This is a genomic window from Fontimonas sp. SYSU GA230001, assembly GCF_040066175.1.
GTDB lineage: Bacteria > Pseudomonadota > Gammaproteobacteria > Nevskiales > Nevskiaceae > Solimonas.
In genome coordinates, this window is record NZ_JBEAAM010000024.1 from 1 (window position 1) to 57671 (window position 57671).

Below are 57671 nucleotides of genomic sequence, written 5' to 3' on the forward strand. Positions count from 1 at the left end.
CAGTTGTTCCTTTCCATCAGCAAAGCCCAGCGTCCCGCCGCCTGACAGCCCCTCACTCAGACCCACCCTTCAGGCTCATCTCTGGATTGGAAAGGACTGTGCGCGCCGAACAATTTCTTCATCGGGGAACACCATGCCGTCCCAGGAAGTCCGCGTGCAGGCACGCGTGCACGCACCCATCGAAAAAGTCTTCGCGTTCTTCGCCGACCACGAGCGTTTCGCCACGCTCCTTGGCGGCCGCTGCACGCGCATCAAGGACGGACAGGGCGATCCCAACGGCCTGGGCTCCGTGCGCAGCATCGGCCCCGGCCCGCTCGCGTTCGAGGAAACCATCGTCACCTTCGAGCCGAACCAGCGCATCGAGTACACCGTCACGCGCGGCAGCCCGATCAAGAACCATCTGGGCACCATCGACTTTCACGCCGAGGATGACGTGACCGTGGTGGACTATGTCATCCGCTTCGACGGCAAGCTGCCGTTCACGGGTCCGCTGATCGCCGCCGCGCTGCGCGCTGCCTGGAACCGGAGCAGCCCGCGCGTGCTGGCGCAGCTGGAACGCTGAACACCGGGCGGTGCGCGTCGTCTCACACACCTGCTCGAACACCGAGATCGTCTGCGCGCTCGGTTGTGCCGATCGCCTCATCGCGATCGATGCCGACTCGGACTTTCCGCCGGATGTGGCCCGCCGACTGCCACAACTGGGACGCGACCTGGAATTCGACGTCGATGCCGTCGCGCGCCTGCGCCCGGACCTGGTGCTGACGTCGCTGACCGTGCCCGGTCACGAGCGTATCGTCGAGGCACTGCGCACGACCGGGCAGCGCTGTCTGGTGATCGACCCGCAAAGCCTGGACGAGGTGTACGCGAGCATCCGCAGCATCGCCGCGGCGCTGGGTGTCGGCGCCCGCGGCGATGCGCTCGTGGACGAGATGGAATGCGCGATGCCGCACCACGAAGCCGGGCCCGACGCGCCCCGCATCCTCGTCGAGTGGTGGCCCAAGCCGGTCATCGGCGCCGCGCGCCGCTCCTGGGTGCAGGACCTGATCGAGCGTGCCGGCGGACGCAATGCACTGGGCCACGTCGAGGCCAGGAGCGCGACGGTCGGACCCGCCGACCTCGACCGCGTCGCGCCGGATGCGATCGTGATGTCCTGGTGCGGGGTCAAGGTCGCGAAGTACCGCGCCGACGTGGTCCTGGATCGCGAAGCTTGGGGGGACACGCCGGCCGTACGCAACGCGCGCGTGTTTCCGGTCAGCGAGGAGTTCCTCGGCCGCCCCGGCCCGCGCCTGGTCGAGGGTTACCGCGCGCTGCGGCAGATCGTCAGCCGCGCCTGATCAGGCGCGATCGCGCGCGCTCTGCGCGTGCGCCTGCAGACCCTCGGCGTCGGCGATGCAGCCGGCGATGCGCGCCAACGGGCGCGCGCCGTCTGGCGTGCACTCGATCAGGCTGCTGCGCTTCTGGAATTCGTAGACGCCCAGCGGATTCGAGAATCTTGCGGCGCGCGAGGTCGGCAGCACGTGGTTTGGGCCGGCGCAGTAGTCGCCAAACGCCTCCGGCGTGTGGCGGCCGATGAAGATCGCGCCGGCGTGGCGGATCTTCGGCAGCAGCGCGCGCGGACTGTCCACTGCGAGTTCCAGATGCTCGGGTGCGATGCGATTCGACACGGCACAGGCCTCGTCGAGCGAGCGCACGCGGATCAGCGCGCCGCGCGCGCGCATCGACGCCTCGATGGTCGCCGCGCGCGGCAGACCCCGCACGCGCTCGTTCATCGCGGTGGCGACGCGATCGAGGAAGTCCGCATCGGTCGAGATCAGGATCGCCTCCGAGTCCTCGCCGTGCTCGGCCTGCGAGAACAGGTCCATCGCCATCCAGCGCGGATCGCTGGCACCGTCGCTGATGACGACGATCTCGGACGGCCCGGCGATCGAATCGATGCCGACCGTGCCGAACACCGCGCGCTTGGCGGCGGCGACATAGGCATTGCCGGGCCCGACGATCTTGTCCACTGCCGGTATGGTCTGCGTGCCATAGGCCAGCGCCGCGACCGCCTGCGCGCCGCCGACGGTGAACACGCGATCGACCCCGGCCAGATGCGCCGCGGCGAGCACGACCGGATTGAGTTCGCCGCCCGGCGCCGGCACCACCATCACGATCTCATCGACGCCGGCAACCCGCGCCGGGATCGCGTTCATCAGCACCGACGACGGATACGCGGCCTTGCCGCCGGGCACGTAGAGGCCGACGCGCTCCAGCGCCGTCACCTGCTGGCCGAGACGATTGCCGAGCGCGTCGGTGAACTCGAAGCCACCGAGCTTCTGATGCTCGGCATAGGCGCGGATGCGCGTCGCCGCCTGCTCCAGCGCGTCGCGCAGCGCGCCGTCGAGCGCGTCCCAGGCCTGCTGGCGCGCGGCGCGCGGCACTTCCAGTTCGCTTGCAGCGGCGACTTGGCGGCGATCGAAGCGGCAGGTCAGCTCGATCAGCGCGGCATCGCCGCGCGCGCGCACGTCGGCGACGATCGCGTCGACCGCGCGCACGACCTCCACGCTGGCCTCCGGCGCGCGGTCGAGCAAGGCGGACAGGCGCGCGTCGAAATCGGGCGACGTCGTGTCCAGTCGCTGCGCGTCGATCACGGCTTGCCCCCGACGACCTCGGCGAACTGCGCGAGCAGATTCTGGATCGCGGCGTTCTTCATCTTCATCGCCGCCTTGTTCACGACCAGGCGTGACGTCACCTGCGTGATCGTCTCGATCTCGACCAGGCCATTGGCCTTGAGCGTGCCGCCGGTGGCGACGAGGTCCACGATCAGGTCGGCGAGACCGACCAGCGGTGCCAGTTCCATCGAGCCGTAGAGCTTGATGATCTCGACCTGCTCGCCCTTCTCGGCAAAGTGGCGGCGCGTGATCTCCGGGTACTTGGTGGCGACGCGCAGGCGGCGCACGCCATCCGGGCGCGGGCCCTCCTTCTTCGCCGCCACCGACAGCCGGCAGCGCGCGATGCCCAGGTCCATCGGCTCATACAGTGCCGAGCCGCCGTGCTCCATCAGCACGTCCTTGCCGACGATGCCCAGATCGGCCGCACCGTACTCGACGTAAGTCGGCACGTCGGCCGGCCGGATGATTAGCAGCGAGACGTTCCTGTCCTTGGAAGGAACGCGCAGCAGGCGGTCGATATCGCCCGCCGGCTCCAAGCCCAGCCGGCCGAGCAGCGGCAGGCTTTCCTCGAGGATGCGACCCTTCGACAGGGCGATGGTGAGCTGCGTCATGACGGCGGGCGGACGTGCGGGTGCGCGATTGTACCGATGCGGGCGGGCCGCCGTCGCTCGTCGCAGCCGCCGACCGCGACGACGCGCGCAGTCGTCGGCGGACAAGGCCCATTCGTCCGGGATTGCCGCACTCACGCGCAGCGGGCCCGCAGCATGGCGCATCGACATCGGGGACCGCAATGCTGCGCATCTACGACGACGCCGACCTGACCCGGCGCACTCGGCTCAAGCACCTGCAGGTGCTGGCACTGTTCGCGGGCGGCGTCGCCTTCGGCGGCTGGATCACCCACTCGGGGCTCAGCCTCGATCTGCTGCCTGCCGCCACGGCGTCCAAACCGGCCGTCGCGCCTGCCGACGAAGCGGCGCACTGGTGTGTCGGCTCCACGGCCGGCCCCCGCCTGGACTGCCGGATCCGGCTGCCGACCCTGACCCGCGCCGAAGGCATCTGAGACCCGGCGCCGGCCGCGCCGGCATATCCGGGACATCTTCGGTCGCGCCCGATCTCGATACGCGCCCTGCGGCGCCGCCCGATGCAACCGTGGGTCGATCGTTTGCCGCGAAGCAGAAGGCCGGGACATGCCCGGCCTTCCGTTCACCGCTCGTACCGCGGCGCGGCGATCAGTTCACGCGCTCCAGCACGGTGGCCACGCCCTGGCCCATGCCGATGCACATCGTCGCGACGCCGAACTGCGCGTTCTGCTCGTTGAGCACATGCGCCAGCGCGCCGGTGATGCGCGCGCCGGAGCAGCCCAGCGGGTGACCGAGCGCGATGGCGCCGCCCTTGATGTTGACGCGGTCCATGCGCTCGAGGAGCTTGAGGTCCTTGAGCACGGCCAGCGACTGCGCGGCGAAGGCCTCGTTGAGCTCGAAGTAGTCGATGTTGTCGACCGACAGCCCCGCTCGCTTGAGCGCCTTCTGCGTCGCCGGCACCGGGCCGATGCCCATGATCGACGGGTTGCAGCCGGCGGCGGCGACGGCCTTGATGCGCGCCATCGGCTTGAGACCGAGGGCCCTGGCCTTGTCCTCGGCCATCACCAGCACGCAGCTCGCGCCGTCCGAGATCGCCGAGCTGTTGCCCGCCGTGACGCTGCCCTTGGGGTTGAACGCCGGCTTGAGCTTGGCGAGATCGGCGAGGTTGGCATCCGGGCGCACGACCTCGTCGAAGTCCACGAGGATCGGCAAGCCATCGGCATCGTGGCCATGGATGCCGATCATCTCGTTCTTGAACTTGCCATCCTTCCAGGCCGTGTAGGCCTTCTGGTGCGAGGCCAGCGCGAACTCGTCCTGCTTCTCGCGCGACACCTGGTGGGTCTGCGTGAGCATCTCGGCGGTCAGGCCCATCATCGCTGCTGCCTTGGCGGTCGTCACGGACATGCCCGGATCACCGTCGAAGCCGTGCGTCATCGGCACGTGACCCATGTGCTCGACCCCGCCGCAGACGTAGGTGTCGCCGATGCCGGCCTTGATCGACGCGGCGGCGATGTGGATCGCCGACATCGACGAACCGCACAGGCGGTTGACGGTCTGCCCCGGCACGGTGATCGGCAGGCCGGCCTTGAGCGCGACGTTGCGCGCGATGTTGAAGCCCTGTTCCAGGGTCTGCTGCACGCAGCCCCAGATCACGTCCTCGATCTCGTTGGGCTTCACCGCGGCATTGCGCCTGAGGATCGCCTTGATCAGTTCGGCCGACAGATCCTCGGCGCGGACGTGACGGAACGCGCCGCCCTTGGAACGGCCCATCGGCGTGCGGACCGCATCGACAATGACAACTTCAGTCATTTCTAATCTCCAGAATTCGGTAGGCGCGCTTCACTTGGGGAAGTACAGCCGGCCTTCGGCCGCCATCTTCTTCATCGACGCGGTCGGCTCGTAGAGCTTGCCCAGCGCGGCGTACTTCGCGCACTTGTCGAGCACGGTCTTCATGCCGATGGTGTCGGCGTACTTGAGCGCGCCGCCGCGGAACGGCGGGAAGCCGATGCCATAGACCAGGCCCATGTCCGCCTCGGCCGGTGTCTCGACGATGCCCTCGTCGAGGCAGCGCACGGTCTCGATGACCATCGGGATCATCAGGCGGTCGATGATCTCCTCGTCGGTGAAATCGCGCCTGCCGCGCGGCTGCACGGACGCGATCAGCTCGGCCGTCTGCGGATCGACGGTCTTGACCGGCTTGCCCTTCTTGTCTTCCTGGTACTTGTAGAAACCGATGCCGTTCTTCTGGCCGTAGCGCTGGTGCTCGTACATCACGTCGAGCGCCGACTTGAACTCCTTGTTCGACATGCGGTCCGGGTAGCCCTCGGCGAGCACGTCGCCGACGTGGTGCGAGGTGTCGATGCCGACGACGTCCTGCAGGTAGGCGGGGCCCATCGGCCAGCCGAAGGTCTCCATGACCTTGTCGATCTGCTGGTAGTCGGCGCCGTCGCGCAGCGCCATCGACCAGCCGCCGAAGTACGGGAACAGGATGCGGTTGACGAGGAAGCCCGGGCAGTTCTTGACGACGATCGGCGTCTTGCCCATCGCAGCCGCATAGGCGGCGATCGTCGCGATCGCTTCCTTCGAGGTCTTCTGGCCGTAGATCACCTCGACCAGCGGCATACGGTGCACCGGGTTGAAGAAGTGCATGCCGAGGAAGTTCTCGGGCGCCTTGAGCGCGGTGGCGAGTTCGTCGATCGAGATCGACGAGGTGTTCGACGCGATGACGGTGCCCGGCTTGACCAGGCTCTCGACTTCGGCGAGCACGCTCTTCTTGACCTTGGGATTCTCGACGACCGCCTCGACGACGACGTCCACGGTCTTGAAGTCGCCGTAGTTGAGCGTCGGCCGGATCATCGACAGGACCTTGCCGGCCTTCTCGGGCGTGAGCTTCTTGCGCTCGACCTGCTTGGACAGCAGCTTGTTGGCCTCGCTCATGCCCAGGTCCAGCGCCTTGTCGGCGATGTCCTTCATGATGATCGGCGTGCCCTTGACGGCGCTCTGGTAGGCGATGCCGCCGCCCATGATGCCGGCGCCGAGCACCGCGGCGTGCTCGACCTTCCGGCCCGCCTTGACGTAGCCCTTGGCCTTCTTCTTCAGGAACTGGTCGTTGAGGAAGATGCCGATCAGGCTGTCGGCGACCGTGGTCTTGGCGACCTTGGCGAAGCTCTGGCCCTCGATCTTGAGCGCGTCGTCGCGCGACTTGCCGGCGGCCTTCTGGATCGACTTCACCGCCTCGACCGGCGCCGGGTAGTGCTTCCCGGCCTTGCCCTGGATGAACGGGATCGCGGTGCCGAACACCATCATGCCCTCGACGGCGTCGAGCTTGAGCGGGCCTTTCTTCTGCGCGCGGCGCGCCTGCCAGTCGTACTTGCCCGCGGCGGCCTGCTGCACGAGCCGGATGGCCGCATCACGCACCTTCTCGACCGGCACGACGGCATCCACGGCATGGATCTTGAGCGCGGCCTCAGACTTGTTCTGCTCGCCACCGGCGATCCACTCGATCGCGTTGTCGGCGCCGACCAGACGCGGGAAGCGCACGGTGCCGCCGAAGCCGGGGATGATGCCCAGCTTGACTTCGGGGAACCCGACCTGCGCGGCGGAGGCCATCACGCGGTAGTCCGTGGACAGGGCCATCTCGAAGCCGCCGCCGAGGGCAAAGCCGTTGATCGCCGTGCACGACGGAAACGGCAGGTCCTCGATCGCATTGAACACCTTGTTGGCCTCGAAGGCCCAGGCGGCGATCTCCTCCTCGGACTTCTGGAAGTTGGCGCCGAACTCGGTGATGTCCGCACCGACGATGAACACGTCCTTGGCGCTGGTGACGATCAGCCCCTTGACGCCGGACGCCTTGGCGAGCGCGTCGCCGGCTTCCTTGAGTTCCTGCACGGTGCGCGCGTCGAACTTGTTGATCGCGTCTTCCTTGCGATCGAAGCACAGTTCGGCGATGCCGCCGTCGAGCATGCTGACTCGAATCGACTGCCCTTGATACATGGGTAGGTCCCCTCTGGGAAGTGGAAAACAATCTGCGTCGGTTCGGCGCTGCGGTCACAGCCGCAGCCGGCGACGAAAAGGGCGGCAATCATAGCCCCCGCGGCGCGAGGCGGTAAACCGACGACCGCCGCGGATTTTTCCGGCACGCCCGTTTGTCCACGGCATCATCCGGCGCCGGCGCGCTGCTGGACATTTTTTGACACCACCCCTATGCGAGTCCTACACTCGACGGCAACTTTTCGGGGGAAAAGTCAAGGGAGTTCAAATGGCTGCCACGAACCGGCAGTCCACGGCAAGGATCGCGCTGGGAGCTGTGATCCGGTCTGCGCCCTTCCGTGGCGGTCCCGTCATCAGGCTGGTCCCTCCCGCCATCGCGGCGGCGCCGATTCTGCGCGCAACCCGCATCCCCGAACACCAGCCCACGCCACACGCCCGCCGGCGTGACCCCCGATCCTTTCATGCCGCCATTCATCGCGGCACTGCATGGACCCGCGCGCATTGCCACAACCGCGCACATCCCCGGCCCTGGCGGCCGCCCCACGTAAGGAGTTCGTCACGCTTATGAAGAAGCCCGCGAAGAAAGTTGGCGCCAAAGCCGCCAAGAAAGCCGCACCCAGGAAGGCCGCTGCCAAGAAGGCCGCGCCCCGCAAGGCCGCCGTGAAGAAAGGCTCGCTCAAGGCCAAGGTGCAGAAGGCCATGCGCGATGTCCGCAAGGATTTCGCCAAGGCCAAGTCCTCGGTCAAGAAGGCGGCGGCCAAGGTCAAGAGCGCCGCCAAGAAGGACACGGCGCTGGCCAGGAAGACCGTGAAGGCCGATGTCGCCAAGGCCAAGAAGGCCGCCCGGCAGTTCGGCGCGACGGTGAAGGCCGATGTCAGCAAGGCCCGCAAGTCGATGAAGGCCGACGTGGCCAAGGTCAAGAAGGCGGTCAAGCAGGCGCAGACCACGGTCAGCAAGGCCGTCAAGGGTGACGTCAAGGAAATCAAGCAGGTCGTGCAGGCCCAGGCCAAGGCGATCGAGAAGAAAGTCAGCGAGGCGGTCGCGCCGGTGGTTGCTGCGGCCCAGTCGATCACGCCCTCGCCGCTGTCGCGCGCCTTTCTGGCCACTTCGCAGGGCAAGAAGGAGGCCGCCGAACTGGGGCTGGCCCCCGGCGAGACACCGCCTCCCGCCACCGCGCCGCCGATGGGTGGCACCGGGTCCTGAACGCGGCGCCGCCGCGTCCGAAGCCCGCCCGACGGCGGGCTTCTTTTTTGTCACAATGCCGCAAAGTCCATCCGCTTATCCGCATGAGCCTGTCGCTCGAACAGAGCACCGAGGTCTGCAGCCTGCTCGCCGACACCAGCCGTCTGCGCCTGCTGCTGCTGCTGGAACACCACGAGCTCAGCGTCGCCGAACTGACCGAGGTCACCGGGCTGGCGCAGAGCCGTGTCTCGACCCACCTCGCCCGCCTGCGCCGGGCCGGTCTGGTGCAGGACAAGCGCAGCGGCAATGCCGCGCTGTACTCGATGGCAGCGACCGACAGCGAGACGGCGACGCTGTGGGGACTGCTGCGCGAGCGCCTCGATGACAGCCAGGTGCGCGTGGACCGCGAGCGCGCCGAGCGGGTCATCGCCGAACGCAAGCACGGCCAGACCTGGGCCGAATCGGTGGCCGGGCGCATGGAACTGCACTACTCGCCGGGCCGCACCTGGGAGGCCACGGCGCGTGCGCTGATCGGTCTGCTGCAACTGGGCGACGTGGTCGATATCGCCTGCGGCGACGGCGTGCTCGCCGAGCTGATCGCCGAGCACGCACGACGTGTCACCTGTGTCGATGTCAGCGCCACCGTCATCGCCGCCGCGCGCAAGCGGCTCGCCGCACTGAGCAATGTCGAGTTCTGCGAGGCCGACATGCACGCGCTGCCGCTGCGATCGCAGGCCTATGACCACGTCTTCCTGATGCACGCGCTGGCCTACACGCGGGAACCTCAGAAGGTGATCCACGAAGCCGCGCGTCTGCTCAAGCCGGGCGGACGGCTGATCGTCGCCGCGCTCGCCGAGCATCGGCATGAAGAGACGATGCGCGCCTACGACCACCTCAACCTGGGCATCGCCCCGGAGAAGCTGCGCCGCTACCTGTCCGCCTGCGGCCTGAGCGTCGAGTCCTGCCGCATCTCGTCGCGCGAGACACGGCCGCCGTACTTCGAGGTCGTCACCGCGCTGGCGCGGGCCTGAGGCGAGTGCCTACAAGGGCAAGGCCAGCTGTCCGGTGCTCTCGTCGGCCAGCGGCGGCGCGCCGTCGCCGGGGCGCAAGGGCCAGCGGCCGATGACTTCGTACTCGACCGGGTTCAGGTCGAGCCGGCTGCGCACGAGGACGAACTCCGTCACTGGCCATTCGACCGGCGCGATCGCGGTCGGCGGCAGCGGCTGGCGCGCTTCGCGCAGGATCGTCAGGTGCGGGACGAAGCGCATACGATCGATCGACACGTCGGCCTGACGCAGCACCTCGCGCAAGCGGTCGTGGAGTTCGTGGAGTTGCGCCGGCGGCGCGTGCGACCCCAGCCACCACGGAATGTGGCGATTGCGGAAGCTGCCGGCATGATCCAGCTGCAGCGTGAACGGCGCGACACGCACCTGCGCGGCCGCCGCGATCGCCGCCGCCTCGTCGCGCGCGGGCACGGCGTCGCCGAGAAACAGCAGCGTCAGGTGGTAGCGCTCGGGCCTGGCCAGATAACCGCCCGGCTGCATGCGCATGCGCAGCTTCCGCGCAGCCTCGGCGATGGCGGCGCGCACGGCATCATCGGGCCACAGCGCGAAGAACAGGCGGTTCGGCTCAAGTCGCACGGCGCAGACGGTCGAGCAGGATGTCCAGCGCCATGCGCGCGGTCTGCGCGCGCACCGACTCGCGGTCGCCGTCGAAGCGGAAACCGTGCGCCAGCGCGCCGCCGCCGCGCTGCGCGCAGGCGATCCAGACCGTGCCGACCGGCTTTTCGGCACTGCCGCCGCCCGGCCCGGCGATCCCGGTGACGGCGAGCGACCACTGCACCGGCGCGTGCGCGAGCACACCGCCGGCCATCGCCAGCACGGTGGTTTCGCTGACCGCACCGTGCCGCTCGAGCACGGCCGGCGGCACGCCGAGCAGCTCCTGCTTGGCGCGGTTGGAATAGGTCACGACGCCGCGCTCGAACCACGCCGACGACCCGGCCAGATCGGTCAGCGACTTGGCGATCAGGCCGCCGGTGCAGGATTCGGCCACGGCGAGCCACTCGCGGCGTGCGAGCAGGCGTTCCGCAATTTCGGCGACTCGTCCCTGCATCGCTGGCTCCTCAGCGCCGGAAACGCTCCTCGGCCATGCGGTCGGCGATCGCGCCGGTCGGCCGACCTTCGGCCTTGCTGCGCTCGAAGATCGCGGTCAGCGTGGTGCCGATGCGGCGCAGATGCGCTTCGACCGTCGCCCAGTCGTAGCCGGGGCCTTCGTAGAAGATGTCGATGATGCCGCCGGCGTTGATGCAGTAATCCGGGGCGTAGAGGATGCCACGCTCCATCAGCGCGCGGTCGTGCTGCGGCCGCGCCAGCTGGTTGTTGGCGGCACCGGCGACGATGCGCGCGCGCAACTGCGGAATGCTAGCGTCGTCGAGGATCGCACCCAGCGCGCAGGGCGCAAACACGTCCACGTCCAGCGCCATGATCTGGTCCATCGCCACCGGTTTCGCGCCGAATTCCTGGACGCAACGCTCGACGGCCGGCGCGTACAGATCGGTCACCCACAGCTGCGCCCCGGCCTCGTGCAGGTGCTTGCACAGGCGGTAGCCGACGTTGCCCAGCCCCTGAACGGCGACGCGCAGACCGCGGAGATCGTCGCGCTGGAAACGGTACCTGACCGCGGCCTGGATGCCGATGAACACGCCCAGCGCGGTCGCCGGCGACGGATCGCCGGTGCGACCTTCGGCCTGGGCCCTTTCATCGGCCAGTCCGCCGACGTGGCGGGTGACCTCTGCCATCAGGCGGATGTCGGCGACGTTCGTGCCCGAGTCCTCGGCGACCACGTAGCTGCCATTGAGACGGTCCACCGCGCGGCCCATCGCGCGCATCAGCTCGGGCGTCTTGTCCTTGCGCGGGTCGCCGATGATCACGCTCTTGCCACCGCCCTGCGGCAGGCCGGCGAGCGCCGCCTTGTAGGTCATGCCGCGCGACAGGCGCAGCACATCGGTCAGCGCCTCGTCCTCGCTGGCATACGGCCACATGCGGCAGCCGCCCAGACCCTTGCCGAGGTTGGTGTTGTGGACGGCGATCAGCGCACGCAGGCCCGAGCGCTCGTCGTGGAAATAGCTGACGGACTCGTGATGATCGAACTCCGGATGCTGGAAAACCGCCATGTCGGCCCCGTGTCCTGGAAACGCCGCATTGTATCGGTCACGGCCGGCCGGGAATGCGATAATCCGCGTCTTGAGTGATTTCCCTTGGAGCAGGACCATGAGCGCACCGGACCCGATCGTCATCACCGCCGCGACGCGCACGCCGATGGGCGGCATGCTCGGCGTGCTCGCGCCGTTGTCCGGCGCCCAGCTCGGCGCGATCGCGATCCAGGCTGCGGTCGAGCGCAGCGCTCTTGCCGCCGACGCGATCGACGAGGTGATCATGGGCTGCTGCCTGCCGGCCGGCCAGGGACAGGCGCCGGCGCGCCAGGCCGCGCGCGGCGCCGGCCTGCCCGACGCCGCCGGCGCCACGACGATCAACAAGATGTGCGGCTCGGGCATGAAGGCGATCATGCTCGCGCACGATCTGCTCAAGGCCGGCACGAACCGCGTGATGGTCGCCGGCGGCATGGAGAGCATGACCAACGCGCCCTACCTGCTGCCCAAGGCGCGCGGCGGCTACCGCTACGGCCACGGCGAGATCCTCGACCACATGGCGCTGGACGGCCTCGAGGACGCCTACGAGAAACGCACGCCGATGGGCGTGTTCGCCGAGCGCACGGTCGAGCGCTACGGCTTCTCGCGCGAACAGCAGGACGAGTTCGCCATCGCCTCGCTGACCCGTGCCAGGCAGGCCAACGAGGACGGCAGCTTCGCGTTCGAGATCGCGCCGGTCGAGCTGGCCGGCAAGGCCGGACCCGAGCGCATCGAGCGCGACGAGCAGCCGTTCAAGGCAAAGCTCGACAAGATCCCGACGCTCAAGCCCGTCTTCGTCAAGAACGGCACGATCACCGCGGCCAACGCCAGCTCGATCTCCGACGGCGCCGCGGCGGTCGTGCTGATGCCGCTGGCGGAGGCGCACAGGCGCGGCGCCCAGCCGCTCGCGCGCATCGTCGCGCACGCCAGCCACGCACGCCTGCCGGCGGAGTTTCCGATCGCGCCGGTCAATGCCATCGCCGACGTGCTGAACAAGGCTGGCTGGACCGCTGCGCAGGTCGATGCCTGGGAGATCAACGAGGCCTTCGCGGTCGTGACCATGGCGGCGATGAAGGAACACAGACTGCCGCACGAGAAGGTGAACGTGCATGGCGGCGCCTGCGCGCTGGGCCACCCGATCGGCGCCAGCGGCGCGCGCCTGGTCGCGACGCTGCTCGGCGTGCTGAAGAAGACCGGCGGCAGGCGCGGCGTCGCCTCGCTGTGCATCGGCGGCGGCGAGGCCGTCGCACTCGCGCTCGAAATGCTCTGATGCGCACGCTGCTGCTGCCCGCGCTGGCGCTGCTGCTGGCGTCCTGCGGCGGTCACGACGACGGCGCGTCCGACGACACGCCACCCGACCCGGCGAGTCTGTGCGTCAGCAGCGCCTGCGGCAGCAAGACTGCCCTGCTGACGATCCCGGACGCGGAGAACATCCTGTTCACGCCCGACGGGCGCCTGTTCGTCTCCGGCGGCACGAACGTCTTCGAGATCCTCGCCACGCCCGGCGGCGGCTACGAGGCGCTGGCGCTCTACGACGGCAACTGCAACTTCACCGGGCTGGCGCTGCGCGGCGACGTGCTCTACGCCAACTGCTTCGATGGCCGGCTGTACGCGGCGCGGCTGACCGCGGCACCGCAGCTGGCCCCGATCCACGAGCTGAATCTGGCCGCGCCCAACGGCCTCGTCGATGGTCCGGACGGCGAGCTGTATCTGGTCAACGGCCCGCTGGCGACGAGCGCGCTGCCCGATCCCAAGGTCGTGCGCCTGCGCCTCGATCCGGCCGATCCGTTCAAGGTCGTCGAGCAGGTGGACTGGTTCAGTGAGGGCCTGCTCGGCCCCAACGGCATCCAGCGCCGCGGGCGCACGCTGTACGTCAGCAACACGGGCCTGACCAGCCTCGGCGAGATCCGCAGCGTCGAGATCGGGGCCGACGGCGCACCCGGCGCGAGCGCGCGCCTGGCCAGCTTCACCAGCATCCCCGACGACTTCAGCGTGGTCGGCGACGCCCTGCTGGTGGCGTGGTACTCGAGCGGGCAGATCGCGCTGATCGGAGCGGATGGCAGCGTACTGCAGAGCACCGCTCCATCGAGCTTCGATTTCCCGTCGCAGGTGCGCGCCGGCCGGCCGCCGCTGTTCGCGGCCACCGACCTGCTGGTCACCGAGAAGGGGATGATCGGCGACACCGCGTCCAGCTACGGCAACCGGCTGTCGCTGTTCCGCGCGACGCCCTGATCAGGCCGCGTCGCGCTTCCTCTCCTCGGCGAAGGGATCGGCGACGCCCAGGCGCTTGTGCATGATCGGGCTGGTCGTCGTGTACTGCAGGTACACCTTCTCGCCCGGATTGAGCCGCGCCTTGATCGCGAACGCGGCCAGCGCGGCCTCGTGGAAGCCGGACAGGATCAGCTTCTTCTTGCCCGGGTACCAGTTGATGTCGCCGACCGCGTAGATGCCCGGCACGCTGGTCTCGAATTTCTCGGTATCGACGACGATCTGGTTCTTGTTGAGCGTCAGTCCCCAGTCGGCGATCGGCCCGAGCTTCGGATGCAGGCCGAAGAACGCCAGCAGGTGATCGAGCTCCAGGCGCCGCTTCACGCTGTCGGCGCCGGTGACGACGATCTCCTTGATGCGGCCGTTCTCCTCGTGGAAGGCGCTGACGTCGCCGACCAGGAACTGCATGCGGTACTCGTCGCACAGCGCGCGCATGCGCGCGACCGAGGCCGGCGCGGCCTTGAACTTCTCCGAGCGGTGGACCAACACGACGCTCTCGGCGACATCGACCAGGTTCAGCACCCAGTCCAGCGCCGAGTCGCCGCCGCCGGCGATGACGATGTTCTTGCCGCGGAACATCTCGGGATTGCGCACCTTGTAATGCACCTGGGTGCCGACGAAACGCTCGATGCCCTCGACCGGCAGCGTCACCGGCTGGAAGGCACCGACACCGCCGGCGATCACCACCGCGCGTGCGGAGAACTCGGTGTTCCGGTCGGTGCGCAGATAGAACGTGCCGTCCGCCCGCGGTTCGACCACCTGCAGCTGCTGGCCGAGATGCAGGGTCGGCGCGAACGGCGCGATCTGCTGCTGCAGCCGCTCGATCAGCTCGCGCGCACCGCACACCGGCAGCGCCGGGATGTCATAGATCGGCTTGTCGGGATACAGCTCGGTGCACTGCCCGCCCGGCTGCGCCAGCGCCTCGACCAGATGCGCGCGCATGCCGAGCAGGCCCAGCTCGAAGACCTGGAACAGGCCACAGGGGCCGGCGCCCACGATCACCACGTCGGTCTGAATCGTCATTTCGTGCCTCGATGCGACTTGCGGCCGCGCGCGATCATGACGACCCACGGCCCTGCGCACGATGCGGCATGGGTGCCGCACGGGCCTTGATCTGCATCAAGGCCCGCGCCGGATGTCAGCGGTCGAGCTCCTTGACCAGCTTGCGTGCCGCATAGATCTTGTCCAGCGCCTCGAGGATCGCGGCGCTGTGCACGCCGACGCAGCGGTTGAGACTTTCGTCGTAGCCGAAACTGCCGCCGATCGAGTGGATGTTGCCGTCGAAGGCCAGGCCGACGATCTGGGCATCGCGGTCGATGATCGGGCTGCCGGAATTGCCGCCGGTGATGTCGTTGGTCGTGACGAAGTTGAAGGGCGTGTTCAGGTCGAGCCGCGCCTTGGCCTGCAGCCAGCGCTGGGGCAGCGCGAACGGATCGGCGCCCGTGGCCCGCGCGAACAGGCCGGCCAGATCGGTGTACGGCGCGATCGTCCGTCCTTTCTCGTTCCAGCCGCGCACCTCGCCGTAGGACAGACGCAGCGTGAAGGTCGCGTCCGGATACACCGAGGTGCCGAGCTGCTCGAAGCGCAGGCGCGCGATCTGCGCCGCGCCCTGCGTCTCGATCGCCTCGACCTCGGACTCGTAGCGCCGGCGCAGATCGCGCGTCACGCGGTCGAGCGCGCGGGCGAGCTGCATGAATGGATCGGTCGAGGCCGATACGGCCTCGAAGCCGCCGTCCCAGAGGCGCCGCCGTTCGGCCACGTCCGACAGTTTCGTGCCATCGACCAGCTTGGCCGCCAGGGACTCCGGCGCATCCGCACCCAGCACCAGCTTGACCAGCGGATCGTCGGGCCCCAACCGTTCGCGCAGCTTGCTCAACGACCAGGCGAGCTTGGTCTTCTCGAACTCCGGGTAGATCGGCGCCTCGGAGAACAGCGTCTGCTGCAGGCGCGGCAGCGCGGCGTCCTGGTATTCGGGCAGGCGCTCGGCGTTGGGCCGGGTCCTCTCCTCGGCCGCGCGGACCAGATGGCGGGCGATGGCGAAATGCTGCGAATAAAGCCCGCGCCGGCCTTCGAGCATCAGATACGGCCCTTCCAGGGCGCGCCAGGCCTGCTGCGCCTGCGCGATCGCCACCCAGGGATCGGCGGCGCCCGTGAATGCGGCCCGCAGCCGCGCCTCGTCGCTCCGTTTCTGCTCGAACAGTGCGGGCTGCAGCAGCGCATCCAGCTCGCCGCGAAATACCTTGAGGCTGTTCTCGGTGAAGGTCAGGTCGGTCTGCGCCTGTCGCGCGGCCTCCGGGCTGGCGCGGCCGTACTGCCAGAGCAGCGCACGGCGCTCCGAGTAGTAGGCGAGGCGGTTGATCAGGTCCGGGTCGCGCAGCCGTTCCAGCTGCGCCACGGTCAGCTGGCGCTGCGTCGTCCCCGGATGCCCGGTGACCAGCGTCAGCTCACCCTCCTTCGCGCCTGCGCGCTTGATGCGGAAATGCTCCGCCGTCGCGGCCGGCTTGCCGCCCTCGTATGCGCGCAGCAGCCCGACGTCGAGGTTGTAGCGCGGAAAGTTGAAGTTGTCCGGATCGCCGCCGAAGAAGCCGACGCGGTACTCCGGCGAAAACACCAGGCGCACGTCCTGGAAGCGGCGATAGCGGTACAGGTGATACAGCCCGCCGGCGTAGAGCTCGACGACGTCACAGCGGCGCGTGTCGGCCTGGTCACCGACGCACTCCGACTCGATGCGCCCGATCTCGGCGTTGCGCGCATCGACGAAGGCCTGCCCGCCGAGGCCGGCGGTGGCCTTGCCGACGCGATCGGTGACGTCGCGGATCTCTTCGAGACGGTTGAGCTCCTCGGCCGGGCAGCGCAATTCCGCCGCGCGCTCTCCGGCGACGAAGCCGCGATTGACATGGTCGGCCTGCGCGCTGGACAGCTGCTGCACGCAGTCGAGCACGCAGTGCGCGTTGGTCAGCACCAGCCCCTCGGGCGACACGAACGAACCCGAACAGCCGCTGGCCAGGCGCACGGAGGACTTCATCACCCTGTCCACCCAGCGCGCGTCCGGCTTGAAGCCGTAGCGCGCCTCGAGCTGCGCGCGCGGCAGGTTGTCGAGCGTCCACATGCCTTCGGCCGCGAGCACCGCGCCGGCCTGCACGACCACGAATGCGGCCACGAGCCGCTGCACCAAACCGTTCATGCCGTTCTCCCAATCGTTCAATAGCGCCACAGCAGGCTGGCCAGCGCCTGCGTGCGCCGGTAATGCGTGCCGAGGTCGGCCTCCGCCTCGACGTGGCGCGCCTGCACGTCGATCGATCCGCGCGGCGACAGACTGTAGTTGAAGCCTGTCGTGGCGATCCCGGCGCGGCCGGGCAGCCGGAACGCGGTCTCGCCGACGAAGACATCGTCCGGCGCCGAGGCGCGCGCCGCATCCAACACGGTCGGCGGGGGACTCGGCGCCGTCGAGACCAGATCGCCATCCCGGTACTGGTATCCCGCGTAGAACGCCAGGTCGCGCCACGGCTGCCAGTCCAGATCCACGCTCGCCGAGCGCGCACGGCCTGCGAACACGGCTTCGTGCCGCGCGTCGCGCCAGCTCGCCGCGCCGCCCAGCCGCAGGCTGATGCGGGTGGTGAGCTGCTGCTGCAGCCACAGACCGGCACGGTACTCGTCGGCATCGCGCAGCCGGCTGTCGAACACCTCGCTCGCCGCCGACGCGCCCAGCGCCAGGACCGGCGCATAGAAACCGGCGCCGGGGCGGATCAGCCAGCGCCAGCGCAGCGCCGGCACCGCACGCGACAGGCCCTCGTACTGCGCATAGCCCTGCGCGTCGAGCGCGACCTGCCATTGCATGGCCATGGCCGGGCCGAGCTTCCAGCCGGTCTCGGCGGCCACGGCCAGTTGCACGAAGCTGTCCTCACGGGTGTCGCCGCCCTGGCGGACATTGGCGACGTTGCTGTCGAAGCCGATGCCGATTTCACCCGACAGTCCGCGCGGCGCCGGTGCCGCCCATGCCGCGGGGATGACCAGTGCCAGCGCGAACGCGGCCCGCACGGCCGCCTGCCCAGAGATGCCCATGCTGCTTTCGCCCGCCAGATCCTGCGGGCATCATGCCACTGTGACACAGTGCAGGGATACACACGCCACAACGTGTTTCACTGCGCCGCGTCCGATCCACAGGAGCATCCAGATGTCCATGCAAGCGGCCGTTGACGAGGTGGTTGACAACCCGCGCCGTGCCTTCCTCGTGCGGGCGCTGTCGCTCGGCTGGCTGGCCGGCGGCGCCGGCTGGCAGCTCGACGCGCTCGCCGGCGTGTTCGGCGAGCTGCCCGGGAAGCTGCCGGAAGGCCGCTCGGTGTTCAGCATCGACGGCGAAGTCTGGGTCAATGGCCAGCGTGCATCGCGCGACACCGTGATCGGACCCGACGATCATGTCCGCACCGGCGACCGGTCTGCGCTCGTCGCCGTCGTCGGTCAGGACGCGCTGATCCTGCGCGCCAACTCGGAACTGCAGCTCGGCGCCGGCCGCGCCACCCGGCGCTTCTTCCGCCTGGTCACCGGCGCGATGCTGAGCGTGTTCGGCCGTCGTGACGAGCCGCTCGAAATCCGGGCACCGACGGTGACGATCGGCATCCGCGGCACCGGCGTCTATACCGAGGCCGACGCCGAAAAGACCTATGTGTGCACCTGCTACGGCCGCACGACGCTGACCGCGACGGCCGACCCCGCCGCGAGCGAGGACATCACATCGCGCCACCACGACGCGCCGCGCTGGGTGCTGGCCGATCCGCAGGACGGACGGCGCATCATCCCGGCGGCGTTCCAGTGGCACACCGATCTGGAACTGATGACGCTCGAAGCCCTGGTCGGCCGCACCGTGCCGTTCCAGCTCGAGGAGATGAACTACCGCGGCCCGCGCCGCGACTACTGATCAGACCCGGCCGCCGAACGTCTGGCTCAGCTGATCGTGATAGATCTCGATGCTGCGCGCGAACTCGGCCTGGACGAAGGGCTCGGCGACCGACTTGAGCAGGCGCGGCACCGGCACGTCGAGCAGGCCTTCGGTGTGAAAGCGGATACGGGTGCCGCGGCCTGAGCCGTCGAGCTGCCAGCGGCCCTCGATGACGCCGTTGCCCACCCCCTTGAGCGGCGTCCACTCCACGGTCCGACTGGACGGGTCGGGCACGTAGCGGCAGGCATAGACCACCTGGTGCGAGATGCCGGCCGTCCCGATCGGCTCCATCTCCCAGCGGTAGGCGTTGCCGCCGAGGTCGATCAGCTGGCGCACCCTCGGGAAATGGCTCACCGAGCGCGGCACGTCGGCCAGGATGGCGAAGACCGTCTCCGGCGCGGCCTGCACCGAGAATTCACGCGCGACACGGACAGAGATCTGGGCCAAGACTCGTTCTCCAGAGTGGCGGACCGGAGCGGCAGTGTCCTGTCCAAGGACCGACGGTACATTGGCACCATGGACAGCGCCCGGCGCGCTTGGGCAAGCTGGATGCCCGCGATCAATGCCGGAGCCTGGCCGTGAAAGACTCAGCGACGCAACGCCGGCTGGCCGCCGGCCAGCTGCTGTTCCGTGAGGGCGAGCCGGGGCACGAGGCCTACCTGGTCGAATCGGGGGCGATCGAGATCTACGTCGAACGACCGCAGGGCAAGCACGTCCTCGCGCGCCTGGGACCCGACGAACTGTTCGGCGAAATGGCCCTGATCAGCGACGAACCCCGCAGCGCCAGCGCCCGCGCCATCGAGCCGACGGTACTGTCGGTGATCACGCACGACACGCTGACCGACCAGATCGACCGCGCGCCACCGCTGCTGCGCCACCTGCTGCGCGTCACCATCCGTCGCACGCGCGACACGCTGCGCATGGTCGGCCGCGCGCGCGACGCCGCCGTCGCCGAGACCAGCACGCCGGCCGCGGACAGCCGCGGCGGCGACACCCCCGCCGACCGCGACGTCGCCATCCGCCGGCTGCGCATGGAACAGGCCCTGAGCGAAGCGATGCGGCGGCACGAACTCGAACTGTTCTACCAGCCGATCGTGCGCCTGGACGGCGGCCACGTCGCCGGCTTCGAGTCGCTGGTGCGCTGGCGCCGCGCCGACGGCAGCCTCGTACCGCCGGGCGAATTCGTCTGGGTGCTGGAGGATTCGCCGCTGATCCTCGAGTTCGGCCGCTGGACGGTGCGCGCCGCCGCCGAGGGCCTCAAGCGCCTGCAGTCCGCATTCAGACCTGCGCGGCTGGACGAGGCCTCGCTGTTCTGCACCGTCAATCTGTCGGTGCGCCAGCTCGGCGACGGCGAGCTGATCCCCTGCCTGCAGCAGGCGCTTGCAGACAATGGCTTGCTGCCCGAACAGCTGCGCCTGGAGATCACCGAGTCCGCGGTGCTCAACAATTTCGATGTCGCACTGGAACTGCTGCTGCGCTGCCGCGACCTCGGCTGCAAGCTGATCGTGGACGATTTCGGCACCGGCTACAGCTCGCTGTCGTATCTGCACCGCCTGCCGGTCAATGGCCTGAAGCTCGACCAGTCCTTCGTGCGCGATGCCGCGACCAGCGAACGCGGCCGCAGCATCATCCGTGCGATCGGCCGGCTCGCCGAGGACATCGGCATGTACACCGTGATGGAAGGCATCGAAACACCGGAACAGGCCGCGTGGTGCCAGGACATCGGCCTGCGCTACGGGCAGGGCTACTTCTTCGGCAAACCGATGCCGGAAAGCGCCGCGGCGACGATGCTGGCTGCCGCACCCGGCTAGCCCGGTCGGCAGGAACCGCGCGGGCCTCAGATCCTCACACCTGACCGCTGCGCTGTGCGCGCAGCATCTGGCGGCCCAGCGTGAACAGGCCGACGCAGCCGGCCATCGCGTACACCAGCGTCTCCTTGGCGCGCTCACCCATCGGCAGATGCATGGCCAGCCAGAGCATTCCCCCGGCCAGGCCCATCATGCCGTACAGCAGCGCCGCCCCGCCGCGCGACGCCGCCGCGTGGACGGCGGTCCACGCGGTCGATTCGCGCCGTCTGACCACCGCACCGATTGCCATCGTCTTGCCCATGACACTCGCCTCCAACCTGTGCACGTCCTGCATGCCTATCTAACGGCAGCCGCAGGTGCACGGTTGAACCGTCCGCACGGCAGCGCGCGCCGTTGATCGGCACGCGGTTCGGACCGGTCGAACGAACGCGACGAACGGCAGCGATGCGCCCGGCCGCTCGGCCTGTCAGCGCACACGGCGCGGCGCGAACACCGGCGGACGCTGGTCCATGTTCGCGCGTACCGCCTCCTTGTGGTTGTCACCGAGCAGCAGCCTGAGCTGCAGTGCGCTCTCGATGCGAAACGCGCGCCGTTCCGACGCCGTCCAGCTGCGGTGGAACAGCGCCTTGGTCAGCGCCAGCGCGTCCGGCGAGCGCGTGGCGAGCTGCCGCGCGAGCGCCTGTGCCGCGGAGAGCGGATCGTCGGCGATCTCGGTGACCAGCCCCAGCTCATTGGCGCGCAGCCCGCTGAAACGCTCGCCGGTCATCGTCAGGCGCAGCGCCTGGTCCATCGGCAGCAGCTCGCGCAGGGACACGCTGCCGCTCATGTCCGGGATCAGGCCCCATTTCGCTTCCATGACCGACAGGTCCGCGTCCGGCGTGGCGATGCGGAAGTCCGCACCGAGCGCGATCTGCAGGCCGCCGCCGTAACAGGCGCCATGCACCACGGCGATCACGGGCACCGGCAGCTCGCGCCAGCACCAAGCGGCGCGCTGGTACAGATTGGTCTTGGCAAAGCCCCACTTGATGAAGCTGCGCATCATGCGGCCGCGCTGCCGTCCCCAGGACTTGAAGTCCAGACCGGCGCAGAAGCCGCGCCCGGCGCCGCGCAGGATCACGGCGCGCACCGAACGGTCGCGGCGGATGCGCCTGGCCGCATCGACCAGACCGACGAACATCTCGTAGTCGAGGCCGTTGATCTTGTCCGGACGGTTCATCGTGACGGTGGCGATACCGTCACGGACTTCGACGAGGACGCGCGGCTCCATGGACACTCCTTGCACCGGAAGAGGCCGCATTGTCGCCGACGCGCCGCTGCACCGCATGGCCGCGGCGACGCGGCAAGCCGCGTTACAGCCAAGGCTGCGGTGGCACGACTCGTTACCATCTGCGTGTTGCCGTCATTCCCGCGAAAGCGGGAATCCCGCATGCGGAGCCCTCCGGCCCCGCCTGGAGCCCGCCTGCGCGGGCATGACGACTCTGCCAGGAGACTTCCTTGACGACTGCCGCCCCTTACTCGCACCTGCTCGCCCCGCTCGATCTCGGCTTCACGACGCTGAAGAACCGCGTGCTGATGGGCTCGATGCACACGGGCCTGGAAGACCGTGCGAAGAACTTCCCGCGCCTGGCGGCGTACTTCGCCGAACGCGCACGCGGCGAGGTCGGCCTGATGGTCACCGGCGGCTTCGCGCCGAACATCGAGGGCTGGCTGTTCCCGTTCGCGTCCAAGCTGACCAGCAGCGCGGCGGCGCGCCAGCACCGACAGATCACGGATGCCGTGCACGCGGAAGGCGGCAAGATCGCGCTGCAGATCCTGCACGCCGGCCGCTACGGCTACACGCCGATCTCGGTGTCCGCATCGCGGGTGAAGTCGCCGATCACGCCGTTTGCGCCGCGCGAACTGACCAGCCGCGGCGTCGAGCGCCAGATCAAGGCCTTCGCGCGCTGCGCGCGTCTGGCCCGGGAAGCAGGGTACGACGGCGTCGAGATCATGGGTTCCGAGGGCTATTTCATCAACCAGTTCCTCGTCGAGCACGTCAACAAGCGCAGCGACGCCTGGGGCGGCCCGTTCGAAAACCGCATGCGCCTGCCGGTGGAGATCGTGTCGCGGGCGCGCGAGGCGGTCGGCAGGGACTTCATCATCATCTACCGCCTGTCGATTCTCGACCTGATCCCCAACGGCCAGACCTGGGACGAGACGGTGAGACTGGCGAAGGCCATCGAGCAGGCCGGCGCGACGATCATCAACAGCGGCATCGGCTGGCACGAGGCGCGTGTCCCGACCATCGCCACCTCGGTGCCGCGCGCGGCGTTTGCCTGGGTCACCCACAAGCTGAAGAACGAAGTGACGATCCCGGTGTGCACGACCAACCGCATCAACGACCCGGCGGTCGCGGAGAAGATTCTGGCCTCCGGCCAGGCCGACATGGTGTCGATGGCGCGGCCGCTGCTCGCCGATCCGGACTTCGTCAGGAAAGCGCGTGAGAACCGCGCCGACGAGATCAACACCTGCATTGCCTGCAACCAGGCCTGTCTCGACCATACCTTCTCGAACAAGACCGCGAGCTGCCTGGTCAACCCGCGCGCCTGTCACGAGACCGAGCTGATCTACCGCCCGGCGACACAGCGCAAGCGCATCGCGGTCGTCGGTGCCGGACCGGCCGGGCTCGCCGCTTCCACCGTGCTCGCCGAACGCGGCCACCATGTCGATCTGTTCGAGGCGGCCGGCGAGATCGGCGGCCAGTTCAACATGGCCAAGCGCATCCCGGGCAAGGAGGAGTTCCACGAGACGCTGCGCTACTTCCGTCGCAAGCTCGAAACCACAGGCGTCCACCTGCACCTGAACACGCGAGTCGATGCGCAGCGTCTCATTGCCGGCCGTTACGACGAGGTGGTCCTCGCCACCGGCGTCACCCCGCGTGATCCGCAGATTCCCGGACAGGCCGAGCAGGCGAGCGCCGGCAAGGTGCTGAGCTATATCGACGTGCTGCTGCACGGCAAGCCGGTCGGCAAACGCGTCGCGGTCATCGGCGCCGGCGGCATCGGCTTCGACGTCTCGGAATTCCTGGTCAACGACGGTCACTCGCCGACGCTGGACCTGGAGGAATGGAACAGGGAGTGGGGCGTCACCGATCCGGCCGCCGCGCGCAGCGGCCTGACCAAGCCCGAGGTGGCGCCGCCGGCGCGCGAGGTGACGCTGCTGCAGCGCAAGGCCGAGTCGCTGGGCAAGCGCCTGGGCAAGACCACCGGATGGATCCACCGCGCCCAGCTCAAGATGAAAAAGGTCGAGATGATCGGCGGCGTCAACTATGAAGCCATCGACGCGCGTGGCCTGCTGATCAGCCACGGCGAAAGACGCGAACGGCCGACGCTGCTCGAAGTCGATACCATCGTCCTGTGCACCGGCCAGGAGCCGCTGCGCGAGCTCGAAGCGCCGCTGCACGCCGCGGGTGTGACGGTGCATCGGGTCGGCGGCGCCGACGTCGCCGCCGAACTCGACGCCAAGCGCGCGATCAACCAGGCCTCACGCCTGGCGGCGACCCTCTAACGCGGACCGAACCGGCCAGGTCCCGGGCGCATCGGTCCGGGCTGAGCCGGTGACCCCGAGTTCCAGTATCATCCCGCCCCGTTTGTGGACACCCCGGGACGTCAACGTGGAACTCTCCCTCGCTCAGCGCGTCGGCCGCATCAAGCCCTCGCCCACACTCGCCGTCACCGCCAAGGCCGCGGAACTCAAGGCCCAGGGCAAGGACGTGCTCTCGCTCGGTGCCGGTGAGCCCGATTTCGACACGCCGGAGCACATCAAGCAGGCCGCGCACGAAGCCATCAACAAGGGCTTCACCAAGTACACCGCCGTCGGCGGCACGCCGTCGCTGAAGAAGGCGATCATCGACAAGATGCGGCGCGACAACGCGCTCGACTACAAGCCCAACCAGATCCTCGTCTCCAACGGCGGCAAGCAGTCCTGCTACAACCTGTGCCAGGCGCTGCTCAACGCCACCGACGAGGTGATCGTGCCGGCGCCGTACTGGGTCAGCTATCCGGACATGGTGCTGCTCGCCGACGCCACGCCAGTGTTCATCGAGACCACCGCGCAAGCGCGCTTCAAGATCACCCCGGAACAGCTCGAACGCGCGATCAGCCCGCGCACCCGCATGATCTGGCTGAACTCGCCGTCCAACCCGTCCGGCATGGCCTATTCGAAGGCCGAGCTGACCGCACTGGGCGAGGTGCTGCGCAGGCATCCGCAGATCGTCATCGCCACCGATGACATGTACGAAAAGATCCTGTGGACCGGCGAGCCGTACAGCAACATCATCAACGCCTGCCCGGACCTGTACGAGCGCACCGTCGTCATCCATGCGGTGTCGAAGACTTACTCGATGACCGGCTGGCGCATCGGCTGGGCCTGCGGCCCGGCCAGGCTGATCACGGCGATGGCCGACATCCAGTCGCAGAGCACGTCCAACCCGAACTCGATCGCGCAGGTCGCTGCCGAAGTCGCGCTGTCCGGCGACCAGGCCTGCGTCACCGAGATGGTCAAGGCCTTCAAGGCGCGTCACGACGCGCTGGTGGCTGATCTCAACACCGTGCCGGGCGTGCACTGCCTGCCCGGCGACGGCACGTTCTACGCGTTCCCCAACGTCGAGGGGATGATGACCCGGCTCGGCTGCAAGACCGATCTGGAGCTGTCGAACCTGATGCTGGAAAAGGCGCTGGTCGCCGTCGTGCCCGGCTCCGCCTTCGGCGCGCCGGGCCACCTGCGCCTGTCCTTCGCCACCTCCGACAAGGTGCTCAAGGGCAGCGTCGAACGCATGAAGGCCCTCGTCGCCGGCTGATTTCGGTGATCTGCACATTCCGGGGCCGCAAGCATTGCGGCCCCGGGATCAGATCACTACAATTCGCGTCCTTCTACCGTTCCGCGATAGCTCAGTCGGTAGAGCAGCTGACTGTTAATCAGCGGGTCGTTGGTTCGAGTCCAACTCGCGGAGCCAGAACAAACAAGGGCTTGCAGCAATGCAGGCCCTTCTTGTTTGCCCCTTCCGTAGCCAGATCGTAACCATCGGCCCTAGTGCAACTGCACCCGCTCGCCGAAACCGTCCGCATAGCCGCGGAGATGTTCCGGCGAGAAATGTGCATACCTTCTGAGCATCGACGCGGACTCCCAGGTGGATCACATCGCCGGGCGCACAGACGCGCCCGCGACGCTGGTGATTGGCGACAATGACGCGGACGGCGACGGGGTCATGCCTACTTTCTCGATCGAGGCCAAACCTCGTTTCCTACGCAACCTCTAGAAGACCGCTTCGCCAGATCAGAGTCGCGCGTCGAGACCTGGCACGTTCTGGCCTGGGTCCTCGCCGAAGCAGGCAGCGACGGCCAGGTCGAGGTGCCTGAGATCATCGCCGAGCAGGGCTCTTGCCCCTGTCCCGTCCGCGCCCCACTGCTGCCACGCGCGAAGGGAGAACCAGAGTTCGAACATCCTGCGCGCTTGCGCCAGTCGATCGGCGAGGTTCGGATTGCAGCGTTCGGAGTCGTGGAGGGTCCAGCAGATTTCGCTGACCCGCTGCAGGCCTGCGGGATTCTCGCCCGGACCACCGTCCATGAGCCGTCGCAGTTCCTCGACGAGCGTCTCGGCTTCGCGCAGATCCATCGCCCCCTCCGTGGCTCGCAGCCGCACGGACCTACGGTACTCCAGTCCCGTATACGGGTCCATTCGCCGGCGGGCCAGCCCGACCGGCCGGCCGGATCCCGCGGGGCGGTTCAGAGGGTCACGTCGTCGGCCAGCCGGCGTGCGCGCACGCGGCGCTGGGTCTCGTCGGCGGCGCTGGGCCTGGCGCTGCGTCGGCTGAGCTCACTGCGCGCGTCGAGCCATTGCGCGCAGGGTTCCCAGACTTCGCGTTGCGCGCGGCCGCCGAGGATCACGCCCATGTGACCGCCCGGCGCGATGCGGAAGGTCTTGTCCTTGCTGCCGACCAGTTCCAGGCTCTTCTGCGCCATCTGCGCCGGCACCAGGTGATCGGTTTCGCCGGCGTAGACCAGCAGCTTGGCGCGTACCGCCGACAGATCCGCGTGGATGTCACCGAGCGGGATGCTGCCCTCGGCCAGACGGTTATCGACAACGACCCGCACCAGCATGTCGCGCACGACGCCGGCCGGGTACATCAGCATGTTGTCGAGGTAGTCGGACGTCGTCGCGTGCACTTCGAGGTAGTCGCGGTCGGCCAGGCGCGTCAGCAGATCCCAGTAGGGCGTCAGGCTGGCGAGCGGCGCGGTCAGCTTGAACGCCAGCGTCGTCGTCCAGCCCGGCGCCTGCAGGTGCGCCGGGTCGAGCCGGTCGAGCCGGAACGAGGTGAAGCGGCGGATCAGGCGTGCCGAGGCATTGAGCACGCGCGCGGCCTGCGCCATGACGCCGCTGCTGCGCATGTCGATCGGGCTGGCGACGGTGATCAGGTTGCGGATGTTGCGGTCGCGCGTGGCCCCGGCGTGCATCAGTGCCAGCAGTCCGCCCATGCACCAGCCCATCACCGACACCGGCTGCGCGCCGCTGTGGCGGCGCACTTCGGCGATCGCCTGGCCGAGCATGTCCACGGCGTAGTCGCGCAGCGACAGCTGCGCATGACGCCGCTCCGGCCTGCCCCAGTCCACCAGATACGTGTGGAAGCCGCGCGCGGCCATGTAGCGCACGAGGCTGCGCTGCGGCAGCAGGTCGAACACTTCCGTGGTCACGCCCAGCGGCGGCACCAGCAGCAGCGGCACCGGATGCCGCTGCCGTCGGACCGCCATGCGCGCGCCGTCGGCCAGCTCGATCGACGCCGATTCCGGCAGCGGGTAGTAGCGCAGCGACATCGGGTCGCCGTCGATCAGGGTCTCGTAGGGCGTCGAGCCGGATTGCACGAGAAAGCCGCGCATGAACAGCCACTCGAAGCCGTTGTCGAGCCACGCGGCGATGCGCTCGTTGAGCTGCAAGCCGCGGTGACGCAGTTCCTGGGTGATGCCGTCGCTCATCGGACGCAAGCCTTGCCAACCGGTTGAGCAAATAGTGTGCATGCGGCCGGCTGCGGCGGCGAGCGCCGCAGCGTCAGAAAGGCATGGCGGCCTGGCCCATCCGGAACGTCAAAGGTCGAAACGGCGCCGGCGACCGGGACTGCCGCTGCCGTCGTCGAACTCGACGACCAGCGACCAGCCCTTGCCGTCGCGTTCCAGCGTGATCCAGGTGAATCCGGCGCCGGAGAACGTCTCGGTGCGCAGCGCGCAGGCGTAGCGGTCGTTGCCGGCGCTGGCGAAGCGGAAGCGTTCGCGCAGGATGAAGTCGGCCTCCTGCGCGTTGGCGAAGCGGTACGGTGTGTTCAGTCCCGGCGTGTGGATCGACAGCAGGCGCACGCCGCGTTCGCCCGGCGCGTGCCGCGGCCCGCGCAAGCGCGCCTCGGCCAGCAGGCCCAGATGTTCGTCGCCGGACAGGAACACGACGCGCGGGATGCGATGCTCGGCGATCAGCGCGAGCAGCCGGTAGAACGTGTCGGGGTAGCCGTCCCAGCCGTCAGCGCGCAGCGCGGCGTGCACGCCCGTGTCGGGCGGTCCGAAGACGGGCCGGGCGCGCGTCGCGCGCCGATGGCGCGGCAGCAGCGCCGCCGGGGACACGATCAGCTTGGGAACGTCGCGGTACGCTGGATCGAGCAGCCAGCGCCGCAGCGCCGGCCACTGCTGCAGCTCGTCGAGCATCGGCGCATCGGGCCGCGCCACCGAACGCAGCCGGCGCTGCGTGCGCGTGTCGAGCATGAACAGGCGCACGCCGGCACAGTCGAACTGCAGCGACTGGTCGCCGCCGCCACGACCGGGCGCAGGTCCGGCGGGACGCTGGTAGCGCTCGAAGTGGGCAATGCCGTCGCGGCGCAGGCGCTCGTTGGCGTCGTACACCGGATCGCCGGGACGGCCGGCCACCGGCTGCCAGTTGTCGTCGATCTCGTGATCGTCGGGCAGCGTCAGCGCCGGCACGCGGCGCAGCGCGTCGCGCACCTCGGTGTCGTGCAGCCAGGCCTCGTGCGGCCGCGCGAAGCGATCGTGCGCCTGCACCGGATCGAACAGTCCGGCGGTCGCATCCACGTACACCTGATCACCGGTCAGCAGCAGCAGGTGCGGACCCGCGCCGCGATCGAGGCGTGCGTTGAGCCGCCGCCAGGCGTCCGCAGCGGGCACATGGTTGAAGATGCCCGGCGGATAGCCGCAACTGCCCAGCGCCAGCCGCAGCGGTGCCGTCGGCGATGCCGCGGCGCCGGTCTCGATGCAACCCAGACGCTCGTCACGCGCTCCAGCTGCGAGCCTGCCCAGCGCTGCCGCGACGGCAGCCGCGAGCTCGGCGTCGGTCGGCGCAGCGGACGAGGCGTAGATGAAGAGCAGCAGCGTCCGTGGCACCGTCCGCGTCCACGCCGGCAGCGGGAACGCGAACCACTCGCCGCCTGCGGGAACCGGCTGCAGCGTCTGCGCGAGGGTCATCCCCAGGCGGCGCAGCGGACCGGCGTATTCCCAGCGTTCGCCGACCCGCTCGATCGGCAGCACGCACAGCGCCTGCGGCGCGCCCAGACGCGGAGAAGTGCCGATGCCGGCGTGCAGCCGCTGCTGCGCGTCGAGGCCGAGGATCGGGCCGAAGGCCGGCGGCTGCGCGAAGCAGCGACGCATGGGCGCTGCGCCCTCCGCAGCGGCATCCGCGTCGAGAAATCTGCGGATGTGCGCGAAGGTTTCGAGTGAACGCGTGCCGATCAGACTGTCCTGATGTCCCTGCCCTTCGAGGGGCTGGATGCGCACATCACGGCCGGCTGCCTTCATCACCGCTTCGAAGCGGTACAGCGTGGCGATGTCGGCCAGTCCGTTCTCGGTGCCGTGCACGGCCAGCGTCGGAAACGTCCAGCACTCGCGCAGGGCCTGCGCGCTGACGAAGCGGTTGCGGCCGGCGCGGCTGGCAATCGTCTCCAGCCGCGCGAAGTGGATCACCTGCGCGACGGTATCCAGGCTCAGCGGGCCGAACAGGTCGTCGATGTGCTCCAGCACTTCGTCGTCGAGGTTCTTCAGCGAGAACGTGCGCCCGTACAGCGCGTCCATGCGATGGCGCGTGCCGACGAAGCGCAGGTGCCGCCAGACGCGCGGATTGTTCTCGCGCCGCAGATCCTCGTCGGGATACGGCAGGCCGGCGAGCAGGCGGTCGAACAGCTGCATCGCCAGGCCCGGCTCGGCGTCCGGCCGGAAGTCGTAACGCAGCGGACCGAACAGCGCCTCGATGTACGACATCACGTAGGCGCGGAACACGTTCTGCTGGCTCATCACCATCACCGGGCCGTTCTGCGACAGCACGACGCGGCGCAGCCGCTGCGGCAGCGCGCGCCGGGCCTCGGCAAAGCGATCGATCGGCACCGACGCCGGATCGGCGCCGCGCGGCCGCAGCAGCTCGACCAGCTCGTCGGCAGTCTTGCGCGCCGACAGCACCGCCATGCTCAGCATCACCGCGCCCATGCAGTGCGCGACGACGTCGATCGGCCGTCGGCCGGTGCGCTGCCAGATGAAATCGACCGCCGCGGGGATGTCGGTGAGGCCGACTTGCTCCATCGTCCACGGCTGCGTCGCCGTCGGCAGTCCGGCACTGCTGCGCAGGTCGGCGACCCAGACGTCGCGGCCGTCGCGGGCCAGATCTCGCGCCAGCCCGGGCTTGAGGGCGGGATGCGCGAAGCTCGTCCCGCTGGCGCTATAGCCGTGGATCAGCAGCACCGGCGCTGTCGGGGCGCCGGCCGGCGGGGCGTCGCTGCGGTAGCGCGTCAGGCACAGCTGCACCGGCTGCGCGCCGAGACGATCGACCTCGATCCAGTGCCGCTGCGGTTCCGGCAAGCCCGGCAGCGCGCCCGGCAGGCGCTGCACGCGGCGCGGCGTCGGCGGATCGGGCTTGCGCGTGTTCCAGACGTGGATCGACAGCATCATGCGCAGCACGTAGGCGGCTAGCGACGCGAGGTCGGCCAGCGCCTCGACGTGATCGCGCTGCGCTTCGATGCGCAGCAGCGGATGGCTGCGCTCGGCGAAGTACCGCGGGTCCAGCGCCAGCACTGCCGAGCGCGGTCGCGCCAGCCTGCCGGCGAACTCGCTCAGACGCAGCTCCTGCAACTGCCGCCAGGGATTGCCCTGGCGCGTGTAACGGATGCGCTTGCCGCCGACGATCGCGCCACCGACGAGGTCCGCGCCCGCGTCGAAGCGCGCACCCGCATCGGCGGTGGGGCCGGGAATCTCGGCGCCGATGCGCAGCGCGTAGTCGAAGCAGCGGATCTCACCGGCGCGGCTGGCCAGGCGGATCAGGCCACTGATGTACGCGCGCCAGCCCTGCGCCGGCGCGGCCTCGGCACCGGTGAAACTGCGCCAGACATCACGCACGCCGCGGTTGCCGGCCCAGGCCAGGCCCGCGCACAGCACACGCCGCCACGCGCGGCTGGGCGCCCGCTGCAGGAGCGTCAGGGTGCCGGACAACTCGTAGCTGCGCGCGGCAGCCGCTTCCAGGCGTTCGCGCGCCGCCGCATCCAGGCCCGACTTCTGTATGCGTTCCCACTCGTCGTGCAGGAAGATGCGCAGCCGCGTCGCGGATGCCGGTTCGGCACGCACGTCCAGCGACGCAGCGCTCAACCGGCCTGCGGCGTCGGGCGTGTAGAGCTGGCTCAGGCGCTTGGGCGTGTAGCTGAGCGTCAGTTCGACGCGGCACCGGCGGCGGATGCCGCGACGGTCGCGCAGGAACACGGCACCGGACAGCCGTTCGCTGATGCCGACGACGGTCCCGTTGCCGGACCGCGCCGCGCGGCTGCGCGTCTCGTGTTCGACATCGCGCAGGATCGGCCGCACGAGCGGCGGTGCCGCCGCCGGCGTCTCCGGCGCCGGCGCTCGCCACTGCCACTCGCTGCGCAGCACGCGCACGGCACGCAGCGCGACGGCCGCGATGGTCAGCGCCGGGTTGATGCCCAGCGCGCACGGCAGGATCGCGCCGTCGAGCACGTACAGCCCGTCGTGAAAAGACTGCTCTGGATCGACCGGGCCCGCGTCATAGACGCGCCCGCAATCATCGACCACGCCGTCGGCGACGCGGTCGGCCATCGGACAGCCGCCGAGCGGATGCACCGTCACCGGCGTGCCGTCGCGCAGCCCCAGCATCCGCGCCATCCGCTCCGGCAGCGGCCGCCACAGCGGATTGGCCAGCGTGCGCCCGCGATACTTCGCGCCTCGCGCCAGCTCGCCGATGCGATCCACCTGCGCATCGAACAGCGGCAGCGTGCGCAGCTCTGGCCAGACGATGTCGATCTGGCCGTCGCGCGCGGCACGCTCACCACCCGGGCTCAGGCGCAGCTGCCCGCCGGCACCGTCGTCGCCCATCGCCGCGAAGATCGACATGTCGCGGATGCGTTCGCGGTGCACGGCAAAGCCGTCGTCCGGCGGATGGCCCGCGACATGCGGGCTGCGGTCGCACTCGTCGAGCCGGCGCAGGACATCCGCAGTCGTGATCACTTCCTCGGCGGCGCGACGCAGGGCCCCCGGCACGGCCATCTCCTCGATCACGATCGGCCACTTGCGCGGCGCCTGCGCCGGGCCGGCCTGCGTGTGGATCAGGCCGGTGATGGTCGGCCCGATCTCGCGCTGGCCCGGCGGCTGATCCTCGTCCGCCACGGCATTGGCCCGCGCCGTATCGCCGTACCCATAGCCAAAGGTGATGCTGTCGCCGTTGCCGGAAAAGCGGCGGCCGAGCTGCGCAGAGAACTTGAGGTCGGCGCAGGTCTCGCGCGTGCGCAGCAGGATCTCGGTCGAGCCCAGACTGCCGGCCGCGAGGATCACGCGGCGCGCACCGACCCAGAATTCGCGGGCCTCGCGCAGCGCCAGGCGCTCGTCGGTGTGCGCGAGCTGCACGGCCCAGCACTCGCCGCGGCCGCGCGGCCTCTGCAGCCGCAGCGCGGTCGCGCCGCACCAGATCTCCACACCGCCCTGCGCCGCGCGCACCAGCAGGTTGGTGTCGAGCGATTCCTTGGCGCCGTGATTGCAGCCGGTCACGCAGTCGCCGCAACGCTTGCAGGCGTGCAGCTGCACGCCGCCGGCGCTGGGGCCGTCGCGCATCGCCACCGTGAGGCTCGCCAGGCGGAAGGCATCCGGCTGCGGCGCCATGTCGCACAGTACACGCGTCTTCGCCGGCAGCGACTGGCCGTGCGCCGCGTGCACGTCGATCCGGTTGGGCCGGCCATCCGGCAGCACCGCACCGAGCATGCGGCGCGCCTCGTCGTAGCAGCCGGCGAGCGCGGCACCGCCGCGCAGGGCTTGTGGCCAGCGCGCATCGAACACCTCCGGCCGCGGCGCCTCCATCACGCCGGCGTTGATCAGCGAACCGCCGCCCAGGCCGTTGGCCTGCACGACGCCCAGATCACCGTCGGCGCGGATGTCGAACAGCCCTTCGCCGCCGCGCCTGCGGTTGGCAAAACCGCCGCGCAGCTGCGTCGGCAGCTCGGACAGCTGCGACGGAAACGCACCGGGCAGGTACTCGCGGCCGCGCTCGATCAGCGCGATGCGCGCCGGCTGCCCGGACGCCGCGCGCCAGCCGGCCAGTTCGGCAGCAGCGATCGCGCCGCCGTAACCGCTGCCGATGACGAGCACGTCGAAGGCCGGCTCGATGCCGTCCGGCGTCGCAGCGCAGCGCCGCGCATCGGCGAACAGTTCCGCCGCTTCCCGGGACAACCAGCGCGTCGTCTTGCGACTCGGCTCCGGTTGCCAGCCGGTCATGCCTGCACGGCCTTGAGGATGGAGTCGCGCAGTTGCAGCGCATCGACCGGCTTGTGCAGCAGCTCCACGCCGGCGGTGCGCGCTTCGCGCAGCCGGTCCGGCGCGGTGTCGCCGCTGATCAGCAGCGCCGGCAGCTGCGGCCAGACCATGCGCAGCGCCTTGATCGTGTGCAGGCCGCTGTCATCGCCACGCAGCCGCCAGTCGGCGAGCACGACCGACGGCTGGAACAGACGCGAGGCGTCGATCGCCGCGTCGGTCGAGGCCACCGCCTGGACCGCGAAGCCCATTTCCTCGAGCAGCGTCTTCATCCCGACGCGGATCGCCTCCTCGTCGTCCACGACGAGGATCTTCACCCCGGGCGATGCTGGATCCGTCGCTTCGGGCGCTTCGGGGAACGGACTCGTTTCACTGCGCACCGCGGGCAGGTCGGCCCAGAAGCTGCTGCCCCGGCCCGGCGCGGAGTCGAGCTTGATTTCGATGTCGAGCATCTGTGTCAGCCTCCTGACGATGGCCAGGCCCAGGCCCAGCCCCTTGCTGCGATCCCGCTCCGGGTTCTGCAGCTGATAGAACTCTTCGAAGATGTGCTGGTGCTCGGACGCCGGGATGCCCTGCCCGGTGTCGGTGACGCGCACGCGGTAATGCGCACCGACACGCTCGACCACGATCTCGACGTGGCCATGGTCGGTGTACTTGATGGCGTTGGACAGCAGGTTGCGCAGGATGCGCTGCATCAGCGTCGGATCGGTGCGCACGTACATGCCGGTCTCGCAGCGCGCGCGCAGCCGCAGGCCCTTGCCTTCGGCCTGCGGCCGGAACTCGTCGGCGAGCTGCGCCACCAGGCCGCACAGGTCCACCGTCGAGATCGAGCGCTCGATCACCCCGGCGTCCAGCCGCGAGATGTCCAGCAGCGCGTCGAGCTGCGAGCCGAGCGATTTCACCGCGAGGTCGATCTGGCGGGCGATCGCGGCGGTGCGCCCGTCCATCGGTCGCATCTGCAGCGAGCCGCTGAACAGTGACAGGGCATGGATCGGCTGGCGCAGGTCGTGGCTCGCCGAGGCGAGGAAGCGCGTCTTCGCCTGGTTCGCCGACTCCGCGTTGGCCAGCGCCTCGCGCAGGCGATTGTTCAGCTCGACGCGCTGCATACGGATGTCGTAGGACTCCAGGAACACCGCGTACAGACCCTTGGCGTGGCCGAGCAGCGCGGTGATGTAGACCAGGGTCAGCGCCGCGAAGATCAGCCGTTCCAGATGGCCGGTCTCGTCGCCGGGCGTGACGCCCCAGGCGATCGCCAGCGGCACCATCATGATCAGCGTGTACGGCAGGCAGATCGGGCGATAGCCGGCCGTGGCCTGCAGCGTGGCCGAACACACGCCGACCAGGTAGATCGTGATCACCGCCTGGATCAGCACCGGCACGAGCGGGAAAAACGCCACCACCGCCACCTGAGCCACGCCGGTCAGCGCGTACAGCCCGGTCATGCGCCGCAGCTTGTCGACGTCGCTGCGCGTGGCATCGGCCTCGAGCTTCATGATCATCTGCGTGCGCAGCATGACCAGCCAGTACACCGCCAGCATCCAGGCGAGCGACAGGGCGGCCGGCACGTACAGCATCAGCAGCAGGCCCATCAGGATGCTGGTCAGGTAGCGCTGCGTCGGAATGCGCCGCGCCTGATTGGCGATCAGCAGCACCAGTTCGCCCTGCGGCGAACGCAACACGGGTTCTGAATCCATCTGGTCTGCGCTGTGCGGCTGCATGGTTTCCGGTTCTGGATTCACGTCCCGGATCTGACTCGGGCGCGAGCGGCGACGCCCAAAGATACCCCTTGCCCTGCGGTCCGGGTATTAGCCGGATGGCTAGGGTCCCGGGCGGTGGACCCTAGCCATCCGGCCAATTGTGCCGATGCGCACGTGCGACCAGTCTGTGCGCCATCCCCAGCACGGCCGCGGAGGTTGCGATGTTCGACAGACCGGAAATTCAGGCATTCATTGCCCAGTCACTCAAGCGCAGCCTGCCGCCGCGGCACACCATCGTGCACAGCGGCGAGTCACCGCAGTCGCTGTTCCTCGTGCTCAAGGGCTCGGTGAGCCTGATGCTGGAGGACAGCAACGGCCGCGAGATCGTGCTGGCCTACCTCAATCCCGGCGAATTCTTCGGTGAAGCCTGCCTGTTCCCCGGCGCGGACCTCAATGGTGCGCTGGTGCGGACGCGCGGCGCGACGCTGGTCGCCGAGATCGGCTGCTCCGAACTGCGCGGCTTCGCCCGCTCCCATCCCGATTTCATGTTCGAGGTCGCGGCACAGCTCGCGCGACGCCTCTGCGAAGTCAGCCAGCGCGTCGCCCAGCAGACCTTCCTCGACGTCACCGGACGGCTGTCCCAGGCGCTGCGGCGCCTGAGCCACAAGCCCGGCGCCTTGCCGCACCCGAACGGCGCCGTCGTGCGCATCAGCCGCGTCGAACTCGCCCGCCACATCGGCTGCTCACGCGAAATGGCCGGCCGTGCGCTCAAGAAGCTGCGCAGCGATGGGCTGGTCAAGGATCAGGGCCGCAACATCCTGGTGTACGGTGCCCGCACCGCCGCGCTCTCGGGCGCGGCGTAATCCCGGGCGTTCACGTCGGCGCCTGATCAGCGCTTCAACTTCGCCAGGATCGTGGCCGAGGCGGTCAACGCCTCGGCCCACGGCAAGCCGACGATCTCGCGCCCGGTCTGTGCGTCGGCAAAGGGCATGCGCTCGCCGTCGCCGATCACGTAGCGATAGTCCATCGTCACTTCGGTGCCGGCTGGGACGTCATCCAGCGCGAAGATGAAGCCGAGGTGCCAGAGCGCAGTCGGCGTGTACGAGTGGTTGACGTAGCACTCGTCGCTCCATTCGGGTGTCAGCGAGAACCAGTTCTCGAACCAGCGCACGCTGGATTGCACTTCCCGGGAGTCGGGCGGGTACTGGCGCAGGCGCGCCTCCGGCCACACCGTGTGCACCCCGTCCGGCGCGATGATGACCGCGCCACGCGCGACCGCTTCATCGACGAACAGGCCCCGGCCCGCACCCGCGATGAGCGACTCGGCGACGTGGTAACGCGGGATGATCACTCAGTGCCTCGTCGAAGTGCCCGGCTGCGTGCGCGCGGCCAGCAACAGTTCGTCCACGTCGGCGGCCGTGAACAGGTACTGGCGACCGCAGAATTCGCAGGTCACGTCGAACCGTCCGTGCTCGGCGATGTGCTCGTGGAGTTCATTCTCGCCCAGGGACAGCAGCATCGTCGCGATGCTGCGGCGGTTGCAGCGGCAGGCCAGATGCACCGGCCGCGGCTCGAACAGGCGCAGCGTCTCGGCATGGAACAGCCGGCGCAGGATCGTCGCGGCGTCGGTCGCGGCCAGCTCGTCCTCGCCGAGCGTGGCGAACAGCGCCGCCAGGTGCTCCCAGTTTGCCGGGCTGCTGTGCTTCTCGCCCAGGGGCAGGCGCTGCAGCACGATGCCGCGGATGCGGCCGTCACCGACGGCCAGGCGCATGAGCGAGGGAATCTGCTCCGAGTGCGCGTAGTAGTGCTCCAGTGCGGCCGCGAGGCTGCCGCCCTCGATCGCCACCATCGCCTGGTAGTTCTGCTCTCCGCGCGCCGGTTCGAGCAACAGGCCGAGCAGACCACCACCCATCAGGGCCTCGAAGTTCCCCTGCGCCCCAGCGTCGCACTTGGCCATACCGCGCACCTGCAGGCTGCTCTCGATCTGCGCGACCAGCATCCTGAGTGCGCCCTGGCCCTGGAACTGCAGGCTCATGCGGCCTTCGAACTTGGTGTTGGCGGCGAGCAGCGGCATCGCCGCGACCGCCTGCCCGAGCAGGCGACGCACGTCGGGCGGATACGGCCGCGAGCCGAGCATCGCGTCGATCCCCTCGTCGAACTCGACGATGGCGCCACGCGCGCCCAGCTCCGGGAACAGGAATTCGGCGAGCTGGTTCAGAGCTTTTCCTTCAGCAGCTTGTTGACCAGGTCCGGGTTGGCCTTGCCCTGCGTGGCCTTCATCACCTGGCCGACGAAGAAGCCGAGCAGCTTGTCCTTGCCGGCGCGGTAGTCGGCGAGCTGTTGCGGGTTCTTCGCCATGACGTCCTCGATGGCCTTGAGGATCGGTCCTTCGTCGGTGATCTGCACCAGACCCCTGGCCTTGATGATGGCGTCGGCGGCGGAAGCATCGCTTCCCCCCTCGCCGGCGAGCATCGCCTCGAAGACATCCTTGGCGATCTTGCCGGAGATGGTCTTGTCGGCGAGGCGCACGAGCAGGCCGGCGAGCATCGCGGCGCTCACCGGTGAGGAACCGATGTCCTTGCCCAGCTTGTTCAGTGCGCCGAGCAGATCGCCGCTGACCCAGTTGGCACACAGCTTGGCGTCCGCGCCGGAGGTCTTGACCACGGCCTCGTAGTAGTCGGCGAGCGCGGCCTCGCCCGTGAGCACGGTGGCGTCGTACTTGGACAATCCGTACTGCGTCATGAAGCGGGTCTTCTTGGCCTCCGGCAGTTCCGGCATCGTCGCGCGGATGCGTTCGATCTCGGCGGTGCCGACGACCACTGGCAGCAGGTCCGGGTCGGGGAAGTAGCGATAGTCCATCGCCTCCTCCTTGCTGCGCATCGCCCGCGTCTCGCCGGTGTCCGGGTTGAACAGGCGCGTCTCCTGCACGACCTTGCCGCCGGATTCGATCACCTCGATCTGGCGCTCGATCTCGTACTCGATCGCCTTCTCGACGAAACGGAACGAGTTGACGTTCTTGGTCTCGGTGCGCGTGCCGAACTTCGTCTCGCCCTTGCGACGCACGGAGACGTTGGCGTCGCAGCGGAACGAGCCTTCCTGCATGTTGCCGTCGCAGATGCCGAGGTACACGACCAGCTGGTGCAGCTTCTTCAGATAGGCCACGGCCTCCGCGGCCGAGCGGATGTCCGGCTCGGAGACGATCTCGATCAGCGGCGTGCCGGCACGGTTGAGGTCGATGCCGGTCGTACCGACGAAGCCCTCGTGCAGCGACTTGCCGGCGTCTTCTTCCATGTGCGCGCGCGTGATGCCGATGCGCTTGGTCTCGCCGCCGGGCAGCTCGATGTCGAGATGGCCCTTGGCGACGATCGGCAGCTCGTACTGCGAGATCTGGTAGCCCTTGGGCAGATCCGGATAGAAATAGTGCTTGCGCGCGAACACGCAGCGCTCGGCGATCTGCGCGTCGATCGCCAAGCCGAACTTCACCGCCATCTCCAGCGCGGTGGCGTTGAGCACCGGCAGCACGCCGGGCAGGCCGAGCGTCACCGCGTCGGCCTGCGTGTTCGGCGCCGCGCCATAGGTCGTGGATGCACCCGAGAAGATCTTCGATTTCGTCAGCAGCTGGCAGTGGACCTCGAGGCCGATCACTGCTTCCCAGGTGGAAGTGTCGTATGCCATGTCGTCGCGCCCTTACTGGAATGCCTTGGGCATCTGCGTGTGGAAATCCGTCGCCTGCTGGTACTGGTGCGCGGCGTTGAGCAGGCGCGCCTCGTCGAAGTAATTGCCCATCAGCTGCAGGCCCACGGGCAATCCATCGACGAAGCCGCAGGACAGCGACATCGCCGGAATGCCGGCGAGGTTCGCGGCGATCGTGTAGATGTCGTTGAGGTACATCGCGACCGGGTCGTCGGTCTTGGCACCGAGCTTGAAGGCGACGTCGGTCGCAGTCGGACCGAGCACCAGATCGACCGACGCGAACGCGCGCTTGAAGTCCTCGTAGATCAGCTTGCGCACCTTCTGTGCCTTCAGGTAGTAGGCATCGTAGTAGCCGTGGCTGAGCACGTAGGTGCCGATCATGATGCGGCGCTGCACTTCGGCGCCGAAGCCTTCGCCGCGCGAGCGCTTGTACATCTCTTCCAGCGTCTTCGCGTCCGCGGCGCGATGACCGTAGCGCACGCCGTCGTAGCGCGCGAGATTGGAGCTGGCCTCGGCCGGGGCGACGACATAATAGGTCGGCACCGACAGCGGCGAGTTGGGCAGCGAGATCTCGGAGATCACCGCGCCGAGCGCCTCGAACTGCCTCACCGCGGCCATCACGCGTTCGCGCGCCGCCGGCGCCAGGCCTTCGGCGAAGTATTCCTTGGGCAGACCGATCCGCAGTCCCTTGATGGAGCGGCCGAGTCCGCCGACGAGATCGTCCACGGGCCGTTCGACGCTGGTCGAATCCAGCGGATCGAAGCCGGACATCGCCTGCAGCACGTGGGCCGCGTCCTCCGCGCTGCGCGCGACGACGCCGGCCTGATCGAGGCTGGAGGCGAACGCGATCATGCCGTAGCGCGACACGCGCCCGTAGGTCGGCTTGATGCCGGTGAGATTGGTCAGCGCTGCGGGCTGGCGGATCGAGCCGCCGGTGTCGGTGGCCGTGGCCACCGGCGCGAGTCGCGCCGCGACCGCGGCGACCGAGCCGCCCGACGAGCCGCCGGGCACGCGCGTCACGTCCCAGGGATTCTTGACCGGTCCGTACCAGCTGGTCTCGTTCGACGAGCCCATCGCGAACTCGTCCATGTTGCACTTGCCGAGCATCACCATGCCGGCATCCTGATGCAGCTTCCTGACGATCGTCGCGTCGTAAGGCGCGACGAAGCGGTCGAGCATGCGCGAGCCACAGCTGGTCTTCACGCCCTCGGTGCAGAAGATGTCCTTCTGCGCGAGCGGAATGCCGGTCAAGGCGCCGCCCTCGCCGCGTGCCAGCTTCGCGTCGGCCGCATCGGCCTGCGCCAGCGCACGCTCGGCGGTCACGGTGATGTAGCTGTTGAGCTGTGGATCGAGAGACTCGATGCGCTTCAGATAATGCTGGGTCAGCTCGCGGCTGCTGAACTTGCGCGACCGCAGGCCGGCGGCCAGTTCTTTGATGGAGAGTGTGTGCATTCCTGTCGTGACTCGTGACTGGTGACTGGCGACTCGCGAATGGCGGACTCGTGCGCGATGGCTACGAATCGCCCGTCACGTGTCACCTGTCACGGATTTATTCAATGACCTTCGGCACCAGGTACAGACCATTCTCGACTGCCGGCGCGATGGCCTGAAAAGCCTCGCGCCGGTCGCCCTCGGTCACGGCGTCCGGGCGCAGGCGCTGCTGCATCTCCAGGGGGTGCGCCATCGGCTCGACTCCGTCGGTCTGCGCCCGCGACAGCTGATCGACCATCTGCAGGATGTCGGACAGCTGGCGGGCGTAAGGCTCGACCTGCGCCGGCTGCAGGCCGAGCCGGGCGAGGTGGGCGACTTGCTGGACTTGTTCGGCGGTGAGGCTCATGTCGGGCCCATCCTTCAGGGTCTGTTCATGCGGGGTCGCCGCCGACCGGCGGGGAGTCGGTCACGGCGGGAAAATCGTTTAAGATGTGCGAATGCACAATTCTACATGGATTGTGCCGCCCGCCGGACCGGCGGGCGCATTGTTATTCGCCTTCCGGATCCCTCACCCAACCCTACCAGGCCACACGCGATGTTCGACGCCGTCCGCCGTCTGTTTGTCAATGACCTGTCCATCGACCTGGGCACCGCCAACACGCTGGTCTATGTGCGTGACGAAGGCATCGTCCTCAATGAGCCCTCGGTGGTCGCGATCCGCATGGACGCGCGCGGCGCCAAGAAGGTCGAGGCGGTCGGGATCGAGGCCAAGCAGATGCTCGGCCGCACGCCGACCAACATCACCACGGTGCGCCCGCTGCGTGACGGCGTGATCGCCGACTACACCGTCACCGAGAAGATGCTGCAGCACTTCATCCGCAAGGTGCAGAAGGGCCGGATGATGCGGCCGATGACGCGCGTCGTCGTCTGCGTGCCCTACGGCTCGACCCAGGTGGAGCGTCGTGCGATCCGCGAGTCGGTCGAAAACGCCGGCGCGCGCAAGGTCTGGGTCATCGAGGAGCCGATCGCGGCCGCGCTGGGCGCCGGCATCCCGATCGGCGAGGCGCGCGGCTCGATGGTGGTGGACATCGGCGGCGGCACCTCGGAAGTCGCGGTGATCTCGCTCAACGGCATCGTCTATGCCGAGTCGGTGCGCATCGGCGGCGACAAGTTCGACGAATCGATCGTCTCCTACGTGCGCCGCCAGTACAACATGCTGATCGGCGAGGCCACCGCCGAGCGCATCAAGATCCAGATCGGCACCGCCTTCCCGGGCCACGAGGTGCAGGAGATCGACGTCGTCGGCCGCCACCTGGCCGCCGGCGTGCCGCGCAACTTCACGATGAACTCCAACGAGATCCTCGACGCGCTGCAGGAGCCGCTGTCCGGCATCGTCAAGGCGGTCAAGCAGGCGCTCGAACGCACGCCGCCGGAACTGGGCTCCGACGTCGCCGAGCGCGGCATCGTCCTGACCGGGGGCGGCGCCCTGCTGCGCGACCTCGACAAGCTGATCTCCGAAGAGACCGGCCTGCCGGTGATCATCGCCGACGACCCGCTGACCTGCGTCGCGCGCGGCGGCGGCATGGTGCTGGACATGCTCGACCGGCAGTCGGATTTCTACAGCCTGGACTGAAGGCTACGGCGGTTGCAGGCTGCGGGGCGCAGGCTGCAGAGTAAAGGCGTGTCCCCTGTCTGCGACCTGCAGCCTGCGACCTGCAAACTGGCTTTCCCGACTTGAACACGCTGCCCGAGACCCATCGCCGACCGTTGTTCCCACGCGGACCGGGTCTGGGCCTCCGCACGTTCTTCCTGGCCGCGGTGTCGGTCGCGCTGATCTTCAACGACTCGCGCGGCGACGGCCTGCAGCCGGTGCGGACCTCGCTGTCGTTCATGCTGACGCCACTGGTGTGGCTGGTGTCCCTGCCCAGCGGGCTGATGTCGGCCGCGGAGAATCTCGACAGCCGCGAGACCCTGCAGCGTGAGAACCGCGAGTTCCGCGAAAAGCAGCTGCTGCTGGAGGCGCGGCTGCAGAAGCTCGAAGCGCTGGAAGCGGAGAACCGGCGCATCCGCGAACTGCTCGCCTCGGCCGGCCGCATCGAGGACGAGGTGCTGATCGCCGAGATCATCGGCATCAGCCAGGATCCTTACCGCAACCAGATCACGCTGAACAAGGGCACGCGCCACCAGGTCTATCGCGGCCAGGCCCTGATCGACGCGCACGGCGTGCTCGGCCAGGTGATCGACGTCAGTCCGCTGCAATCCAAGGCCCTGCTGATCACCGACCCGGATCACGGCATCCCGGTCGAGGTCAACCGCACCGGCATGCAGACCATCGCCATCGGCAGCGGCGAACTCGGGCTGCGCCTGCCCTTCCTCGCCAGCAACGCCGACATCCAGGTCGGCGACCTGCTGGTGTCGTCGGCGCTCGGCGGACGCTTTCCGGCCGGTTATCCGGTCGGCACGGTCTATGAAGTCAAGCACGTCGCCGGCGAACATTTCATGGAGGCCTACGCCACGCCGGCCGCCCACCTCAATCAGGGGCGCCAGGCCCTGCTGGTGTGGAGCGAGAGCTATCGCATGGACAACCATGAAGCCGAGCTCCATCCCGACGAACCCCGGCCGTGACACCCACCCGCAATCTGATCCTCGGCTTCTTGCTCAGCCTGCTGGTCGCACTGGCGCTGCAGCTGATCCGGCTGCCCGACGTGCTGGCCGCGGCACGGCCGGCCTGGGTGCCATTGATGTTCGCGTACTGGGCGCTGCGCGAACCGCGCCTGGCCACGCTGTTTCCGGCCTTCGTCGTCGGTCTGCTGATGGACGTGCTGTTCGGCACCGCGCTCGGCCAGCACTCGCTCGGACTGGTGTTCGTCGTCTATATCGTCGAGCGTCTGCGCGGCATCTTCATCCTGTTCCCGCTGTGGCAGGCCACCTTCGCGCTGATCCCGGCCTGGGCCCTGTACAGCTTCCTGATGTTCTGGGTGGACGGCGCGACCCAGCACAACGCCGATCCCTGGCTGCGCTGGCTGCCGGCGCTGTCCACCACGTTGTTCTGGCCGCTGCTGTTCAGCGTCATGGAAGCGCTGCGCCAGACACCGGACGACGAGTGAGCGGCCCGGCATGATGGCCCGGCGCCGGCGCCGCGAATCGCTCAAGAACGTCCAGGCGGAGCGTGCGACGTTCCTGTCGAGGAGCCTGTTCGCCGGCTTCCTGGTCGCGCTCGGCCTGATCGCGCTGGTCGTCCGGCTCTTCGACCTGCAGGTCGCGCGGCACGAATACTTCTCGACGCGTGCCGACCAGAACCGCATGCGCGTGGTGCCGGTGGCGCCGGTGCGCGGGCTGATCTACGACCGCAACGGCACCATCCTCGCCCAGAACCAGCCGTCGTTCGTGCTCGAGATCACGCCGGAGCAGGTCGATGACATGAAGGGTCTGCTGACCCGGCTCGGGCAACTGGTCCACCTGACCGAAACCGACATCCAGCGCTTCCGTGACCGGGTGCGCAAGTCGCCGCGCTATCGCGGCGTGCCGCTGCGCTCGAACCTGTCGATGGAGGAAGTGGCCGCCTACGAGATCCGCCGCCACGAGTTCCGCGGCGTCGAGGTCACCGCCGGGCTGACCCGCAATTACCGGCTCGGCGCGAGCGGCGCGCACGTCGTCGGCTACGTCGGCGGCATCACCGAGGAAGAGCTGCAGCAGGCCGACGAGCGCAGCTTCCAGGGCATCAATCAGATCGGCAAGGTCGGCGTCGAGAAGAGTCACGAGGACCTGCTGCGCGGACAGCCCGGCGCGAAGATCATCGAAGCCAACGCTTACGGCCGGCCACTGCGCGAGCTCGACTACCGCCGGGGCTACCCGGGCCGCAATCTGTATCTTTCACTGGACGCGCAGGTGCAGCTCGTCGCCGAACAGGCGCTCGGCGACCTGACCGGATCGGTGGTCGCGCTCGACCCGCGCAACGGCGAGGTCATCGCACTGGTCAGCAAGCCGGGCTACGACCCGCAGCCGTTCGTCGAGGGCATCGACGCGGCCAGCTACAAGGCCCTGCTCGACGATCCCGGGCGGCCGCTGTTCAATCGCGCCCTGCAGGGCACCTACCCGCCGGGTTCGACGATCAAGCCGGCGATGGCTCTCGCCGGTCTCGAATTCGGCGCGGTCGATCCCGATCACCGCGAGTTCTGCCGCGGCGAGATGACGCTGCCCGGATCGTCGCGCAAGTACCGCTGCTGGAAACGCACCGGACACGGCTGGATGGACATGGCGGCCGGCGTCATGCGCTCCTGCGACGTGTACTTCTACCAGCTGGCCCTGAGCCTGGGCATCGACCACATCGCCCGGGCGATGGGCGAGTTCGGCCTGGGCCGGCCGACCGGGCTCGACCTGCCGCTGGAAAAGGGCGGCCTGTTCCCGTCGCGCGAGTGGAAGCAGCGCGTGCGCAAGGAAGCCTGGTTCCCGGGCGAGACCCTCAACATCGGCATCGGCCAGGGTTACACGCTGGTGACGCCGCTGCAGCTGGCGCAGATGACGGCGCGCATCGCCATGCGCGGCGGCGGCTTCAAGCCGCACGTCCTGCGCGCGATCGAGGATCCGATCAGCAAGAACCGCGAAACCGTCGCGCCGGAGCCGCTGCCCCCCATCGAACTCAAGGACGGTCGTTCGTGGAACACCGTCATCAAGGCGATGGAGGACGTGACACACGCGGCCGGCGGCACCGCCTATCGCATCGGCAGGGACGCACCGTACCGGATCGCCTCGAAAACCGGCACCGCGCAGGTCGCGGGCCTGCGCCAGGACGAGAAGGTCGCGCCGACGCTGGAGGCGACGCCGCGCCACCTGCGCGATCACGCCTTGTTCATCGCGTTTGCGCCCGCCGACGATCCGCGCATCGCCGTCGCGGTGATCGCCGAACACGCCGGACACGGCGGTTCGGCGGCCTCGCCGATCGCGCGCCAGGTGATGGACCAGTATCTGCTCGGCGAGATCCGCTACGGCCGCAGCGCCGCGGAGCTCACCGCACCGGAGCCGCAGCCCACGGAGGTGGATGAATGATCGCGCACGTCCTGCACGCCACACGGCCGCGCAAGCCCGAGCCGGGCATGAGCGACTGGCTGGAAACCTGGCACATCGACCTGCCGCTGCTGATCATGCTGCTGTGTCTGGCGGGCGTCGGCATCTTCGTGCAGTACTCCGCCTCCGGTCACTCGATGCCGGCGGTGTGGAGCCAGGCACAGCGCATCCTGCTGGGCGTGATGGCGATGATCGCCGTGGCGCAGGCACCGCCGGACATCTACCGCACCGTCGTGCCCTGGGGCTACGCCCTGACCGTGCTGCTGCTGGTGCTGGTGCTGGTGCTCGGCGACTCCGCCAAGGGGGCGCAGCGCTGGCTCGATCTGGGGGTCCTGCGCTTCCAGCCCTCTGAGCTGATGAAGCTGGCGATGCCGGTCACGGTCGCCGCGTTCCTGCATACCCGCAGGCTGCCGCCGAGCCTGCCGACGATTCTGGTCACGCTGGCGCTGATCGGACTGCCCGCGGCGCTGATCATCAAACAGCCCGATCTCGGCACCTCCCTGCTGATCATCGCCGCCGGCGGCTTCGCGCTGTTCTTCGCCGGCCTGCAATGGCGCTGGATCCTCGGCGCGCTGGCGGCCGTCGGCGCCGCCGCGCCGCTGCTGTGGGAACGTCTGCACGATTACCAGCGCAAGCGCATCCTGACGCTGCTCGATCCGGAGAGCGATCCGCTCGGCGCGGGCTATCACATCACGCAGTCGAAGATCGCCATCGGCTCCGGCGGTCTGTTCGGCAAGGGCTGGCTCAACGGCACGCAGGCCAAGCTCGATTTCCTGCCGGAAGCGCATACCGACTTCATCTTCGCGGTCTTCGCCGAGGAACTCGGCCTGCTCGGCGTCCTGCTGCTGCTGTTCCTGTACCTGTGCATCGTCGGGCGCTGCCTGTGGATCGCGCTGCGCGCGCAGAACACGTTCGAGCGCGTGCTCGGCGGCAGCCTGACGCTGACCTTCTTCGTCTACGTCTTCATCAACATCGGCATGGTCATCGGCATGCTGCCGGTCGTGGGCGTACCGCTGCCGCTGGTGAGCTACGGTGGCACCTCGGCGGTGTCGCTGCTGGCCTGCTTCGGTATGCTCATGTCCATCCATACGCACCGCAAGCTGCTGGCCAAGTGACTCGACGACTCCGCATCGCTCTCGCTTCGTGGCTGCTCACCTGCGCCGGCAGCGCGCAGGCCGACTATGCGGAGCATCCGCGAGCCCCCGAACTGCTCGCGCGCCTTAAGCAGCAGTACGCGTTCAGCGCCGTGGAACTCGACCAGGTCCGCCAGGCGCTGTCACTGGCGCAACGGCTGCCGCAGCTCGTCGAGCAGGAGCAGAAGGCCCCGGAGAAGACGGAGACCTGGACCCAGTACGCGCGGCGCATCGACGACGGCCGGATCGGCGGCGGTGTCGAGATCCTGCGCAGTCACGCGCAGTGGTTTGCCCGTGCCGAAGAAGAGTTCGGCGTGCCGCCGGCGGTCATCGCGGGCGTGCTCGGCATCGAGACGCGCTACGGCCGCATCACCGGCACGGTGCGTGTGCTCGACTCGCTGAGCACGCAGGGCTTCGATCATCCGACCCGCAATGCGTTCTTCCTCGGCGAACTCGCCGAGTATTTCGCGTTCTGCCGCGACTTCGGCTTTGCACCGACGGGGCCGCAGGGCTCTTATGCGGGCGCGATGGGCGCGGCGCAGTTCATGCCGAGCAACTACCGGCGGCTGGCGCTGGACTTCGATGGCGACGGCCGCCGCGACCTGTGGTCGCTGCCCGATGCGATCGGCTCGATCGCGCGCTATCTCACCCAGTACGATCCGGCGCGCGCCTGGCAGCGCGGCGAGCCGCTGGTCGTGCGCGCCGTGGTCGGCGGCAAGGCCGCCGAAAAGATCCCGCGCAATGGCCGCAGCGTGACCCACCGCAGCGGCGAGCTCGCCGCGCTCAGCATCCGCGCGGAGACGGAACTGCCCGCCGACACGCCGGTCGGACTCATCGAGCTGCCGCTGGACGATGGCGGTTTCGAGTATTGGCTGGGCATGCGCAACTTTTATTCGGTGATGACCTACAACCCGCGGGTGTTCTACGGCATGGCGGTCGCGCAGCTGGCGCAGCGCATCGAAGCGGCGTTGGCGGCACAGGAGCCGCGTTGAGACGCATCGGCGCCCCTGCCGCGGCGCTGGTGCTGGCGCTCACGCTCGGCGCGTGCAGCAGCCTGCCGCCGCCGCGCGGACCGTCCTCCGAGGTGCCGCCGCTGCCGCCGCGCAACTCCATGGACCCCAATGCGGGGCGCTACGCGCTGGCCAAGGACGAGCCGCCCAGACCCGAGGATGTGCCGCCGGCGATCGAGGAGACGCCGGACGCGATCCCACGCGCGGAACCCAGATCGGCGAGCGGCAATGCGCCGGTGTATGAGGTGTTCGGCAAGACCTACCGCGTGCTCGACAGTGCCGCGGGTTTCCGCGAGCGCGGCACCGCATCCTGGTACGGCAAGAAATTCCACGGGCAGAAGACCGCCAGCGGCGAGGTCTATGACATGTACCAGATGACCGCCGCGCACAAGTCGCTGCCGCTCCCCAGCTACGTGCGCGTCACGCGGCTCGACACCGGCAAGAGCGTCGTCGTACGGGTCAACGACCGCGGACCGTTCCACAAGGGTCGAGTGATCGATCTGTCCTACGCCGCGGCCGCCAAGCTCGACATGCTCCACCACGGCAGCACGCAGGTCGAAGTCGTCGCGCTCGATCCGCTGGTTCCGGAACCGTCGCGCGAGAACTGGCTGCAGGTCGGCGCCTATGCCGATCCGATCAATGCCGTGATCCTGCGCGAGACTTTGGCCCAGCAGGGCCATGGCGGCGTACAGATCCTGCTCGACGAGACCGCGGGCGCCGTGCCGCTGCATCGCGTCGTGCTCGGCCCCTTCGCCGACCTCGCCGCCGCCGAACCGCTGCGCAGCCGCCTGCAGGCCCAGGGCTACACGACCACCTGGATGCATCAGTAGCGGCTCGATTGCTGCATTGCGATAAAATCGCCGCCGGCCGCGCGCCGCCCCGTCCCCGCCCCTACCCACCGCAATGAAGCTCCTGATCCGTACCCTGTGCCTTTTCAGCCTCGCTCTGCCGGCCCTGGCGCAGGTGCCCAGTCCGCCCGAGATCGCCGCGCGCAGTTACATCCTGTACGACTACGCCAGCCAGCAGGTGCTCGCCGAGAGCAATGCCGACCAGCGTGTCGCACCGGCGAGCATCACCAAGGTGCTGACCAGCTATATCGTCTTCGACGAGATCCGTCAGAAGCGCCTGTCGCCGGACGACCTCGTGCTGATCAGCGAGAAGGCCTGGCGCCAGGGCATCGACTCGTCGGAGTCACGCATGTTCCTGCAGGTCGGCTCGCAGGTCCGGCTCGAGGACCTGCTGCGCGGCATCATCGTCCAGTCGGGCAACGATGCGACCATCGCCATCGCCGAGCACGTCGCCGGCAGCGAATCCGCGTTCGCCGGACTGATGAATCAGTACGCCGCCCGGCTCGGCATGCAGAACTCCCATTTCGTCGATGCCTCCGGCCTGCCCGATCCCGACCACTACACGACCGCCCGTGACCTGGCGATCCTCGCGCGTGCGCTGATCCACGATTTCCCGGAGTGGTACCCGCTGTTCGCCGAGCGCGAGTTCACCTGGAACAAGATCAAGCAGCCGAACCGCAACCTGCTGCTCAACCGCGACCCGAGCGTGGACGGCATCAAGACCGGCCACACCTCGGAAGCCGGCTACTGCCTGCTGACGTCGGCCCAGCGCAACGGCCGCCGCCTGATCGCCGCGGTGATGGGCGCCAAGAGCTGGGCCTACCGCGAGCAGGCCAGCCTGGAGCTGCTCAACTACGGTTTCCGCGTCTTCGAGACCGCGAATCTGCTCGGCGCCGACAAGCCGGCCCAGTCGGTGCGGGTGTACAAGGGCGCAGCCGATGCTGTGGCCATCGGCACGCTCGAACCCGTCAGCATCTCGCTGTTGCGCGGCAGCAGCGAGCGCGTGCGGATCGATACGCAGATCGATGGACCGCTGGTCGCGCCGCTGGCCAAGGGCCAGACGGTGGGCGCCGCCACCGTCAGCCTCGACGGCAAGACCCTGAAGACGGTGCCGCTGGTCGCCCTCGACGAGGTTCCCAAGGGCGGGTTCCTGCACTGGCTGATCGACACGATCCGCCTGTGGTTCGGCTGGTAAGCGCAGCGGCCCACCGGTGTCCCCGCCGCTCCGCACCGCCGTCGCGCCCCCGGTCCTGCGTCACCTGGGCCGTGTCGGTTACGAGCAGACCTGGGCACGCATGCGCGACTTCACCGACACGCGCGATGCGCTGACCCGGGACGAGATCTGGATGCTCGAACACCCGCCGGTGTACACGCAGGGGCAGGCCGGCAGGGCCGAGCACATCCTCGCACCGGGTGACATCCCGGTCGTGCAGTCGGATCGAGGCGGCCAGGTGACCTACCACGGACCCGGACAGCTGGTGACCTACTTCCTGCTCGATCTGCACCGGCTGGGCTTCGGTATCCGCAGCCTGGTCAGCCGCATCGAGCAGGCGATGATCGACCTGCTCGCCGGCTACGGCATCGCCGCCCATGCCGACCCCGCGGCGCCGGGTGTTTACGTGGACCACGCCGGCGGCCTGCCGGGTCGCGCGAAGATCGGCTCGCTGGGTCTGCGCGTGCGCCGCGGCTGCAGCTACCACGGCCTGTCGCTGAACGTGGCGATGGACCTCGAACCGTTCGCACGCATCAACCCCTGCGGCCAGCGCGGCCTGCGCATGACCCAGATCAGCGAACTCGGCGGTCCGGACCGGGTCGCAACGGTCGCCGCCGACCTCGAACCGCATCTGCTCGCGCGGCTGCGTCCGGCTGCGCCTTCCGCCTGAAGGACGGCGCCGCTGCTCGGTTACAATGCCGTGGACACCCGTACAAACCTGCGGTCAACTGCAGGACATCCAGCCCCCCGATCCGATGAGCCGCGTTGAGCAAGCCACCGACGTGCTGGTGAAGGTCCGCGACGTGCATTTCGGCTACGGCGCACGGCCGATCTATGACGGCGTCGATCTTGACATCCGGCGTGGCAAGGTCACCGCGATCATGGGGCCTTCCGGCACCGGCAAGACCACGCTGCTGCGGCTGATCGGCGGCCAGTGGCGGCCCGATCGGGGCAGCGTGCACTTCGACGGCCAGGACGTGCACCGGCAGAGCCGCGCCGAGCTGTACCGGATGCGCCGGCGCATGGGCATGCTGTTCCAGCACGGCGCGCTGCTGACCGATCTCACGGTGTTCGAGAACGTCGCGTTCCCGCTGCGCGAGCATACGAAGCTCGCCCCGGCGCTGATCCGCGACATCGTGCTGATGAAGCTCGAGGCGGTCGGCCTGCGCGGCGCCCGCGATCTGTACCCCGAGGAACTGTCCGGCGGCATGGCGCGGCGCGTCGCACTGGCGCGCGCCATCGCCCTCGACCCGGACATGGTGATGTACGACGAGCCCTTCACCGGCCAGGATCCGATCAGCATGGGCGTGCTGATGCGCCTGATCCGCTCGCTCAACGAGTCGCTGGGCATCACCAGCATCGTCGTCTCGCACGACGTCGCCGAGGTGCTGTCGATCGCCGACTATGCCTACATCGTCTATGGCGGCAAGATCCTCGATCACGGCACGCCCGATGCGATCCGCAATTCCTCCTCCGAACTGGTGCGCCAGTTCCTCGAAGGGCGCCATGACGGGCCGATCGCGTTCCACTACAAGGCGACGCGCGGCTACCGGGAGGATCTGATGGGAGAGACGGCGTGAGCCAGCTCAACGGCGGCTGCCGGCTGCAGGCTGCAGGATGCTTTGCTGCGACCTGCGACCACAGGCATGGAGCGCAGGCATGAATGGCGTCTGGCAGGTGCTGTCGAACTTTCTCGCCGGCCTCGGCCGCGCGCAGTTCTTCCTGCTGTCCATCGTGCAGGCGATTCCCTCGGCGCTGGCGCGGCCGCGCCTGCTCGTCCAGCAGACCTACAGCGTCGGCGTGCTGTCCCTGATCATCGTCGTGCTGTCGGGCAGCTTCGTCGGCATGGTGCTGGCACTGCAGGGCCATCGCACGCTGGTACGCTTCGGCGCCGCCGAATCCTTGGGCGTGTTCGTCGCGCTGACCATCATCCGCGAGCTAGGGCCGGTCGTCACCGCACTGCTGTTCGCCGGCCGCGCCGGCTCGGCGCTGGCTGCGGAAATCGGCTTGATGCGCGCCACCGATCAGCTGTCGGCGATGGAGATGATGGCGGTCGATCCGGTGCGCCGCGTGGTCGCGCCGCGCTTCATCGCCGGTCTGATCTCGATGCCGCTGTTGTCCGGCATCTTCACGATCATGGCGATCGGCGTCGCCGGCGGCCACGCGATCGGCGTCGATCTGCTCGGCGTGGACGCCGGCAGCTACTGGTCGCAGATCCGCGCCAATGTCGAGATCGAGGACATCCGCCAGAGCTTCGTCAAGGCCATCGTGTTCGGCGCGGCGATCAGCTGGATCGCGGTCTATCAGGGCTATCACGCGGTGCCAACCTCGGAGGGTGTCTCGCGCGCCACGACCTCGACGGTGGTCGTCTCGTCGTTGAGCGTGCTGGCGCTCGATTTCGTGCTCACCGCGTTCATGTTCCGTTAATTGCCGCGCGCAGACCCTAGGAGTCCGCCCCCATGCAATCCAAAGCGCTCGAAATCCTGGTCGGGTTCTTCGTCTGCCTCGGCATCGCCGCGGTGTTCGTGCTGACCTTCCGTGTCGCCAGTCCTGAATCCGTCGGCAACGGCCAGACGTATGCAGTGACGGCGAAGTTCGGCAACATCGGCGGCCTCAAGCCGGGTTCGGCCGTGACCCTGGCCGGCGTCAAGATCGGTCGCGTGCGGTCGATCGGCATCGACCCGCAGACCTTCGAGGCGCAGGTGCGGCTGGACATCCTGTCCCGCTACGACCGCATCCCGGAGGACTCCAGCGCGAAGATCCTGACCGCCGGGCTGCTCGGCGAACAGTACGTCGGCCTGGAACCGGGTGGCCTGGACGAGTATTTGAAGGATGGCAGCACGCTGGAGCTGACCCAGGGTGCACTGGTGCTGGAGAACCTGATCGGCCAGTTCCTGGCGTCGCAGGGCAGCAGCAAGGACGACAAGCTGGCGAGCGCGCTCGACCGGCTGGCGAACTCGCTGGAAGCCAGCAAGGGCAAGCCGTAACCGTATAAGGAGACTACCGCCATGGCAGGCTACATTCGCAGTATCACCGCAGCGATCGGCGCGGCCAGCCTCGCGCTCAGCGCGTTCGCGCTGGCGGCGGCTCCGGACCAGATCATCCGCACCGCCACCGACGCGGCGCGCGCCGACATCGCGCAGAACGTCGCGACCTACCAGAAGGACAAGGCGGCGCTCTACAAGATGGTCGATGGGACCATCGTGCCGCACTTCGACACCACGTACATCGCCAAGGTGATCCTCGGCGCGCACATCAAGGACGCCAACGCCGAGCAGATCGGGCAGTTCGAGACCGCGTTCAAGGACATGCTGATCCACACCTACGCCGACAAGATGCTGGAGTACTACGACGGCATCGAGATCGAGGTCAAACCGGCGCGCATCGACGGCAAGCGCGCGAACGTCGATACGGTCATCCTGCGCAAGGACGGCAAGCCGCCGGTGCCGATCGTCTTCTCGATGCGCGAAGTGGACGGCGACTGGAAGATCTGGGACATCAAGGCCGAGAACATCTCGCTGGTGCTCAACTTCCGTACCCAGATCGACGCCGAGATCAAGAAGACCAGCATTCCCGCCGTGATCGAACGCCTCAGGAACGGCCAGCTCGTTGCCGACGGGCGCGGGAAATCCGAAGCAAAGTCGCCGTGAAGCTCGACAACGGGGCGCTGAGCTTCACGCAGGCGGCGGACGAGTTCGCGCGCATCGACACCCTCGCCACTGCGGGCAGCCTCGATCTTTCCGCGGTGGCCCAGGTGGACAGCGCCGGCGTGGCGCTGCTGCTCGAAATCGCACGCCGCGCCCGGCAGCGCGGGCTTGCGATCGAACTGCGCAATCCGCCCGAGCAGTTGCGCGGGCTGGTGACGTTCTTCGGTGTCGCCGGCATGCTCGGCATCCCGACCGGGGACGCCGCTGCATGAATGCCGCGATGATCGTTCACCGACTCTCGACCGTCGCCCTGCTGCTGGCGCTGTCGGCCTGCGCGCACAACTCACTGTACGAGCCGTCCGACCCGCTGGAACCAGTCAACCGCTCGATCTACGCGTTCAACACCACGGCCGACCGTTACGTGCTGCGGCCAGTGGCCAAGGGCTATGTCGCCGTCGTGCCGTCACCGGTGCGCCAGGGCGTCACCAATTTCCTCGACAACCTCGGCTATCCCTCGGTCATCCTTCATGACCTGCTGCAGCTCAAGTTCACGCAGGCCGCGCGCGACACCGGCCGCTTCCTGTTGAACAGCACCTACGGCCTCGCCGGCTTTCTCGATCCGGCCAGCATGGTCGGGCTGTACAAGAACGACGAGGACCTGGGCCAGACGCTCGGCCGCTGGGGCGTCGGCGAAGGCTGGTACCTGATGCTGCCGCTGCTCGGCCCGACGACCAACCGCGATCTGGTCGGCTGGGTCGGCGACTGGTGGACCTCGCCGCTGCAGTACACCGACTCGGTGACGACCGAGCAACGCATCGCCCTCAAGGGCGTGCGCGTCATCGACATCCGCTCGCGGCTGCTCGACCTCGATTCCGTGATCGAGCAGCAGCTCGATCCCTACGTGTTCGTCCGCACCGCCTATCTGCAGCGGCGCCTCAACCAGGTGTACGACGGCAATCCGCCCGCCGACCTGACCGAACCGGACCTGCCGGAAGACTGAACCGGTGCCGCGCTGCGCGTCAGCGGGCGAACGCGCGGGCGTTCTCGAACATGCGCAGCCACGGCGTGTGCGCGGAGTTGCGCGATGGCCACCATGAACCGACCACGCCGTGGATCGTGCGCTCCGGATGTGGCATCAGGATGGTGACACGGCCGTCGGCATTGCAGACCGCCGTCAGCCCTTCCGGCGAACCGTTCGGGTTCGCCGGATAACGCTGCGCCGGCTGACCACGACCGTCGATGAACCGCATCGCCAGCTGCGCGCCGGCCCGCAGCCGGTCCAGGTCCTGCGGACGCTCGAACTGTGCGCGGCCCTCGCCATGCGCGACCACGATCGGCAGCCTGGAGCCGGCCATGCCGGCGAAGAAGATCGACTTCGATTCGAGGATCTCGACCTGCGCCCAGCGCGCTTCGAACTGCTCGCTGCGGTTGCGCCGGAACGCCGGCCAGGCTTCCGCACCCGGCACAACCGACTTCAGCGCCGCGAACATCTGGCAGCCGTTGCAGACACCCAGCGCGAAGCGGTCCTCGCGGGCGAGAAACTCCGCGAACGCGGTCCGCGCCCGTTCGTTGAACAGGATCGTCCGGGCCCAGCCCTGTCCGGCGCCGAGCACGTCGCCGTAAGAGAAGCCGCCGCAGGCGGCCAGTCCGGCGAAGTCGGCCAGGCGCACGCGGCCGTCGAGCACATCGGTCATGTGCACATCGACCGGCTCGAAGCCGGCGGCGTGGAAGGCGTAGGCCATCTCGTACTGGCTGTTGACACCCTGCTCGCGCAGGATCGCCACCTTGGGTCGATGCCCGACGTGCACCGAAACCGAAGCGGGGTCGAAGCCCAGATGCACGCTCAGGCCCGGATCGTCCTGCGCACCGGCCGCGTCGAACTCCTCGCGCGCGCACTCCGGATCGTCACGCAGCGCAGCCATGCGATAACTGGTCTCGGCCCAGGCCTTGTGCAAGGTTTCGCGCGCCGCATCGAACAGCACGCGTCCGCCGGACCGCACGACGAGCTCGTCGCGGGCGTTGAGCGTGCCGACGTCGCATGCGGTCAGTCCGGCGCCGCGGAACGCGCCGAGCACGGCCACCGCGTCGGTGCTGCGCACCTGCACCACGAAACCGGGCTCCTCGTTGAACAGCGCCGCAAGCGCATCGTCGGAGGACTCCACCTCCGCGGTCACGCCGACATGACCGGCGAAGGCCATCTCGGCCAGCGTGACGAACAGGCCGCCATCGCTGCGGTCGTGGTAGGCCAGCAGCCGATTCTCGGCATTGAGCTGCTGGATCAGGTCGAAGGCCCGCCGCAACTGCACCGGATCGTCCAAGTCCGGTGCGACATCGCCGAGCTGCGTGTACACCTGCGCGAGCGCGGAACCGCCGAGCCGATTGCGGCCGTTACCGAGATCGACCAGCAACAGGCGCGTCTCGCCGGCGTCCGTCACCAACTGCGGCGTCAGCACGCGGCGCACGTCGGTCACCGGCGCGAATGCCGAGACGATCAGCGACAGCGGCGCCGTCTGCGTGCGTGGCTGGCCGTCGTGCGACCACACGCTCTTCATCGACAGCGAATCCTTGCCGACCGGAATGGCGATGCCCAGCTGCGGGCACAGCTCTGCGCCGACCGCCCTGACCGTGTCGAACAGGCGCGCGTCCTCGTCGCCCTGTCCACAGGCCGCCATCCAGTTCGCCGACAGGCGCACGTCGGACAGCTTCGCGATCGGCGCGGCGGCGATGTTGAGCACCGCCTCGGCCACCGCCATGCGTCCCGACGCCGGCGCATCGAGCAGGGCCAGCGGCGTGCGCTCGCCCATCGCCATCGCCTCGCCGGTCGTCGCGGTGAAGCCGGTCGCGGTGACGGCACAGTCCGCCACCGGCACCTGCCAGGGCCCGACCATCTGGTCGCGCACGGTCAGCCCGCCGACGCTGCGGTCGCCGATCGTGATCAGGAAGTTCTTCGACGCCACCGCCGGCAGGGCGAGCAGACGACGCACCGCATCGGCGATGTCGATGCCGGCCGTCTGCAGCGCCGGAAAGCGGCTGGACGCGCGCCGCGTGCTGCGCTGCATGCGCGGCGGCTTGCCGAGCAGCACGGGCATCGGCATGTCCACCGCCGGCCGCGCCTCGACGCGATCCTCGACCAGCAGGCGACGCTCGGCGGTCGCCGTCCCCACCACGGCGTAGGGGCAACGCTCGCGTGCGCAGATCGCGGCGAAGCGCTCGACGTCGTGCGGCGCGAGCGCGAGCACGTAGCGCTCCTGCGACTCGTTGCACCAGATCTCCATCGGCGACAGCGCCGGGTCGGCGCACAGCACGTCGCGCAGCTGGAAACGGCCGCCGCGGTCGTCGGCGTGCACCAGTTCGGGCAGCGCGTTGGAGATGCCACCGGCGCCGACGTCGTGGATCGACAGGATCGGATTGGTCTCGCCCAGCGCCCAGCAGGCATCGACCACTTCCTGGCAGCGCCGCTCCAGCTCGGGATTCGCGCGCTGCACGGAGGCGAAGTCCAGCGCCTCGGTGCTGCTGCCGGTGGCCATCGACGAGGCGGCGCCGCCGCCCAGCCCGATCAGCATCGCCGGACCGCCGAGCACGACGAGCTTCGCGCCTTCGACCACTTCGCGTTTCTCGACATGGCCGGCGCGGATGTTGCCGTAGCCGCCGGCGATCATGATCGGCTTGTGGTAACCGCGGTTGCGGCCGTCGGGTGTCACCACCTCGAAGGTGCGGAAGTAGCCGTTGAGATTGGGGCGCCCGAACTCGTTGTTGTAAGCCGCGGCGCCGATCGGCCCGTCGAGCATGATCCGCAGCGCGCTGGCCATGCGCACCGGCGTGCCCTGCGCGAGCAGCTCGGGCTGCCGCTCCCACGGCTGCTCGAAGCCGGGGATGCGCAGGTTCGACACCGTGAAGCCGCACAGGCCCGCCTTGGGCTTGCCGCCGCGCCCGGTCGCCGCCTCGTCGCGGATCTCGCCACCGGCGCCGGTGCCGGCGCCCGGATGCGGTGAGATGCCGGTCGGGTGGTTGTGCGTCTCGACCTTCATCAGCAGGTGCACCGGCTCGCGGTGCTCACGCCACACGTGGTCGCTGTCGGCGAACCAGCGCATCGCCTCGAAGCCCTCCACGACCGCGGCATTGTCCTTGTACGCCGACAGCACACCCTGCGGCGACGCGGCGTGCGTCATGCGGATCATCTGGAACAGCGAGTGCGGCTGCACCTGCCCATCGACGGTGAACTCGGCGTTGAAGATCTTGTGCCGGCAGTGCTCGCTGTTGACCTGCGCGAACATCATCAACTCGGCGTCGGTCGGATTCTTGCCGGCGTCGCGGTAGTGGTGCACCAGATAGTCGATCTCGTCGTCGGACAGCGCGAGACCCCAGTCGCGGTTAGCCGCCGTCAGCGCCTGCGCGCCGCCGACCAGCACATCGACCGTGCGCAGGCCGCGGCGCGGCTGCGCGTCGAAGACGTGCTGCAGCTGATCAACACTGACCAGCACCGATTCCATCATCGGGTCGTGCAGCGCCGCCCAGGC

At 68.8% G+C, this 57671-nt stretch carries 50 protein-coding genes and 1 tRNA gene (1 of these 51 running past the window's edge); 28 read left to right on the plus strand and 23 right to left on the minus strand.

The window, feature by feature from the left end:
* Nucleotides 1-133: 133 nt before the first annotated feature.
* Nucleotides 134-562, plus strand: coding sequence for an SRPBCC family protein (locus AAG565_RS12445; protein WP_348819927.1), 429 nt, complete (start codon nucleotides 134-136; stop codon nucleotides 560-562).
* A 10-nt stretch (nucleotides 563-572) separates the two neighbouring features.
* Complete coding sequence (locus tag AAG565_RS12450) at nucleotides 573-1334, plus strand: helical backbone metal receptor (protein ID WP_348819928.1); 762 nt, start codon at nucleotides 573-575, stop codon at nucleotides 1332-1334.
* On the opposite strand, the gene hisD is transcribed toward AAG565_RS12450, so the two are convergent.
* Entirely contained in the window at nucleotides 1335-2579 is a 1245-nt protein-coding gene (gene hisD, locus AAG565_RS12455) for a histidinol dehydrogenase (RefSeq protein WP_348819978.1), read from the minus strand. It lies immediately after the preceding gene.
* Between the two features lie 47 nt (nucleotides 2580-2626).
* Nucleotides 2627-3262, minus strand: coding sequence for an ATP phosphoribosyltransferase (gene hisG / locus AAG565_RS12460; protein WP_348819929.1), 636 nt, complete (start codon nucleotides 3260-3262; stop codon nucleotides 2627-2629).
* A 179-nt stretch (nucleotides 3263-3441) separates the two neighbouring features.
* Here hisG and AAG565_RS12465 point away from each other — a divergent pair, with 179 nt between their 5' ends.
* Nucleotides 3442-3711, plus strand: coding sequence for a hypothetical protein (locus AAG565_RS12465; RefSeq protein ID WP_348819930.1), 270 nt, complete (start codon nucleotides 3442-3444; stop codon nucleotides 3709-3711).
* 169 nt (nucleotides 3712-3880) lie between these two features.
* Here AAG565_RS12465 and fadA read toward each other — a convergent pair whose 3' ends face one another.
* Together fadA and fadB are read right to left on the minus strand one after the other, a co-directional pair.
* On the minus strand, nucleotides 3881-5041 hold the full coding sequence (gene fadA / locus AAG565_RS12470; RefSeq protein WP_348819931.1) for an acetyl-CoA C-acyltransferase FadA: 1161 nt from the start codon (nucleotides 5039-5041) through the stop codon (nucleotides 3881-3883).
* Nucleotides 5042-5071: 30 nt separating this feature from the next.
* Entirely contained in the window at nucleotides 5072-7225 is a 2154-nt protein-coding gene (gene fadB / locus AAG565_RS12475) for a fatty acid oxidation complex subunit alpha FadB (RefSeq protein ID WP_348819932.1), read from the minus strand.
* A 483-nt stretch (nucleotides 7226-7708) separates the two neighbouring features.
* Here fadB and AAG565_RS12480 point away from each other — a divergent pair, with 483 nt between their 5' ends.
* Together AAG565_RS12480 and AAG565_RS12485 are read left to right on the plus strand one after the other, a co-directional pair.
* Nucleotides 7709-8425 (plus strand): hypothetical protein, encoded by a 717-nt coding sequence (locus AAG565_RS12480; protein WP_348819933.1) that lies wholly within the window; start codon nucleotides 7709-7711, stop codon nucleotides 8423-8425.
* An 83-nt stretch (nucleotides 8426-8508) separates the two neighbouring features.
* Entirely contained in the window at nucleotides 8509-9435 is a 927-nt protein-coding gene (locus tag AAG565_RS12485) for a metalloregulator ArsR/SmtB family transcription factor (RefSeq protein WP_348819934.1), read from the plus strand.
* Nucleotides 9436-9444: 9 nt separating this feature from the next.
* Here AAG565_RS12485 and thpR read toward each other — a convergent pair whose 3' ends face one another.
* From thpR to AAG565_RS12500, 3 genes are read right to left on the minus strand one after another with little or no spacing between them, the layout of a single operon-like run.
* The gene (gene thpR, locus AAG565_RS12490) at nucleotides 9445-10044 is read right to left on the minus strand and encodes an RNA 2',3'-cyclic phosphodiesterase (protein WP_348819936.1); all 600 of its coding nucleotides are present in this window, start codon (nucleotides 10042-10044) and stop codon (nucleotides 9445-9447) included.
* Complete coding sequence (locus tag AAG565_RS12495; protein WP_348819937.1) at nucleotides 10034-10516, minus strand: CinA family protein; 483 nt, start codon at nucleotides 10514-10516, stop codon at nucleotides 10034-10036. The genes thpR and AAG565_RS12495 overlap by 11 nt, the downstream gene beginning before the upstream one ends.
* 10 nt (nucleotides 10517-10526) lie before the next feature.
* Complete coding sequence (locus AAG565_RS12500) at nucleotides 10527-11576, minus strand: Glu/Leu/Phe/Val dehydrogenase dimerization domain-containing protein (protein ID WP_348819938.1); 1050 nt, start codon at nucleotides 11574-11576, stop codon at nucleotides 10527-10529.
* A 97-nt stretch (nucleotides 11577-11673) separates the two neighbouring features.
* On the opposite strand from AAG565_RS12500, the gene AAG565_RS12505 reads away from it, so the two are divergent.
* Nucleotides 11674-12861, plus strand: a complete 1188-nt coding sequence (locus AAG565_RS12505) for an acetyl-CoA C-acyltransferase (RefSeq protein ID WP_348819939.1) — start codon at nucleotides 11674-11676, stop codon at nucleotides 12859-12861.
* A complete protein-coding gene (locus AAG565_RS12510) occupies nucleotides 12861-13823 on the plus strand; it encodes a hypothetical protein (protein ID WP_348819940.1) in 963 nt (320 codons plus the stop codon). Before AAG565_RS12505 ends, AAG565_RS12510 begins: the two co-directional genes overlap by 1 nt.
* Here AAG565_RS12510 and AAG565_RS12515 read toward each other — a convergent pair whose 3' ends face one another.
* From AAG565_RS12515 to AAG565_RS12525, 3 genes are all read right to left on the minus strand, one after another.
* The gene (locus AAG565_RS12515) at nucleotides 13824-14882 is read right to left on the minus strand and encodes an NAD(P)/FAD-dependent oxidoreductase (RefSeq protein WP_348819941.1); all 1059 of its coding nucleotides are present in this window, start codon (nucleotides 14880-14882) and stop codon (nucleotides 13824-13826) included.
* A gap of 115 nt (nucleotides 14883-14997) precedes the next feature.
* Nucleotides 14998-17043 carry a S46 family peptidase gene (locus tag AAG565_RS12520; protein ID WP_348819942.1) on the minus strand — a complete coding sequence of 682 codons (2046 nt, stop codon included), beginning with the start codon at nucleotides 17041-17043 and terminating at the stop codon, nucleotides 14998-15000.
* Nucleotides 17044-17060: 17 nt separating this feature from the next.
* Nucleotides 17061-17921 (minus strand): hypothetical protein, encoded by an 861-nt coding sequence (locus tag AAG565_RS12525; protein WP_348819943.1) that lies wholly within the window; start codon nucleotides 17919-17921, stop codon nucleotides 17061-17063.
* Between the two features lie 112 nt (nucleotides 17922-18033).
* Here AAG565_RS12525 and AAG565_RS12530 point away from each other — a divergent pair, with 112 nt between their 5' ends.
* Entirely contained in the window at nucleotides 18034-18774 is a 741-nt protein-coding gene (locus AAG565_RS12530) for a FecR domain-containing protein (protein ID WP_348819944.1), read from the plus strand.
* On the opposite strand, the gene AAG565_RS12535 is transcribed toward AAG565_RS12530, so the two are convergent.
* Entirely contained in the window at nucleotides 18775-19242 is a 468-nt protein-coding gene (locus AAG565_RS12535) for an SRPBCC family protein (protein WP_348819945.1), read from the minus strand.
* A gap of 131 nt (nucleotides 19243-19373) precedes the next feature.
* On the opposite strand from AAG565_RS12535, the gene AAG565_RS12540 reads away from it, so the two are divergent.
* A complete protein-coding gene (locus AAG565_RS12540) occupies nucleotides 19374-20606 on the plus strand; it encodes an EAL domain-containing protein (protein ID WP_348819946.1) in 1233 nt (410 codons plus the stop codon).
* A gap of 34 nt (nucleotides 20607-20640) precedes the next feature.
* Here the strand turns inward: AAG565_RS12540 and AAG565_RS12545 are convergent, their stop codons facing one another.
* Both AAG565_RS12545 and AAG565_RS12550 read right to left on the minus strand, forming a co-directional pair.
* Nucleotides 20641-20904, minus strand: coding sequence for a hypothetical protein (locus tag AAG565_RS12545; protein WP_348819947.1), 264 nt, complete (start codon nucleotides 20902-20904; stop codon nucleotides 20641-20643).
* A 165-nt stretch (nucleotides 20905-21069) separates the two neighbouring features.
* A complete protein-coding gene (locus AAG565_RS12550) occupies nucleotides 21070-21870 on the minus strand; it encodes a crotonase/enoyl-CoA hydratase family protein (protein ID WP_348819949.1) in 801 nt (266 codons plus the stop codon).
* 227 nt (nucleotides 21871-22097) lie between these two features.
* Between AAG565_RS12550 and AAG565_RS12555 the strand changes: the two genes are divergently transcribed.
* From AAG565_RS12555 to AAG565_RS12565, 3 genes are all read left to right on the plus strand, one after another.
* Nucleotides 22098-24149, plus strand: a complete 2052-nt coding sequence (locus AAG565_RS12555) for an NADPH-dependent 2,4-dienoyl-CoA reductase (protein ID WP_348819950.1) — start codon at nucleotides 22098-22100, stop codon at nucleotides 24147-24149.
* 106 nt (nucleotides 24150-24255) lie between these two features.
* Nucleotides 24256-25440 (plus strand): pyridoxal phosphate-dependent aminotransferase, encoded by a 1185-nt coding sequence (locus AAG565_RS12560; protein ID WP_348819951.1) that lies wholly within the window; start codon nucleotides 24256-24258, stop codon nucleotides 25438-25440.
* 80 nt (nucleotides 25441-25520) lie between these two features.
* A tRNA-Asn gene (locus AAG565_RS12565) sits at nucleotides 25521-25596 on the plus strand.
* A gap of 320 nt (nucleotides 25597-25916) precedes the next feature.
* Here AAG565_RS12565 and AAG565_RS12570 read toward each other — a convergent pair.
* The 4 genes from AAG565_RS12570 to AAG565_RS12585 all read right to left on the minus strand — a co-directional run bounded on the left by AAG565_RS12570 (nucleotide 25917) and on the right by AAG565_RS12585 (nucleotide 35112).
* Complete coding sequence (locus tag AAG565_RS12570; protein ID WP_348819952.1) at nucleotides 25917-26255, minus strand: hypothetical protein; 339 nt, start codon at nucleotides 26253-26255, stop codon at nucleotides 25917-25919.
* 110 nt (nucleotides 26256-26365) lie between these two features.
* Nucleotides 26366-27610, minus strand: a complete 1245-nt coding sequence (locus AAG565_RS12575; protein WP_348819953.1) for an alpha/beta fold hydrolase — start codon at nucleotides 27608-27610, stop codon at nucleotides 26366-26368.
* Nucleotides 27611-27718: 108 nt separating this feature from the next.
* Nucleotides 27719-33382 (minus strand): alpha/beta fold hydrolase, encoded by a 5664-nt coding sequence (locus AAG565_RS12580; protein WP_348819954.1) that lies wholly within the window; start codon nucleotides 33380-33382, stop codon nucleotides 27719-27721.
* Entirely contained in the window at nucleotides 33379-35112 is a 1734-nt protein-coding gene (locus AAG565_RS12585) for a hybrid sensor histidine kinase/response regulator (protein WP_348819955.1), read from the minus strand. The genes AAG565_RS12580 and AAG565_RS12585 overlap by 4 nt, the downstream gene beginning before the upstream one ends.
* Nucleotides 35113-35336: 224 nt before the next feature.
* Between AAG565_RS12585 and AAG565_RS12590 the strand changes: the two genes are divergently transcribed.
* Nucleotides 35337-35978: a cyclic nucleotide-binding domain-containing protein gene (locus tag AAG565_RS12590; RefSeq protein WP_348819956.1), complete on the plus strand. Its 642-nt coding sequence runs from the start codon at nucleotides 35337-35339 to the stop codon at nucleotides 35976-35978.
* A 26-nt stretch (nucleotides 35979-36004) separates the two neighbouring features.
* On the opposite strand, the gene AAG565_RS12595 is transcribed toward AAG565_RS12590, so the two are convergent.
* The 5 genes from AAG565_RS12595 to gatC form a co-directional block, all read right to left on the minus strand.
* Nucleotides 36005-36466, minus strand: a complete 462-nt coding sequence (locus AAG565_RS12595) for an SET domain-containing protein (protein ID WP_348819957.1) — start codon at nucleotides 36464-36466, stop codon at nucleotides 36005-36007.
* Entirely contained in the window at nucleotides 36467-37333 is an 867-nt protein-coding gene (locus AAG565_RS12600) for an Hsp33 family molecular chaperone HslO (RefSeq protein WP_348819979.1), read from the minus strand. It abuts the gene before it with no gap.
* Complete coding sequence (gatB, locus tag AAG565_RS12605) at nucleotides 37330-38790, minus strand: Asp-tRNA(Asn)/Glu-tRNA(Gln) amidotransferase subunit GatB (protein WP_348819959.1); 1461 nt, start codon at nucleotides 38788-38790, stop codon at nucleotides 37330-37332. Before gatB ends, AAG565_RS12600 begins: the two co-directional genes overlap by 4 nt.
* A gap of 12 nt (nucleotides 38791-38802) precedes the next feature.
* Nucleotides 38803-40260, minus strand: coding sequence for an Asp-tRNA(Asn)/Glu-tRNA(Gln) amidotransferase subunit GatA (gatA, locus tag AAG565_RS12610; RefSeq protein WP_348819961.1), 1458 nt, complete (start codon nucleotides 40258-40260; stop codon nucleotides 38803-38805).
* Nucleotides 40261-40357: 97 nt separating this feature from the next.
* Nucleotides 40358-40645, minus strand: coding sequence for an Asp-tRNA(Asn)/Glu-tRNA(Gln) amidotransferase subunit GatC (gene gatC, locus AAG565_RS12615; RefSeq protein ID WP_348819962.1), 288 nt, complete (start codon nucleotides 40643-40645; stop codon nucleotides 40358-40360).
* 189 nt (nucleotides 40646-40834) lie between these two features.
* Here gatC and AAG565_RS12620 point away from each other — a divergent pair, with 189 nt between their 5' ends.
* From AAG565_RS12620 to AAG565_RS12690, 15 genes are all read left to right on the plus strand, one after another.
* On the plus strand, nucleotides 40835-41872 hold the full coding sequence (locus tag AAG565_RS12620; protein ID WP_348819963.1) for a rod shape-determining protein: 1038 nt from the start codon (nucleotides 40835-40837) through the stop codon (nucleotides 41870-41872).
* Between the two features lie 101 nt (nucleotides 41873-41973).
* Complete coding sequence (gene mreC, locus AAG565_RS12625) at nucleotides 41974-42864, plus strand: rod shape-determining protein MreC (protein WP_348819964.1); 891 nt, start codon at nucleotides 41974-41976, stop codon at nucleotides 42862-42864.
* Nucleotides 42861-43346: a rod shape-determining protein MreD gene (gene mreD / locus AAG565_RS12630; protein WP_348819965.1), complete on the plus strand. Its 486-nt coding sequence runs from the start codon at nucleotides 42861-42863 to the stop codon at nucleotides 43344-43346. Before mreC ends, mreD begins: the two co-directional genes overlap by 4 nt.
* Nucleotides 43347-43356: 10 nt before the next feature.
* Nucleotides 43357-45285 (plus strand): penicillin-binding protein 2, encoded by a 1929-nt coding sequence (gene mrdA, locus AAG565_RS12635; RefSeq protein WP_348819966.1) that lies wholly within the window; start codon nucleotides 43357-43359, stop codon nucleotides 45283-45285.
* A 47-nt stretch (nucleotides 45286-45332) separates the two neighbouring features.
* Nucleotides 45333-46418 carry a rod shape-determining protein RodA gene (rodA, locus tag AAG565_RS12640; protein ID WP_348819980.1) on the plus strand — a complete coding sequence of 362 codons (1086 nt, stop codon included), beginning with the start codon at nucleotides 45333-45335 and terminating at the stop codon, nucleotides 46416-46418.
* The gene (locus AAG565_RS12645; protein WP_348819967.1) at nucleotides 46415-47428 is read left to right on the plus strand and encodes a lytic murein transglycosylase; all 1014 of its coding nucleotides are present in this window, start codon (nucleotides 46415-46417) and stop codon (nucleotides 47426-47428) included. Before rodA ends, AAG565_RS12645 begins: the two co-directional genes overlap by 4 nt.
* A complete protein-coding gene (locus AAG565_RS12650; protein WP_348819968.1) occupies nucleotides 47425-48276 on the plus strand; it encodes a septal ring lytic transglycosylase RlpA family protein in 852 nt (283 codons plus the stop codon). Before AAG565_RS12645 ends, AAG565_RS12650 begins: the two co-directional genes overlap by 4 nt.
* Before the next feature lie 73 nt (nucleotides 48277-48349).
* A complete protein-coding gene (locus AAG565_RS12655) occupies nucleotides 48350-49489 on the plus strand; it encodes a D-alanyl-D-alanine carboxypeptidase family protein (RefSeq protein ID WP_348819969.1) in 1140 nt (379 codons plus the stop codon).
* 55 nt (nucleotides 49490-49544) lie between these two features.
* Nucleotides 49545-50177, plus strand: coding sequence for a lipoyl(octanoyl) transferase LipB (gene lipB / locus AAG565_RS12660; protein ID WP_348819981.1), 633 nt, complete (start codon nucleotides 49545-49547; stop codon nucleotides 50175-50177).
* 85 nt (nucleotides 50178-50262) lie between these two features.
* On the plus strand, nucleotides 50263-51087 hold the full coding sequence (locus AAG565_RS12665) for an ABC transporter ATP-binding protein (RefSeq protein WP_348819970.1): 825 nt from the start codon (nucleotides 50263-50265) through the stop codon (nucleotides 51085-51087).
* A gap of 79 nt (nucleotides 51088-51166) precedes the next feature.
* Entirely contained in the window at nucleotides 51167-51934 is a 768-nt protein-coding gene (gene mlaE / locus AAG565_RS12670) for a lipid asymmetry maintenance ABC transporter permease subunit MlaE (protein WP_348819971.1), read from the plus strand.
* A 32-nt stretch (nucleotides 51935-51966) separates the two neighbouring features.
* A complete protein-coding gene (gene mlaD / locus AAG565_RS12675; RefSeq protein ID WP_348819972.1) occupies nucleotides 51967-52494 on the plus strand; it encodes an outer membrane lipid asymmetry maintenance protein MlaD in 528 nt (175 codons plus the stop codon).
* A gap of 21 nt (nucleotides 52495-52515) precedes the next feature.
* The gene (locus AAG565_RS12680) at nucleotides 52516-53157 is read left to right on the plus strand and encodes an ABC transporter substrate-binding protein (protein ID WP_348819973.1); all 642 of its coding nucleotides are present in this window, start codon (nucleotides 52516-52518) and stop codon (nucleotides 53155-53157) included.
* The gene (locus AAG565_RS12685) at nucleotides 53154-53426 is read left to right on the plus strand and encodes an STAS domain-containing protein (RefSeq protein ID WP_348819974.1); all 273 of its coding nucleotides are present in this window, start codon (nucleotides 53154-53156) and stop codon (nucleotides 53424-53426) included. The genes AAG565_RS12680 and AAG565_RS12685 overlap by 4 nt, the downstream gene beginning before the upstream one ends.
* An 8-nt stretch (nucleotides 53427-53434) precedes the next feature.
* Nucleotides 53435-54154: a VacJ family lipoprotein gene (locus AAG565_RS12690; RefSeq protein ID WP_348819975.1), complete on the plus strand. Its 720-nt coding sequence runs from the start codon at nucleotides 53435-53437 to the stop codon at nucleotides 54152-54154.
* Between the two features lie 19 nt (nucleotides 54155-54173).
* Here the strand turns inward: AAG565_RS12690 and purL are convergent, their stop codons facing one another.
* On the minus strand, nucleotides 54174-57671 hold the 3' portion of the coding sequence (gene purL / locus AAG565_RS12695; RefSeq protein WP_348819982.1) for a phosphoribosylformylglycinamidine synthase. 348 nt of this gene lie beyond the right edge of the window; only the last 3498 of its 3846 coding nucleotides appear in the window; its start codon lies beyond the right edge, outside the window; it ends in the stop codon at nucleotides 54174-54176.

Coding starts and splice junctions, on each gene's coding strand:
- mlaD (WP_348819972.1), top strand. CDS start 51,967: ATGCAATCCAAAGCGCTCGAAATCCTGGTCGGGTTCTTCGTCTGCCTC.
- AAG565_RS12500 (WP_348819938.1), bottom strand. CDS start 11,576: ATGGCGGTTTTCCAGCATCCGGAGTTCGATCATCACGAGTCCGTCAGC.
- AAG565_RS12510 (WP_348819940.1), top strand. CDS start 12,861: ATGCGCACGCTGCTGCTGCCCGCGCTGGCGCTGCTGCTGGCGTCCTGC.
- AAG565_RS12545 (WP_348819947.1), bottom strand. CDS start 20,904: ATGGGCAAGACGATGGCAATCGGTGCGGTGGTCAGACGGCGCGAATCG.
- gatB (WP_348819959.1), bottom strand. CDS start 38,790: ATGGCATACGACACTTCCACCTGGGAAGCAGTGATCGGCCTCGAGGTC.
- AAG565_RS12480 (WP_348819933.1), top strand. CDS start 7,709: ATGGACCCGCGCGCATTGCCACAACCGCGCACATCCCCGGCCCTGGCG.
- AAG565_RS12485 (WP_348819934.1), top strand. CDS start 8,509: ATGAGCCTGTCGCTCGAACAGAGCACCGAGGTCTGCAGCCTGCTCGCC.
- AAG565_RS12585 (WP_348819955.1), bottom strand. CDS start 35,112: ATGGATTCAGAACCCGTGTTGCGTTCGCCGCAGGGCGAACTGGTGCTG.
- AAG565_RS12665 (WP_348819970.1), top strand. CDS start 50,263: ATGAGCCGCGTTGAGCAAGCCACCGACGTGCTGGTGAAGGTCCGCGAC.
- fadB (WP_348819932.1), bottom strand. CDS start 7,225: ATGTATCAAGGGCAGTCGATTCGAGTCAGCATGCTCGACGGCGGCATC.
- fadA (WP_348819931.1), bottom strand. CDS start 5,041: ATGACTGAAGTTGTCATTGTCGATGCGGTCCGCACGCCGATGGGCCGT.
- AAG565_RS12580 (WP_348819954.1), bottom strand. CDS start 33,382: ATGACCGGCTGGCAACCGGAGCCGAGTCGCAAGACGACGCGCTGGTTG.
- mrdA (WP_348819966.1), top strand. CDS start 43,357: ATGATGGCCCGGCGCCGGCGCCGCGAATCGCTCAAGAACGTCCAGGCG.
- AAG565_RS12655 (WP_348819969.1), top strand. CDS start 48,350: ATGAAGCTCCTGATCCGTACCCTGTGCCTTTTCAGCCTCGCTCTGCCG.
- mlaE (WP_348819971.1), top strand. CDS start 51,167: ATGAATGGCGTCTGGCAGGTGCTGTCGAACTTTCTCGCCGGCCTCGGC.
- AAG565_RS12680 (WP_348819973.1), top strand. CDS start 52,516: ATGGCAGGCTACATTCGCAGTATCACCGCAGCGATCGGCGCGGCCAGC.
- AAG565_RS12525 (WP_348819943.1), bottom strand. CDS start 17,921: ATGGGCATCTCTGGGCAGGCGGCCGTGCGGGCCGCGTTCGCGCTGGCA.
- AAG565_RS12620 (WP_348819963.1), top strand. CDS start 40,835: ATGTTCGACGCCGTCCGCCGTCTGTTTGTCAATGACCTGTCCATCGAC.
- AAG565_RS12690 (WP_348819975.1), top strand. CDS start 53,435: ATGATCGTTCACCGACTCTCGACCGTCGCCCTGCTGCTGGCGCTGTCG.
- AAG565_RS12505 (WP_348819939.1), top strand. CDS start 11,674: ATGAGCGCACCGGACCCGATCGTCATCACCGCCGCGACGCGCACGCCG.
- hisG (WP_348819929.1), bottom strand. CDS start 3,262: ATGACGCAGCTCACCATCGCCCTGTCGAAGGGTCGCATCCTCGAGGAA.
- gatC (WP_348819962.1), bottom strand. CDS start 40,645: ATGAGCCTCACCGCCGAACAAGTCCAGCAAGTCGCCCACCTCGCCCGG.
- rodA (WP_348819980.1), top strand. CDS start 45,333: ATGAGCGACTGGCTGGAAACCTGGCACATCGACCTGCCGCTGCTGATC.
- AAG565_RS12570 (WP_348819952.1), bottom strand. CDS start 26,255: ATGGATCTGCGCGAAGCCGAGACGCTCGTCGAGGAACTGCGACGGCTC.
- AAG565_RS12520 (WP_348819942.1), bottom strand. CDS start 17,043: ATGAACGGTTTGGTGCAGCGGCTCGTGGCCGCATTCGTGGTCGTGCAG.
- AAG565_RS12515 (WP_348819941.1), bottom strand. CDS start 14,882: ATGACGATTCAGACCGACGTGGTGATCGTGGGCGCCGGCCCCTGTGGC.
- AAG565_RS12445 (WP_348819927.1), top strand. CDS start 134: ATGCCGTCCCAGGAAGTCCGCGTGCAGGCACGCGTGCACGCACCCATC.
- AAG565_RS12465 (WP_348819930.1), top strand. CDS start 3,442: ATGCTGCGCATCTACGACGACGCCGACCTGACCCGGCGCACTCGGCTC.
- AAG565_RS12530 (WP_348819944.1), top strand. CDS start 18,034: ATGTCCATGCAAGCGGCCGTTGACGAGGTGGTTGACAACCCGCGCCGT.
- gatA (WP_348819961.1), bottom strand. CDS start 40,260: ATGCACACACTCTCCATCAAAGAACTGGCCGCCGGCCTGCGGTCGCGC.
- AAG565_RS12550 (WP_348819949.1), bottom strand. CDS start 21,870: ATGGAGCCGCGCGTCCTCGTCGAAGTCCGTGACGGTATCGCCACCGTC.
- AAG565_RS12575 (WP_348819953.1), bottom strand. CDS start 27,610: ATGAGCGACGGCATCACCCAGGAACTGCGTCACCGCGGCTTGCAGCTC.
- AAG565_RS12495 (WP_348819937.1), bottom strand. CDS start 10,516: ATGCAGGGACGAGTCGCCGAAATTGCGGAACGCCTGCTCGCACGCCGC.
- AAG565_RS12590 (WP_348819956.1), top strand. CDS start 35,337: ATGTTCGACAGACCGGAAATTCAGGCATTCATTGCCCAGTCACTCAAG.